Genomic DNA, 57,671 nt, shown 5'->3' on the forward strand with positions numbered 1-57,671 from the left:
ACTGGCCACAGACGGAGGGATCCGTGTCGACCGACACCGAGACGCTGCTGGCCGCCTGGTTGACCATCACGTCCACGCTCTGACCGGCGCCCAGGAAACAGGTGTCTCCGCCGTAGGTGACCGTGACCGTGCCGGTCTGGAGGGTGGTGGTGGTGACGCAGGCGGTGCCGTCGACGGCCAGTGGGACCGTCTCGTTCACTCCGCCGGGGCCGGTGAAGGTGACGGTTCCGGTGGGGGTGCCGGTGCCGGGTGCGACGGCGGTGACGGTGGCGCATACGGTGACCGTCTCGCCGCAGACGGACGGGTTCGGATCGACCGACACCGTCACCGCGCTCGTGGCCGGGTCGACCGTGACGTCCGTCGCGCCGGTGGACGGCAGGAAGCAGCTGTCGCCCGTGTACGAGACGTTGACCGTGCCGGTTTCCAGTGTGGTCGTCGTGACGCAGGCGGTGCCGTCGGTGGCCAGGGGTACGGTTTCGTCGAGTCCGCCGGGGGCGGTGAAGGTGACCGAGCCGGTGGGGGTGCCGCTGCCCGGGGCGACCGCTGTCACCGTCGCGCACACGGTGACCGTCTCGCCGCACACGGACGGGTTCGGGTCGACCACCACCGTCACCGCGCTCGTGGCCGGGTCGACCGTCACGTCCGTCGTACCGGTCCCGCCCGCGTAACACGCGTCGCCACCGTAGGACACGGTGACAGTGCCGGTCTGGAGGACGCTGGTGGTGACGCAGGCGGTGCCGTCGACACCCAGGGGTACGGTTTCGCCGAGCCCGCCGGGACCGCTGAAGGTGACCGAGCCCGAGGGGGCGCCGACGCCTGACGAGACCGGCGACACAGTGACACAGAGCGTTACCGGCTGACCGCATACCGAAGGGTTCGTGTCGGCCGAGACGGCGACCGAGACCGGTGCGAGCTCCACCACGTGCAGCGTCAGGGGGGAGTTCGACGCGTCGAAGTTCTCGTCACCGGTGTAGAAGGCGGCCGACTGGTGGAAGCCGACGTCCAGGTCGCTGAAGGTGACCTGCGCCTGCCCGTTCGCGTCCACCGGAGCGGTCAGCACCGGGCCGTCGTCGCTGACGATGAAGGACACCAGGCCGGTGGGGGCCCCCGCCGCCGGAGGGACGGGGGTGACCTGCGCGGTGAAGGTCACCGGCTCGCCGCAGTGGGAGGGTTCGGGATCGAAGGTCAGCGTGGTGGTGGTCCGCGCGAAGGCCACCTCCTGGGTGTCCGCACCTGTGGACGGGTCGTACTCGGCGTCACCCGAGTAGGTGGCCTCCACCGCGTGGAGCCCGACACCGAGAGCGTCAGTCGTGTACTGGGCCTGGCCGCTCAGGTCGAGCGGAACCGTCGCGAGGGGCACGGCGTCGACGGAGAATTCGACGCTTCCGGTCGGGACGGGACCGCCGGCCAATTCCGGCTGGACGGTGGCGGTGAAGGTGACCGGCTGACCGAAGACTGATGGATCGGGCGCCGATGTCACTGAGGTGGTCGAAGTGGCCATGCTCTGGCTCCTTTCAGATGACGCACGAGAGCAGGTGATCGCCATTTCGCGGCGTGCGGTGTCGGCCGGATCACGGGCACGAAATGTGGACGCACCGATCCGGCGTTCCGGTAATAGCCGTTGGTTCCAGCGGAGTTGGAGGCATCACCCGCCGATAGGAGAAGTAGGCGCTTCCGGGGATGTGTTGGGCTAGAGGAGCGACGCTTGTGTCACACTTCCGGCGCAGCGCACCGGGGGGTACAGGAGGTGTGAAACTCCTGCCGCACGGCGCATGTGTACCGCCCCGTGCCACTGCCCGCGCGGGAGGTGCTTCGCCCGGCAGCACTTTCCGATCACACGGAAATCGCGATGGGTAGAGGAAAGAGCGCTGAACTCGGGCGGTGCACGGTATTTCGTGGTCACTCGAAGACCCGGCGTGCCGCCCCATGCGGCAGCCCGCCGGTACACCAGGCGACTGGTGTACCGGCGGGCTGAGGTGTGGGGTGCGCGGCGATCAGGCGTTTGCGGCGCCCCGTCGGGCTCTACCGGGGGACCGCGGTGATGGAACCGCGGCCACCTGCCCTCTTGTTGGCGGCGTCGGCCTCTCGTCGGGTGGGGAACTCGCGCGTGATGCCGTCGGGGAGGACCAGCCGGTAGACGATCACGGAACGGCCGGTGCGTCCGCAGTTGCAGGGTGCCATGGTCATCCTCCTTCCGTCGCCCGGGTGGGCGGCCGATCAAGGGGTCGGGTCGAATTGGGGGTAAGTGCAAGGGAGTTCGGCCCGCACCCTCTATTCCCGCAAGCTGCCGCAGCGACACTCGCCCCCATTTCTTCGTATGAAATGAAAGACAGGGAATGGTCGGTACGGTCAGCGCCTCGGTCGGCTCAGTCGAGCCAGCTGCTCGCCAGGCCGGTCAGATAGGAAAGGGTCAGAACGGTGGTACCTGCCTGGAACCAGGTCTCCTGGCCCGCCCAGTAGGCGAGTGCGGTGACGGCGCCCGCGACCCAGACGCTGACGCACCATCCGCAACTGACCAGGTATGCCGGCTGGGAGTCGTCGCCGAAACGACCGGCGACCCGGGTGCGGAATCCCGCGGCGAGGGCGTCTTTCGTGATGAATCGCGTGACGCGACATACGGTGCCGAGCGAAAGAAGGAAGACCAGCACACTCATGGCCATCATCGTAAGGTTTCCCCTTGCTGCCTCTCCCGCTTTTCCCGCAATTCGACTGCCCGGATCTCGGCCACCGCGCGGAGCGGGTCGACTCGCCTGGAAGGGAAGGGAGTTGCGGCTGACCTCTGTGGTGCGGCCCGATCACGGCCGGTCGATGTGGGTCCTCGCGGTCAGCGGGCTTCCCTCTCCGTACTCAACCACGATGCACCCCGGAGGCTCCGCGCCGGCGAAGGACCCTCCCGCGCCGGCTCCGCCGGGCGGGTCGGACGCCGTGCTGCGGTGGGGGCCGGCGCCGTGGGTCCGAGTGACGGTTGCCGGCCCCGGCGAGGTCCGCGCGGGTGACCACGCCGACGACGTGATCATGATCCAGGACCAGGAGGGGCCCCGCGGGAGAGAGGGCGGCGCGTTCCAGGACGTCGGTCATCTCCTCGTCGGGGCGGGCCAGTACACACCGCTCCAGCGGTGCGGCGACATCCCTGACACGGGTGGCCGGCCTGCGAGCGTCGGGGACGGCGCGCAGTGCGGCCACCGTGACATAGCCGGTGGGGCGGCCGTCGAGGTCGGTGACGGGGATCACCGGGCGGTCACCGGCCTGCCGCGCGGTCCCTGTGAGGAAGCGGTCGACGCTCTGCCACTCCTGACCTGTGATCGCGGGCCGCATGACCTCGGCCACCCGCAGCCCGCGCAGAGATGCGAACAGCTGGGCGCGCCGGACCTCCGCGGAGGCGACCACCATCACGAACAGTCCGACCATGCTCAGCCACAGACCCGCCCCGGCTCCGTGCAGGAACTCCAACAGGCCGCCCGCCGCCATGGCCGTTCCCGCTACCTGTCCGCAGCGGCCGGATGCCTGTGCCGCCTGCTCGCGATCGCCCCGTACGCGCCAGATCAACGCCTGGAGCACCCGGCCACCGTCCAGGGGTGCCGCCGGCAGCAGGTTGAACGCCGCGAGCACGATGTTCGTCCATCCGCCCCAGGCCAGGACCCCACCCGGAAGCGGCCAGTGCAGGACATCGCGAGCCAGGACCGAGCCGCCCAGGCACAGACCGCCGAGCACCAGGCTGATCACCGGACCCGCGGCCGCCACCAGGCCCTGGCTTCTCGCGGTGGTGGGGGATGCCATCCGGGTCACGCCCCCGAGGGCGAAGACGGTCACGTCCTTCACCGCGATCTTCGATCGTCGTGCGACGAGGGCATGACCGCCCTCGTGAGCGATCAGGCTCGCCGTCAGCAGCAGCGCTCCCACGACCGCCCAGAGCCGGTAGGCGAACGGGGAATGGCCCGGGGCCCAGGCCGGCAGGGCGCTGCCGGCCAGTCCGACACCCAGTACGAGAACCAGCAGCGGCGCGCTCCAGTGCAGCCGCAACGGCACACCCGCAATGTGCCCCAACTCGAGCGAACCGTTCATCACACCCTCCACCCCACCCGGTGGGCCGACCGTTCCGCTCTTCCCATGGTGCGTCCGCCGGCCACCCCTGGCCAGCTCCGGTCGGCCCCCGACGAAGGCTGTTCGTCCGCCGTCCCGGTCCGCGGCCTCAGACGACCCGGCGGTAGAACCACACGCCCAGCGGCGCGAAGACCGCCACGATCCCGGCGTCCCAGACGAGGGCCTGCCACACGTCGCCGGTGGCCGGGCCGCCCAGTACCAGGGTCCGCACGGCCTCGGCGGTCTGCGAGACCGGTTGGTGGTTCGCGAACGCCTGGAGCCAGCCGGGCATGGTCGCCACGGGGACGAACGCCGAGGAGGCGAAGACCAGCGGTGCGAGTACCGGGAAGGCGGCGGCCTGCGCGGTCTCCGGGTCCCCGACCCCCATGCCGACCACCGCGAAGATCCACGACATCGCGAAGCCGAACGCCAGGACGAGCAGCACACCGCCCAGGAACGCCGGCACGCCGGCGTGGATACGGAAGCCGAGGGCGAAGCCGACGGCGGTCATGAGCGTCACCACGAAGACGTTGCGTGCCAGGTCGGCGGTGGTCCGGCCGACCAGCACGGCCGAGCGGGCCATGGGCAGCGAGCGGAAGCGCTCCATCAGCCCGGTCTGCATGTCGGTGGCCAACCCGATCGCCGTGTTCATCGATCCGAAGACGGCGGTCTGCACGAAGATCCCAGGAATCAGGAAGTCCACGTAGGAGACACCGGGCGGCAGCGACGGGCTCACCACTCCGCCGAAGACGTAGCGGAACATCAGTACGAAGACGAGCGGCTGGACGGTGGAGAACACCAGCAGCCGCGGCACCCTGCGCAATGCTATGAGATTGCGCCAGGCGACCGCCGAGCCGTCGCGGACCGTGGCGGCGATCCGGCTGCTCGGCCGCTCTGCAGACAGGGGGCGTCCGGTGGTGGTCGTGGTCATTCCGTCCCCCCTCGGGTGGCGGGGCCTGCGCCGGGACCGGCACGTGTGCGGTGGCCGGTCAGGGCGAGGAAGACGTCGTCGAGACTGGATTCGCGCACGGTGACGTTCCGTGGGACGTGCCCGTCGGCTTCCAGCAGGTTCAGGATGCCGCGCAGCACTGCGAAGGCGTTCCGGCAGGGCAGCCTCAGCCGCGAGCCGTCCATCTCCGTCGTTTCTCCGAGTCGTCCTTCGATGGTGGCGGCTGCCCTCACCGCCCGGCCCCGTTCGCCCATGTCCAGTTCGATCACGGTGTTGCCCAGACGGGCCTTGAGCGCGGCGGGCGTGTCGTCGGCGATGAGGCGTCCCTGGTCCACGACGACGACCCGCTCCGCCAACCGGTCCGCCTCCTCCAGGTACTGGGTGGTCAGGAGGACTGTGGTCCCGTCGCTCACCAGTTCGCGGATCAGCTCCCACAGGGCGTTGCGACTCTGCGGGTCGAGGCCGGACGTCGGCTCGTCGAGGAAGAGGAGTGGTGGCTCTGCGACCAGGGCGGCGGCGACGTCGAGACGGCGCCGCATGCCGCCGGAGTACGTCCGCACCGGTCGGTCGGCGGCCGCAGTGAGGTCGAAGCGGTGCAGCAGGGCGCTCGCCCGGGGCCGGATTCGGGAGCGGGCCAGCCGGCTCAGCCGGCCGATCAACCGCAGGTTCTCCCGCCCGGTCAGGTTGGGGTCCACGGCGGCGTACTGACCGGCCAGTCCGATCAGACGCCGCACCTCGCCGGCCTCCCGCACCACGTCGTGTCCGAGGACCTCGGCGCGCCCGGCGCTCGGATGCAGGATCGTCGTCAGGATCCGCATCACGGTGGTCTTGCCCGCACCGTTGGGGCCCAGCAGCCCGAATACCTCCCCGGGCCGGACCTCGAAGGTCAGCCGGTCGAGGGCCACGAGCGATCCGAAGTGCTTGCTGAGGTCGTCGACGCTGACGGCGGCTCGCTCCATGGGCTGCCTCTCACTCGAGGTGGCCGTCGGCTCCGGCCGGGTCTCGCTGTGGTCCCTTCGTTCCGGCCACGCCTTCCACGTCACCCGGTGGGCCCGGTCAGCCACACGGGACAACACCGGGTGACGCCGGGAGGAGACGCCGGACCGTGAGCCGAAGCGGGTGCGCGGCCACCACGTCAGGGCTTGAGCAGGACCTTGGTCCAGCCGTCCTCCCGGCGGTCGAAACGCTGGTAGGCGTCGGGGGCCTCGGCCAGCGGGAGCCGTTGGGAGACCAGGAAGCTGGGGGTGGCCCGGCCGGCGATGATCATGTCCCGCAGTTGCCGGTTGTAGGCCTTGACGTTGGCCTGACCGGTGCCCATGCGCAGGCCCTTCTCGAAGAACCTGCCGACCTTGAAGAGCAGTTCACCCTTCTGTGCGGACTCGGTGGGACCCCCCGGGTCCGCCGGTACGTACAGTCCGACGACTCCGAGCATCCCGGTCGGCCGGACCGACTCGACCAGGCTGTTGAGCACCAGCGCCGGTTGTTCCTCCCCCTCGGCCGCGGTCGCCTGATAGCCGACGGCGTCGATGCCCTTGTCCGTACCTTCGCCGCCGGTCAGGTCCTTGATCTGTTCGGCCGCGTCACCCTGGCCGAAGTCGATGGGTGTCGCGCCGATGTGTTCGGCCAGCCGCAGCCGATCCGGTTGTCTGTCGACGACGAAGACCTTGGAGGCTCCACGGAGGAGCGAGGAGTAGGCCGCCATGAGCCCGACCGGTCCGGCGCCGAAGACGCAGACCGACTCGCCCGGCGAGACCTGCGCCAGTTCGGTGGCGTGGAAGCCGGTGGGGAAGATGTCGGCCAGCAGCGCGAAGTCGTCCTCGTGCTCCTCGCCCTGCGGCAGTTGGAGGCAGTTGAAGTCGGCGAACGGCACCCGCAGGTACTCCGCCTGGCCGCCGCGGTAGGGGCCCATGGACACATAGCCGTACGCGCCGCCGGCGAAGGGGGCGTTGACGGTCAGACAGAAGCCGGTGTATCCGGCCAGGCAGTTCCTGCAGAAACCGCAGGCGACGTTGAACGGCAGGACGACCCGGTCGCCCTTGCGTACCCGGGCCACTCCGGAGCCTGTCTCCTGGACGATCCCCATGTTCTCGTGGCCGAACACGATACCGGGCTCCGCACCGGTACGCCCCTCGTACATATGCAGGTCGGAACCGCAGATGGCTGCCGTGGTGACTTTGATGACCACATCGGTGGGCGCTTCGATCCGGGGGTCCTCGACGTCCTCCACGGTCACGCTGAAGGGTTCCTTGTACACGACCGCTTTCACTGTGCCTCCTCGGGTGGCGTACGGGTCCCCGCAGCACGAAGACCCTCACGGAAGCGGCAATATGCACCATATTACAGGCAATTGGTGGTATATGTACTCCTGGGTGTCATCCGCCCGCAGCGGTCGAGTCGGGGGGCGGCCGACCCTTGACTCGACCGCTGCGGGCGGCGGGGGGAATCCGGTGCGCGTCGGCGTGGGATGCGTGAGAGACCCGGCAGTGAGGGGCCCGTCGGGGCGGTCACGGGCAGGCGGGGGTCGGGGAGGTGCGTCAGGTCTCCGGCCGGAGGAGGCCGCGTTCGTACGCCTTCCTCAGGTGCTGAGGCACCAGGGAGGTGGTCCCGTCGACGGTGACGGGGGCGAGCGCCGGGAGGCTCGCCTTCCACCGGGCGCGGCGGTGGCGGGTGTTGCTCCGGGACATCTTGCGCTTGGGGACGGCCATGAGGTCCTTCTCGGTCGGAGGGGGGAATCCGGTGACGGGCGTGGAGGTCAGCGGCTGGAGTAGGGGAGCAGGCCCATCTCGCGGGCGTTCTTCACGGCCGTCGCGATCCGGCGCTGCTGCTGCCGGCTGACGCGGGTGACGCGGCGACTGCGTATCTTGCCGCGGTCGGAGAGGAACTTCCGCAGCAGGTCGGTGTCCTTGTAGTCGATGTGCGTGATGCCGGCCGCGTCGAGCGGGTTCGGCCGGTTCGCGCGCGCGGGCGCGGCATGGGTGGGCCGGGGCATGTCGGCTCCTGGTCGGTGTGAGGGGGGTGGATCAGATGACGGGGTCGAGGAGCTGGTCGAAACCGGTGGGCCGGGAGGCGGCGGGTCCGGAGGCGAGTTCGTCATCGGTGAGCAGGCAGGAGTCGAGCAGTGCGAGCAGCCCCGCCCGGTCGAGGTCCGGGGAGACGAAGACGAGGTGCTGGCAGCGGTCGCCGTGCTCGGGGTGCCAGTCCACGGCTGCGGCGGTGCGGCGCTCGGCGGGCATCAGCTCCCATGCGGCGTCAGGGAGCGCGGCCATCCACGGCCCGGCGCTCTCCACGCACAGGGCGCCTCCGGCGGCGTTCCATGCCAGCAGGCTGTCCGGCCGGTCCGCCAGCCAGAACCTGCCCCGGCTGCGGGCTGCCGCGCAGCACAGATCCTCCAGTGCCTCGTAGAGGCGACCGGCGTGCAACGGGCGGCGGCGGCGCCAGACGAGCGTGCTGATTCCCTCCTCGTCACAGTCGTGAGGGAGACGGGCACACGCCGGATGCTGTGCGGCCGCCGCAGCGTCCACGTCGAAGCCGGCGACCGCTGTGACCCCCAGCCGGCCGGATGCGACGCCGACCTGCTGGGCGCTGGGGTGCAACTGTCGCAGAAGCGCCAGGTCGTCCGGTCCGGTGGCGACGCTGTCGGCGACGGCGAGGACCGGAGCGTACTCCAGCTGCCGCGCGAAGGTGTCACCGACGGTGCGCTGGTCCGTGGCGGCCGCGGCCAGTCCGGCCTCCGCGAGGTCGTCGCCGTCGGACAGGCACGCCAGGACGAGGGCGGGATCCACGGCGGTCACCACGTTGGTCAACCGGAAGGCGTCCCCGCCGTGGGCGGCGACGACCTCGGCCATGCTGCGGGGTTCCACGGAATCCCACAACTCCACGACGGCCAGGCGGGTGAGGCGGCCGCGGGCCAGCCGCTCCAGTTCGGGCACGAGGTCCTCGCGCAGCGCACAGCAGGCGCAGTCGTTGACCAGAGGCGTCTCGCCGTAACCGGTCTCGCCCGTGGAGTCGCGGAGGCTCCGCCGCACGGTGCCCGCCGGAGCGGTGGACAGATCGTGATGCACCGCGACGCTGCCGGAGACCTCGCGCAACAACCGTTCGACCGTGGCACGGCGGGCTTCGGAGTGGAGTCCGGCGACGATCACCACGGGCATCGGCTCGTCGAAAGTCATCGGCGGCCCTCGCCCCGTCCGTAGCGACGCTCGAAGCGCTCGACGCGGCCGGCGGTGTCCATCACGCGGGCGGTACCGGTGTAGAAGGGGTGGCTGGCCGACGAGATCTCGACGTCGACCACCGGGTAGGTGTGTCCGTCCTCCCAGTCGACGGTCTTGTCGCTGGTCATCGTGGACCGGGTGAGGATGGCGAAATCACCGGCCTTGTCGCGGAAGACGACCGGGCGGTAGGTGGGGTGGATTCCAGGCTTCATGGGTGGGTCTCTCGATCGGGTGCAGGTGTTCGGGCGGGGCCGATGCGGTCAGCGTTCCTCGCGGAACTCGACGTGGCGTCGGGCGACGGGGTCGAACTTGCGCAGGACCAGGCGGTCGGGGTGGGTGCGGCGGTTCTTGCGGGTCACATACGTGTAGCCGGTTCCGGCGGTGGAGCGGAGCTTGATGATCGGGCGTACCTCGTTGCGGGCCATGGCGGGTAGCATACGACAATGATTTCCATTTTCGATAACTCGGTGGAGAGAAAGGCAGGATCCTCATGTCCGCGCACTGCCAGCTGACCGGCGCACGGCCGGCCTTCGGCAAGAAGATCTCCCACTCGCACCGGCGTACGTCACGCCGGTTCGACCCCAACATCCAGAACAAGCGCTACTGGCTGCCCGGTGAGGGGCGGCACGTCCGCCTGCGGCTGAGCGCCCGGGCCGTGAGGACCGTGGACGCCATCGGCATCGAGGCCGCCGTCGCCCGGATCCGGGCCCGCGGGGAGCGTGTCTGATGGCGAAGAAGAGCAAGATCGCGAAGAACGACCGGAGGAAGCGGATCGTGGCGCGTCACGCCCGACGGCGCGCCGAACTCAAGGCCGTCCTGGCGTCTCCGCGCACGACGGCCGAGGCGAAGGCCGCCGCCCGTGCGGAACTCCGGCGCCAGCCCCGGGACGCGAGCGCGACCCGGGTGCGGAACCGTGACAGCGTCGACGGCCGCCCCCGGGGCCACCTGCGCAGGTTCGGCCTCTCCCGGCTGAACGTACGGGCCCAGGCCCATGCCGGTCACCTGCCGGGGGTGACGAAGTCCTCATGGTGAATGACCCGGGGTGTGGGGGCGGCACCTTTGTGGTGCCCCCACACCGTGGTGTGCCGCCACCGCACAGGTCGGGGCGGGGTTCCGGTCGCCGTGGGCCTACTCCGCCGGGGTCCCCGTGCGGGCGGCGAGGAAGTCCGCGCTCGCCGACAGCGTGGTGAGCTCCGGTGAGTCCTCGTCGTCGATGCGGATACCGGCGCGGTCGCCGAGCGTCTCGACGAAGCTCAGGAAGTCCAGTGAGTCCATGTCGAGTGCCTCGCGGAACAGGTCGTCGGGCCCGAGCCCGGTGAGGTCGGCGTCGGGGACGGTGGAGGCGAGTGATTCCTCGACGACCTCGAGTGCTTCGGCGCGGTTCATGACTCCTCCGGTTTCTGCAAGAGGCGCTCGACCGCCGTCAGGTAGCGGGCTCCGACCGCACCGTCCGTCGCTCGGTGGTCCGCCGACAGGGTGGCCGTGACGACGGGCCGGACCCCGAGCAGGCCGTCGACGGCCCACGGCCGGTCGCTGATCCGCCCGAAGCCGACCAGGGCCACCTGCGGAGGGTGGATCAGGCCGAAGACGGTTTCCACACCCTGATCGCCGAGGTTGGTGACCGTGAGGGTGGATCCGGAGACCTCGGACCCGCGCAGCCTGCCCGTGCGGGCACGGGAGACGACGTCCTTCAGGGCGGTCATCAGCTGAGGCAGTGCGAGAGTGTCGGCGTCGTGGAGAACGGGAGCGACGAGCCCGCCGCCGCGCAGGGACACCGCGACCCCGAGGTGGACGCCGTCGCCGGCCGTGAAGTGGTCGTCGGTCCAGAAGCCGTTGAGCTCGGGGACCTCCCGGGCGGCGCGGGCCGCAGCCTTGAGCAGCAGGGCCGCGGGGAGCAGCCGCTCGGCCACGGCACTGCGCCGGTTGTGCTCGTGCAGCCAGCTCATCGCGGCGGCCATGTCGATGGTGGTGGACAGATAGTAGTGCGGGATGTCCCGGTTGGCGCGGGTCATCAGTCCGGCGATCGCCTGGCGCATCGAGGCCCCCCGCTCCTCGGCCGGACGCACCGGTGGGGCGCTGCGGCGCGGGCGCGGCGCCGCGGTTGCCGTTCCCCGGGCCGCCTTGCGCACATCGGCGGCGCGGACCGCGCCGTCCCTGCCCGTTCCCGTCACCGTGGCCGGATCGACGTCCAGTTCGGCGGCGAGCCGTCGGGCGAGCGGGGTGCTCCGTACGCGCGACGGCTGCGCGACGGCTCCGGCGGCTGCGGTCGCCTCTTCGACATCGCTTCGGGTGACGCGGCCTCCGGGCCCGGATCCTCGGAGGTTCTCCAGGTCCACGCCGCTGCGTTCCGCGAGGTGCCGGAGCAGGGGGCCCGTCCCGGTGGGCCCATGCACGGGGGCGTCTGGGGGCACGGGCACCGGAACCCGCTGGGGTTCGGGTGGGGCGGACGTCGGGGGCGGCGGCCGGAGCGGTCGTCCGGTTTCGTCCCCCTCGGTCCCACGAGGCTTCTCCGGTTCCTCCGGTCGTTCCCCGGTCGGCTCGATCAGCGCCAGCGGCGTGCCGACCGGCACCGTCGTACCCGGTTCGACGAGCAGTTCGCCCATCGTCCCGGTCTCGAAGCACTCCACCTCGATGGTGGACTTCGCGGTCTCGACGACCGCGACCGGATCGCCTTTGCGGACCGGCTCACCGGGCCGGACCAGCCATTCCTGGAGTGTGCCCTCGTCCATGTCGGCGCCCAGGGACGGCATGGTGAACTCGGCCATAGGTCATCCCACCGTCCGGTGTGCGGCCGCCACGATGTCGGCGGTCTGGGGCAGGGCCGCCTCCTCGAGCCTCCGGGCGTACGGAATGGGGACCTCCGCGCTGCACACCCGCTCGACGGGGGCGTCCAGTTCGTAGAACGCCTCCTCGGCGATGCGGGCGGAGATCTCGGCGGCGAGGCTGCCGGTGCGCCATGCCTCGTCGATGACCACCGCGCGGTGGGTACGGGCCACCGAGGCGGTGACGGCCGCGTCGTCGAGGGGGCGGAGCGTTCGCAGGTCGATCACTTCGGCGTCGATGCCCTCGGTGGCCAGTTCGTCCGCCGCGGCGAGGGCCTTGGGAAGTGAACCGCCGTAGGTGATCAGGGAGATGTCGGTGCCGGGCCTGCGGGTCACGGCGTGGTCCAGGTCCACGGGAGCGGTGGACGGGGCGATCTCGCCGGAGGCGTTGTAGAGGGTCACGTGCTCGAAGATCAGTACCGGGTCCGGGTCGGCCAGCGCCGGGGCCAGCATGTGGCGGGCGTCCTCGACGGTGGCCGGAGCCAGCACACGGAGGCCGGGGATGTGCGCGTACCAGCCTTCCAGACTGTGCGAGTGCTGGGCCCCGAGCTGCCGTCCCGCGCCCGTCGTCATGCGGATCACCAGTGGTACGGGCAGCTGACCGCCCGACATGTGCAGCAGCGTGGCGGCGTTGTTGAGGATCTGGTCGAGCGCGAGCAGGCTGAAGTTCACCGTCATGACCTCGACGACGGGCCGCATCCCGGCGAGAGCCGCACCGATACCGGCGCCCACGAACCCGGACTCCGACAGCGGGGTGTCCCGGACCCGTGCCGGCCCGAACTCCTCCAGCAGGCCGAGGCTGACGCCGAAGCATCCGCCGTACCTGCCCACGTCCTCCCCCATGAGGAAGACGCGGTCGTCGGAGCGCAGAGCTTCCCGCAGAGCCTCCCGCATCGCCTGCCGGTAGGTCGTCCCCCGCTCCTCCGGCCGGCCGTCGCCCGCCATGTCACCTCACCTCCGCCGAGGAGATCGAGGCACTGGTGACGTGACGGAGCAGGTTCTCGACCGGCTCCTCCGGCGCCTCTGCCGCCGCGTCGACGGCGCGGTCGATCTCGTCGGTGACCTGGCGCTCGATCCGGGCCAGCTCCGCATCCTCCAGCTCGCCGTTCTCGCGCATGCGCTCCGTGAGCCGGCCGATCGGGTCCCGGCCCTTCCACTGCTCGACCTCCGTCCTGTCCCGGTAGCGGTCCGGGTCGTACATGGAGTGGGCGCGGAAGCGGTAGGTGCGCAGCTCCAGGAAGTGCGGTCCCGCACCCGCCCGTACGGCTTCGGTGGCCCGACGGGCCGCGTCCTCGACGGCTTCGACGTCCATGCCGTCCACGGCCCAGGCCACCATCCCGTAGGACGCGGCGCGCATGGCCAGGTCGGTCTGCGCCTCGTGCCGTTCGATGCCCGTACCCATGGCGTAGAGGTTGTTCTCGCACACGAGCAGGAGGGGCAGATTCCACAGGGCCGCGAGGTTCGCGGTCTCGTGGAACTCGCCCTCGGCGAAGGCTCCGTCGCCGAAGAAGCAGCAGGTGACGTGCTCCTGCCCGCGCATGCGGTCGGCGAGGGCGAGCCCCGCGGCCAGCGGGAGACCGCCGGCGACGATCGCGTTGCCCCCGTAGAAGCGGCGGCTCGCGTCGAACAGGTGCATCGACCCGCCACGGCCCCCGCTGCAGCCGGTCGTCCTGCCGTGCATCTCGGCCATGACAGCCTCGGCCGGGATGCCGCGGGCCAGCGCGTGGCCGTGCTCCCGGTAGGTGGAGACGACGGCGTCTTCCGGTCCCAGCGCCTCGTTGACGCCCACGGCGACGGCCTCCTCACCGATGTACAGGTGGACGAAGCCGCGGATCTTCGCGGCGCTGTACAGCTCCACGCACCGTTCCTCGAAGCGCCGGATGCGCAGCATCGCCGTCAGCAGGCCCGTCCTGCGCGCTCCGCGCCCGGTGTCCGGCCGGTCGGCGGGACGCCGGGTCTTCGCGCCGCGCTTCCTCGTCGCGGCCTTCTTCGCGGATGTCCCGGTGGTGGCCGCACTACGGGTACCGGGAGCGCGGGCTGTGCTCATGCGGATCCCTCCAAGGTGGACACGTCGCCCTCGGGCAGCCCGAGTTCGCGGGCGCGCAGCAGCCGGCGCATGACCTTGCCACTACGGGTCTTGGGCAGGTTCTGGTCGAACGCGATCTCCCGGGGCGCGACGGCCGGGCCCAGTCTGCGGCGGGAGAAGGCCAGCAGCTCCCGTTCCAGCTCCGGGGTCGGCCCGACGCCGGGGCGCAGCGACACGAAGGCCTTGACGATGTTCCCGGCGACGGGGTCCGGCCGGCCGATCACTCCGGCCTCCGCCACCGCCGAGTGCTCCATCAGCGCGCTCTCCACCTCGAACGGGCCGATCAGGTGCCCGGCGGACTTGATGACGTCGTCGGCGCGGCCCACGAACCAGTACCAGCCGTCCGCGTCCCGCCGCACCAGGTCGCCGGTCAGATACCAGCCGTCGGCGAAGGCGGCCTCGTACCGTTCCCTGTCGTGCAGGTAGCCGCGGAACATCGACGGCCAGCCCGGCCGCAGAGCCAACTCGCCTTCCTCGTCCGGGCTCTCCACCTCCGTGACGTGGCCGTCGGTGACCCGTGCCCGGCCGTCCTCGCCTCGCCGCAGCACCACCGCCTCGACACCGGGCAGCGGGCGGCCCATCGAACCGGGCCGGATGGCGCAGGCCGGGAAGTTCGCGATCATGATGCTTCCGGTCTCCGTCTGCCACCAGTTGTCGTGCACCGGCAGACCCAGCACGTCCTCGCCCCACAGGACCGCCTCGGGGTTGAGGGGCTCGCCCACGGAGGCGATGAAGCGCAGGGCGGACAGGTCGTACGCACGCGGCAGGTCGTACGGGCCCTCGCGGGGGGTGGCGCGCATCAGCATCCGCAGGGCCGTGGGCGCGGTGTACCAGACACCGACCCGTTGCTCGCCGAGGATCCGGTACCAGCGCCGGGCGTCGTAGTCGCCTTCGTCGACGACCACGGTCACGCCGTGGGCGAGCGGGGCGATGACGCCGTACGACATGCCGGTGACCCAGCCGGGATCGGCGGTGCACCAGTACGTGTCCTCGGGATGCAGGTCGAGCGCGTACGCAGCCGTGGCGTGGTGGGCGACCACCGCCTCGTGGACGTGGACCGCGCCTTTGGGGGTGCCGGTGGTGCCGCTGGTGAAGTGCAGCAGTGCCATGTCCTCGGGCGAGGTCGGCGGGACGGCGAAGGTGTCCGCGGCGGCGGACATCAGCGCGTCGAAGGAGACCGTGCCGGGCAGCTCCCCGGCACCCGGGCCGACGATGACCACGTGTTCCAGCCCGGGCAGCGACGGCCTGCGGGCGGCCACCTTCCGCCGGTACAGGGCCGCGGTGGTGACCAGGACGCGGGCGTCGCCCAGGCGCAGCCGCTGCTCGACCGGGTCGGGCCCGAACGCGGAGAACAGCGGGCACAGCACGCCGGTGTTCTTCAGCGTGCCCAGCACCGCGGTGTAGAGCTCGGGGCAGCGCCCGAGCAGGGTGAAGACCCGGTCGCCACGGCCGACGCCGAGCGCGCCCAGGACGTTGGCGAAGCGGGCCGTCCGGCGTGCCAGCTCGGCGTAGGTGACCGTCGAGACGGTGTTGTCGCGGGCGACGCACCGGAGCGCGACCCTGTCGCCGTGGTCCGAGAACGCGTGCCGGTCGACGGCCTCGTACGCCATGTTCAGCCCGCCACCCGGCAGACCGGCCAGCGCGGAGCGCGCCTGCGACCAGGTGAAGTCGGCACGCGCCCGGTCGTAGTCCACGAGGTTCGGCGCGACCTGGTGTGCGGCCTCTTCACGCATGGTCTCCCGGGCCATGGGCGCTCCTCCCGACACCTTCCGCTGGGAGCCGCCGGGTTACGGCTCCTCAGGCGCCGCGGCCGGCTCGGTCCCGCCCGGCTCGGCCGCACCGTCGCCTCACCTCCATGGCACTCCTCGCCTCCGGCGGGGTCAAGGGCCGAACGGTGCCGGGGCCGGGGTGCCGACCGGTCCCGGCGTCAGGGCACGCTGACGCGTACCGCGGTGACCTTGTACTCGGGGCAGGACGTGACCGTGTCCGCATGGCCGGAGGTGAGCCGGTTCACTCCGCTCGCGGGGAAGTGGAAGGAGCAGAAGACCTGACCGGGGGCCGTCCGTTCGCTGACCCGGGCCACGAGCCGGGCCCGTCCGTGACGGCTCTCCACGGTGACCTCGGCGCCCTCCGGCAGTCCGTAGCGCACGGCGTCGTGGGGGTGGAGGTCGAGGAAGTCGACCGGGTCGAGCTGGAGATTGCCGTCCCGGCGGGTCATGCTGCCGGAGTTGTAGTGGGCCCAGCGCCGCCCGGTGACCAGCACCAGCGGATAGTCGGCGTCGGGTTGTTCGCCGGGTGGGAGGTAAGGGGGCGCGGCAAGGTGGGCCCGCCCGTCCGGCGTGGCGAACCTCTCCGTGTACAGCCTGGCTTCGCCCGGGCGGCCGGGGTCCGGGCAGGGCCACGGGACGGCGCCCTCGCGGTCCAGCCGGTCGTGGGAGAGACCGGCGAAGGCGGGCGCGATCCGTGCGCACTCGGCGAGAGCGTCGGCCGGAGTCGGGCAGCCGAGGTCGACGCCCAGGTGGGAGGCGACGGCCTTGACGACCTCGAAGTCGCTACGGGCCTCTCCCGGCGGGGGGACGGCGGGGCGGACCCGCTGGAACCGTCGGTCGAAGTTGACGAAGGTGCCGTCCTTCTCCAGCCAGGACGCGACCGGAAGTACCACGTCCGCGTGGCGGGCGGTCCCGGAGAGGAACAGTTCGTTGCACACGACGAGCGGGCAGGCGTCCAGCGCCTGCGCCACGCGGTTCGCGTCGGGGTCGGTGGCGCGGACGTCCTCGCCGATCACCCACAGGGCCCGCAGATCCCCGGCCCTGGCCGCGGCGAACATGTCCGGGATCCGCAGACCCGGCCGGTCCGGGACCGGTACGCCCCACACCGCCTCGGCCCGGGACCGTGCGGCCGGGTCGGTGACCCTGCCGTAGCCGGGCAGGAGGTCGGGCAGCGCGCCCATGTCGGAGGCGCCCTGGACGTTGTTCTGGCCACGCAGCGGATTGACCCCGTATCCGCGGTCGGTGCCCACGGCGCCCCGGAGGATCGCCAGGTTGGCCAGCGACCTCACCCCGTCCGTGCCGTGCAGGTGTTCGGTGACGCCCAGACCGTAGACGATCGCCGGACGTGCGGAGCGGCCGTAGAGCCGGGCGGCGGCGACCAGATCCGCGGCGGGCACCCCCGTGATGTCCGCGACCCGGCCGGGCGGGTAGTCGTCCAGCAGTTCGGTGAGCTCCGGCAGACCGGCGGCACGCTCGCGCAGGAACGCCTCGTCGGCCAGTCCTTCGGACAGCAGGATGTGGGCGAGCCCGTGGAAGAGCGCGACGTTGGTGCCGGGGCGGGGCCGCAGATGCACGTCGGCGTGCCGGGCGAGGCCGACGCTACGGGGATCGGCGACGATCAGCTTCGCCCCGTGCAGTACGCGTCCGAGCAGTCGCGCCCCGACCACCGGATGTGCTTCGGCGGGGTTGGCCCCGACCACCAGCAGGCAGTCGGCCCGCTCCACGTCGTCGAAGCTGTCGGTCCCGCCGGAGAGGCCGAAGGAGGCGGTCAGACCGGCCGCGGACGGGGAGTGGCAGAGGCGCGAGCAGTTGTCCACGTTGTTCGTGCCGATGACCACCCGCATGAACTTCTGGACGAGGTAGTTCTCCTCGTCGGTGGCACGGGCCGAGGAGATCGCCGCCACGGCGTCCGGCCCGCCGGCGTCGACGGCCGCGCGCAGCCCCCGGGCGATGTGGCCGAGGGCCTCGTCCCAGCCGACCGGCTCCAGGGCGCCGCCGCGTCGCACGAGGGGCCGGGTGAGCCGTTCGGGGGAGGTGAGGAATCCGTGGGCGAAGCGCCCCTTGACGCATGCGTGCCCCTGGTTGACGGGGCCGTCCCGGGCGGGCAGGACCGCCGTCACCTCGCCGTCGCGGGTGACCACGTCCAGCGCGCACCCCACCCCGCAGTAACCGCACGTGGTGCGCGTCCGGGCCTCCGCCGGGGGCATCCCGGAGGTGAGCCCGCGCGCCGGACCCGGCTCGGTGATCGCCCCGGTGGGACACGTGTCGACGCAGCCGCCGCATGCCACACAGTCCGACTCGGCCCAGGGGCCGCCGGTACCCGGGGCCACGACGGTGTCGGCGCCCCGCCCCACCAGCGTGAGGGCGAAGGTGCCCTGCACCTCGGCGCACATACGGACACACCGGCCGCAGGCGATGCACAGGTCCCGGTCGAGGTGGACGTACGGGTGGGAGTCGTCCCCGCCCCGGCCCCCGGTGCCGCGGGCCGCGTCGGGGCCGATCCCCATCGACCGGCAGACATGCGCCAGCTCGCTCGGCGTGCCGTCGGCGAGGGCGCGGGACGGCAGCGCGGAGACGAGCACCTCCACCGCCTCCCGGCGCAGCTGCCGGAGGTCGTCGGTGGCGGTATCGACACGGGCGCCGGGCGCGGCCGGGGTCACACACGCCGCCGCGATCCTCCCGTCGGCCCGCACCAGGCACGTACGGCACGATCCGGCCGGGCTGAGCCGGTCGTCGGAGCAGAGCGCGGGCAACTCCGCTCCGGCCGCCCGCACCGCCGCCAGCAGCGAGATCCCCTCGGGCACGGTCACGCCCGAGCCGTCCACCTCGATCTCGATCCCGCTCACGAGGCCCACCCCGTCGGCCGGTCCCCGTAGGCGCGGGCAAGACTGCGGACGGCAGGGGGGATGCGCCGTCCGAAGGCGCACAGGCTCGCCTCGGCCAGGACGCGCGACAGCCGCTGCCACTCCGCCCCCGGTGGCGTGCCGGCGGCGGCCAGTTCCAGGCCCCGCCGGGAACCCACGCGGCAGGGCGAACACGCGCCGCAACTCTCCGCGGCGGCGAACTGCCAGACGTGCCGCATGACGTCCTCCGGAGCCACGCGTCCGTCGAAGGCGACCAGGCCGGCGTGGCCGAGGGCGGCCCCCCGGGCGGCGAGGTCGGCCGTGGTGAGCGGGACATCCAGCGCGTCGCGGGCGAGGAAGCCGCCCAGCGGCCCGCCGACCTGGACCACGACCGGCTCCGTGCCGTCCTTCAGGCCGCCACCGAGCTCCGTGACGATCCGGTCGACAGGGGTACCGAGCTCGACCTCGTACGCGCCGGGCCGGGCGAACCGCTCCGACAGGCAGACCAGTTTCGTCCCGGTCTCGTCGGGTGTCCCGCGCTGGGCGTACGCCGCACCTCCCCGGGAGACGATCCAGGGGACAGCCGCCAGTGTCTCGACGTTGTTCACCACCGTCGGCGCGTTCCACAGACCCTGCGCGGTCGGGTAGGGCGGGCGCGGCCGGGCGCAGCCCCGGTCCCCCTCCAAGCCGGCGATCAGGGCCGTCTCCTCACCGGCCACGTACGACCCGGCGCCCTCCACCACCCGTACGTCCAGGGCCGTGGCCGTACCGTGCACGGCCGCGCCGAAATGCCCGTCCGCGTAGGCACGCGCGACCGCCTCCCGCAAGCGCGCCAGCGCCCGCGGATACTCCGAGCGCACGAGCACCACGGCCTGCCGGGCCCCGCACGCGAAGCAGGCCAGAGCCAGGCCCTCCAGCACCCGCTCCGGATCCGCCTCCATGAGCAGCCGGTCGGCGTAGGAGCCCGGGTCCCCCTCGTCCCCGTTGACCACCACCACGGTGCCCGTTGCCCGGCCGGCCGCCTCCCACTTCGCGGCCACCCGGAAGCCGGCGCCGCCCCGGCCCCGCAGCCCGGACGCGGCCACCTCCGTCCACACCGCGTCGGGAGAGCCCGCCGTCACCGTCCGCGGCCAGACCTGCCAGGCGGGCTCACCTGCCGACACGCCGGCCAGCAGTACGGGGTCACCGGTGTCGTCGGCCACCGGGATCTCCGCCGCCCGCGGAGGTTCGCGGCCCGTGAGCTGGTCGGCCAGTGCCGGGCCGGTGCAGGGTGTGCCGCCGTCGAGCGCCGCAGGACCCGCGTAGCAGTACCCGAGACAGCGCACGGTCTGCAGCGACGTCTCCCCGTCCGGCGATACCGTGTCCGCCGCGACGCCCAGCGCGTGCTCCACATCGGTCAGGTGGCGGCCGCCCTGAGCGGCGAAGCACGCCGTCGCCGAGCAGACCCGGACGTGACGGCGGCCGTGCGGGGCTTCGAGATCCGCGTAGTAGCGGGCCGGTCCGAGGGCGGCGGCAGCGGGCAGGCCCACCGAGGCGGCGACCGCCGGAGCCCATCTCTCCGGACTGCCCGCCGTCCGGCCCCTGGCTTCGGCCAGCAGCTCGAGCAGCCGGTCTCCCGGCCGCCCTCTCCGGTCGGCGAGGGCCCGAAACGCATCGAATCGGTCCGCAGGACCCAGGGGAATCATGACCTCATCGTGGCGACAGACGTACGGGGCCGCATCCCGGCACCGCCGGGTGCGCGACTCCCGGAACCAGGACCGCTCGGGCCTGGGGGATCGCGCCCAGGGGGTGCTGCGGACGCGCCGCGCCGGCCGTTCGCCGGTGCCGTCGGTGGACTCGGCCGATCAGGCCTCAGGGGCCGGAGCGGGGCCCCGGCCCGCCCGTCGGCGGGCCGTCAGGCTGCGGGGGCCGGTCGCGTACGGCACGGCCGATCTCCTCGGCCCAGGCGTCGACCGAGGGCCAGTCACGGTAGTCGCCGTAGCGCAGGCCCATCGCCCGGAACCTCATGCGCCCGGTGGTCGGCAGGTGCTCGGGTGCGATCACGCCGGAGAACAGACGGTGATCGCGTGGACTCAGCCGCTCGATCAGATCGCCGACCACATGGTCCGACTCCTGGGGGGCCAGCGCTTTCCACGGACCACGCAGGGCAGCGGGCATCCCCACACTGAAGAGCCACACGTCCCGCCGCGCGAGGAGTCCGGCGTTCCGGAGTACGAACGTCCGTGCCTCGGGAAGCCAGGCCATGCCGTGCACGGCACTGCCCACGACGAACACGTCGTACGCGCCCGGATCGCTGACGGCCTCCACGGGGAGCACGTCGGTCCGCACGCGGCCCCGCTCCTCCAGGCGCCCGGCGATGTGCTCGGCGATGCTCCGGGTCGAGCCGTGGACACCGGCGAACGCCACGAGCACGCGGACGGCGTCGCCGCGTCGCGACGGCTCGGGTGCGGTGGTCATGTCCGCCAGTGTTGTCCACGGCCCTCCCGTCCGCGACCTGTCGCACGTACCCGGACGGATCCGGGTTGACCGGGTGGTTCCGGGTGTGTGTCCGTGGAGCCCTGCCCGACCGTCCCGTACGGGTCGTCATGCATGCCCCGCATGCCCCGGACGACGACCCACCCGGCTCCCGCCGGCGCCGTAGCTCTCCTTCGCGCGGTGCACGTGCCGGTGCACGGGCCCCCTCGTGAGTTCAGGGGACCGGGTGCCGTGGCCCGGCCGCCTGCCGGGGACGGACGTCTCCAGGCCGGCCGGCCCCAGGTGAGGCCCGGTGGTACGGGGGAGGGGCCGAACGGGGCCGTCGAGGACCCGGTCGGGCCCCCACGGTCTCTGTCCCGGCTCGTACAGTGGAACGGGACGATATATCCCGTTCGACCACGTATTTGGTCCTTCGCAGGCGCTGAGGTGTCGTGGAAAGGGGAGAACGCGGTGGCAGCTCCGATGACGCCTGTGGCCCGGCCCGAGCGGCTGCACGGCCGGGAGGCGGAGTGGGACAGGCTTGTGGCGTTCGTGGACGATCCGCGGCCCGGACCCGCGATCGGTATCGTCACCGGCCCCCACGGCCATGGCAAATCGTTCCTGCTGCGCGCGCTGGCCCGAGCGACGGGCGGCTTCTACTTCGGTGGGCAGCCGGCGGCCGAGGCGGAGACGTTGCGGTCCGTCGCCCGCGAGTACGCGAGCCACGCGCACCTGGCACGGCCGCCCCACTGGACGGGGTGGAGAGAAGCGCTTCTCGCGATGGCGGCGACGGGCAGCGGTCCGGCGACGGTCCTCGTCCTGGACGGGCTGCCCGAACTGGTACGGCAGAGCCCCGGCCTCCCCGCCGCCATCAGTGACGTGTGCCGGTCGCTGCGACGCGGTCCGGCGGACTCGGCCCCGCTCCGGCTCGTACTCTGCGGCAGTACGACGCCGGTGATGAAGAGGCTGCTCAGCGCCTCCACCACGTGGGTCGACGACGTGCTGGAGGTCGCGCCCCTGGACTTCCGGCGGGCGAGGGAACTGTGGGGGATCGGGAACCGTCCGCTCGCACTGCGCGTGCACGCCGTCGTCGGCAGCAGTCCGGCCTTCCGCTTCGACCCCGCCGGGGACCGGCCCCCCCAGACTGCCGACGACTTCGATCCCTGGATCTGCCGGAACGTGCTCACCCCGCGGCTGCCCCTGTTCTGGAAGGCGACCCACCTGCTGGACGGGGTGACGGACACCTGGGACCTCGCCGCCTGCCACTCCACCGTGGCCGCCGTCGCGTCCGGCCGCACCATGCCCGGTGAGATAGCCGACTGGCTCGACCGGCCGGCCACCGACGTACCGCACATCCTTGCCCACCTCACCGAACGCGGCCTGATCAGCGGGGAGCCCGACGCCTTCCACCCCGGCCTGGTCCACTACCGCGTCAGCGAACCGCTGCTCGCCTTCGACCATGCCGTCATCCGTCCGAACCGCTTCCGGCTCGCGGACGCGGACGACACGGAGATCGAAAGGATCTGGCAGGACGCGCGCCCCACCTTCGAACGCGGCGTGGCAGGACCGCACTTCGCGCAGATCTGCCGGGAATGGGCGGCACGCTTCGCCCCTGCCGGGACTTTCGGCGCCGCACCGGCGTCCGTGCTGTCGGGTTCGCTGCCCCACACTCCCGGCCATCCCACAGGCGTCGACGTCGTCGTGCGCGGTCGCGGCGACGGCCGCCCGGGACCGCTGCTGTCCCTCGGGGTGGCCAGGTGGACCGATCCCGTGTCCACCACCGACCTCGAACGGCTGCGCGTCTCTCTGGTGGACCTTGCCGAGCTCGGTGAGGACATCGGCCGGACGCGCCTCGCCTGTTACGGAGCGGCCGGGTTCAGCCCGGGACTGAGGAACGCCGAGGCGGACGGTGAGGTGCTCCTCGTGTCACCCGAGGAGCTCTACGACTCACCCGAGGAGCTCTACGACGACGGGACGTGACCACGCACCGTGGAGGAAGGAGCACATCCGTGACCAAGAAGAAGGGGACCCGCGCGCGGAAGACCGGGGCAGAGGTCCGGCCCGGCCCACGGGAGAGTCCGGGCGACGTGCTGCCCGCGCGGAGTGCGAAGGCGTACACGCCGGACAAGATGATCAGAACGCATCCCCGGCGACCGGTGTCCACGGTCCCGGTGAGCGCACTGTTTCTCTGACGTCCGGTACCGCGCCGGAGAAGGCGGACGCCGGCCGACCGGGGTGTGAGCGCCGAACGAACGAAGCAGTTTCGCCCGCGGTCACACCCCGCGCCCGTGCGTGCCGCCGGAAGGCGGACCGGGTGGCTCCTCCAGGACGCTCCAGGCGACCGGGCCGAGCAGGTCGGCCAGCCGCCGGAACACGTCCATGAGCATGTCGTCCACCGTCAGGACGCCCACGACCCGCGGTCCGTCCACCACCGGCAGACGGCGGATGCCCGACGTGCGGAAGATCCGGTAGGCCCGGTGGATGTCGTCGGTGACGTTCACCGTGATCACCGGCGAGGTCATCACCGTGTCGACCGCCTCGTCCACGTCGAGTCCTCCGGCAAGAGCACCCACGGCGAGGTCCCGGTCGGTGACGATGCCGCGGAGGGTCCCGCCCTCCGTGACCACCACGGAACCGACCCCGTACGTGGCCATCTCCTGGGCCACCTGTTTCAGCGGTGTCCTGGTGGGCACGGACACCGCCGGACTGCTCATCGCCTCGGCGATCTTCATCGGCCGGTCCCGGTCGCCCCGGCACGGCAGTGGTCCGGCCGGCGGACGGGTGCCGCGGACCGCCGGTTCCCTTCTCCCGGGGCGTACGGCGGAACGCCCTTCGGCCCTTGGGCCGGTACGCGGACGGCCGGGGCCGGGATCTCCACGCGGGGATCCGGGACGCGCGTTCTTCGACGCTCGTGCGGGACGACGTAGGCGGTCATGACGGGTCGCCTTTCCGGTGGTGGTAGCGGGTGTTGTCCCCCGTGGAGGCGGGAGCTGTGTCTTCCGGGGACGGCGCGCCGCTTCCGTGTACGGGCGGCCGCTGTTCGCACCGGTCCGGTTCAGTCATGGGGGACGACGGCCACGGGACAGCGGACGTGGTGCAGGGAGGCCTGGGCCACGGGGCCGAGGCGCGATGCGAGTGGGGGACGGTGGTGCCTGCGACGGCCGACGACCAGGAGGCCGGACCCCTCGGCGGCGCGCACGACGGCCTCGGCGGGGCTTTCCAGCCTCACGGTCTCGGACAGCTCCACGCCGGGGAACCGCTCGCGCCATGGTCCGAGTACCTGCCTCAGCCGCTGCGCCGCCTCGTCCGTGATCTCCTGTGCCACCTCGTCGTCCACACCCGAGGGGGTGCGCGCCCGGATCGGCAGGCTCCGGCCGTGGACGGCCAGGAGACGCCCGCCGCGCGCCGCTGCGGCGTGGCAGGCGAAGGCGAGCACCTCGTCGCACGGACCGTGCAGTTTCAGGGCGACCACCACGTTGCCCCGCGTGGGTGACGGCTCCCTCCCGGGTGCTTCGGGGCGGACCAGGACCACGGGCCGCGAGGCCCGTGCCACGACGGCCATGCTGACGGAGCCGAGGAAGTAACTCTCGGCGGGGGTCAGCCCACGGGAGCCGAGCACGGTGAGCTCGGACTCCGATGCCGACCTCAGCAGGGCGCTCTCCGCGTCGTCGGCGACCAGGCTGTCGACGACGACGAGGCCCGGGTGGCCGGTCCGCAGTTCCGCCCGCGCCTGGTGCACGAGCCGCGTCGCCCAGTAGTTCTGGTCGATCTCCGAGGGGACGCGGGTGGGCTCGGGCGCCAGTGCGGGCCAGGCGTGGAGCAGCCGGAGACCGGCATGGCGGCGTTCGGCCTCGTCGGCGGCCCAGTGGGCGGCGGCGAGGCTTTCGGCCGAGCCGTCGAGGCCGACCGTGACGACTGGCTCCATGGAGAGGCCTCCGTCTCGTACGACGCCGGGATGGACGGACACGCGGACGCGGGCACCCAGGGCTGGAGCGCAGCGCTTCCGTCCTCCGAGGAGTACCCCAGATCCTCCCGCCGTGCATGCGGGCCCCGAGGACGTGCAGGCCGGGCACGCGCGGACGGCGTGGCCCGTCGACGCGTACTCGCCACGACGCGGCGCCGCTCGGCGTGGTACCGGCCCAGGTACATGCGAACGTCATCGGTTACGTGCCCGGACCGGCCGCGGTCTCCGTAGCATGTCCATGGTCGTGGTGTGATCTCGGAGGGGTGTCACGGTGGCAGGTGACGTCTGGGGACCGGTCCTGTCGCTCGCGGGCGTCGTGCTCGGGGGCGGGCTGACGGCGTTTGCCCAGCGTGCCACTCAGCGGTCCGCCGAGCGGACCGAGCAGCGCAGGCAGGCTGTGGCCGCAGCGGAGAGCCGTCGGGCGGAACAGCTGCAGGTGCTCAAGGAGTTCGTCGCGAAGGCGCAGGAGGCCGAGCGGGTCGCTTACAGCCGCCCTGAGCCGTGGGGCGATGACGAGAACGGCTGGATGACGGGCGCCGGGCCCGTCATGACCGCGCTGTGGACGGCATCGGGCAATGTGATGCTGTTGTGCGACGAAGCGCTGCACGAGCCCGTCCGCCTCTACGGGTACGCGCTCAACCAGGCGGTGTGGCGAGACATCGGCGACACAGAGGTGAACGAGCACCTCGAGTCGCACAAGTCCGCGTTCATGGCCGCAGCGCGCAGATGTCTGGCCTCCGGCTGACGGGGCGCGCAGCGAAGCGGGAGCACCACGTCGTGACCGACGAGGCGGGGCCGTAGCGGTTGACAGAGCAGTGTTGCCGGGTCGACCGAACAAGAAGACACGCCACAACGGGACGCACGTGAGCAAGCACTGACTGAAGGGACATCGTGATGGCGGTTCTTCCGGAGACAGAGGCCCTGTTGGGCGAACCCAGGTTCAACTGGGCGGATCCGGCTCCCTGGACCGCGCTCCAGCGGGAACTCGGCCGGGAGTTCCCCTCGGACTTCCGTGAGATCGTCGACGCCTACGGCTCGGTCTCGATCAACGGGCAGTTGTATCTGAAGCATCCCGCCGGCCATCTTCTGCACAGCCTGGGAGCGATGATCAGGAGGGACCTCGAGCTCTGGCGCGAGGAGGACATGCGGGAGTTCCTTCCCGGTCCGGTGGGGTCCGGCCCCGGGGAGCTGATGCCGGTGGCCACGGCGACGACGGGCGAGGCGGTCTTCCTCCGGGTGCCCGACGACGCCGCGTCGCCGTGGCGGGTCCTTGTCCAGGAGTTCGACAGTCCGGCGTGGACCCTCTACGAGATGACGTTCGGCGCATGGTTTCTCGCCTATCTCCGGGGGGAGGACGTGACGCTGTGTTCCCGCAACCTCGCGCCTGACGGCCCGTTCTACGAGTCCCTGTCCTGAGGAGGAACGCGGTGGCGCGGAGACGGCCGCGGGTTTGTCGTCCGGTGCCCACCCGCGGCGGCGCGCCGGCACGCCGGGCGATCAGTCCCGGAGGGAGTCCAGCCAGGCGGTCAGGAGGCGGTTGACCGTCTCCGGGCGTTCCTGCTGGATCCAGTGGCCGCAGCCGTCGATGATGTGCGAGGAGACCAGGCCGGGGAGCGTGTCCGGGTACGCGTCGATGGCGTCGGCCATCCAGGTCGTGGAGGCGTCCGAACCGCCGCCGATGAACAGGGAGGGCTGCTCGATCGGGGCGCCGGTGTAGCCGGCGAGGTCCTCCCAGTCGCGGTCCATGGCACGGTAGCGGTTGAGGGCCCCGGTCATCCCGGTGCGCTCGAACTCCGCGGCGTACACGTCGAGATCGTCCTCGGTCAGCCAGGCCGGAAGCGGGCCGGCCGGAAAACGGTCGCGCAGCCGTCCCGTCCCCCGGTCCACGAAGTGCGGGTCGGGCTCGCCGGGGCCCGGCATGGTGTCGGCGGACAACGCGGAGAAGAAGCCCGCGAGCCACCCCCGGACGTCGGGTTCCATCTCGGCCTCGGCGCGGCCGGGCTCCTGGAAGTAGGACACGTAGAACTCCTGCTCGGGGCCTCCGATGCGGGAGAAGAGGTCGCTGGGGCGGGGGCCGCCGGGCGGCGCGTAGGGGACGCTCAGCAGGCCGGCCGCGCGGAAGACGCCGGGGTGGAGCAGGGCCGAGGTGGCCGCGATGTTCGATCCCCAGTCGTGCCCGATGATCACGGCCCGGTCCTCGCCGAGGGCGCGTACCAGGGCGACGTTGTCCGCCACCAGGTCGAGCATGCGGTACTCGTGCGTCGCGGCGGGCCTGGAGGAGCGGCCGTAGCCGCGCACGTCCGGCGCGACTGCCCGGTACCCCGCCGCGGCGAGGGCCGGGAGCTGATGGCGCCAGGAGTACCAGGACTCGGGGAAGCCGTGCACGAGCAGGATCAGTGGCCCGGTGCCCTGCTCGACCAGGTGCAGCCGCCCGGCCGGCGCTTCGACGGTGCGGTGACGCAGGTCGGCGGAGGGCGTGGGCTGGGGCATGGTTCTCTCCTCGGGTTCCGGTGTGGCCGTGCTGGCACACCGATACTGCGCTGCGGCGGCCGGCCGGCGCGACAAGCCTTGCCGGCCTGGCAAACTGGCAGGACAGGAGCGTGGCGGCGGCGGTCGCGGGAAGGGAGGCGGGGTGACCTGTGAGGAACGACGGCGTGGCGGACGCGCTGGCCATGATGGCGCCGCGGCTGAGGGCCGCGCGCGAGCGCCGCGGTGACTCGCTGACCGCCGTGAGCCGTGCGACCGGCATCTCCCTCAGCACGCTGTCCCGGATCGAGACCGGCCGCCGTACGCCGACTCTGGAGGTGCTGCTGCGGCTGACGCGGGCGTACGGACTCTCCCTGGACGAGCTGGTCGGCGACGCCCCCACCGGGGGGACGGCAGCCCCGTCCGCAGAAGGGAACAGGCCGGCCCCGCCCGCCCGGCGGGGGCGCGGCGACGGCAAGGCGGTCCTCCCGCTGACCCGCTACGTCGGGGGCCTGCACGCCCACAAACACGTCCTCCCGCCCGTGGACGGACCGCCGACGCGGCCACGCCAGGTCGTCCACGACGGGTACGAGTGGCTGTGCGTGCTGTACGGGCGGCTCCGGCTGGCGCTCGGCGAGCAGGACGTCGTCCTCTCCGCGGGCGAGGTGGCCGAGTTCGACACGCGCACCCCCCACGGGGTGGCGAACGCCGGTTCCGGGGAGCCGGTCGAGTACCTCATCATGTTCGGACCGCAGGGCGAACGCCTGCGCCCGCGCATCCCCCCGGCCGGATGAGGCGGCGAACCCGCCGGGGGAGGCCGCCGCACCCCGTACGGCCGGACGTCCGTGCCGGGCGCGGCCGCTCGGCACGGGGCGTGTCGCAGGCGGTGCGCCGGGCGGCGGGCGGCGCCGTGCGCGGCACCACCGGCACGGTGACCGTGCCGGCCACGGACGCGACGTGACGGAGTCGCCGCGTGTCCTGCGTGCCCTCCTTCTGCCAGGTCCCGGGGGCGGTCATCCCCTCCTGGCGGAGGCCTGCGCCGGGGAGCGGGCCACCCGGCACGGCGGCTCGCACGGGTGTTCATTGACATGAACAGAAATCACATACGCATCCATTGACGTGTGCACCTCATGCGCCTACCGTCCTGAAAGGGCGTTAGAAAGCGCTTGCCCCGTATCGCGGTGAGGTATTCCACCATCCACCTGTTCAAGGACCGGAACAGGTGGGCGGTCGCATCCGGGGCTGCGGAAGGAAGGGAGGACCGGCCCCCGTGTGCCGGCCTGAGAGTGCCACCCGGGCACTCACCGAGCGAACCCGTGCCGGACGCAACCCCGTCCACGGGTGCGCTTCCCGCCCTCGCTTCCCGGATTCGCCTCTCCCCCCCACCGGTCGGACGGATCAACCCGCCTGACCGGACGGATCAACCGACCTGGAGACGAACGATGCAGAAGACCAAGCCCGTCCTCGCGTGCGCCGGCCTGCTGGCCGGCTCGCTCCTCACCCTGTCCGTCACCATGGCCCAGGCCGTGCCGTCCCCGCAGGGAGCCGAAGCGCAGGCGACCGCCGCCGCCCTGTACGTGGCCCCCGGCGGCACCGACGGCGCGGCGGGTACCGATTCCGACCCGACCACGCTGTCCTCCGCCATCAGCCGTGTCGCGCCCGGCGGGACGATTTACCTCCGCGGCGGGACCTACTCCTCGTCCGGCACCGTCACCATCCCTCCGGGCAACGACGGAACGCCGAGCGCCCGTACGACGCTCTCCGCCTACCCGGGCGAGAGGCCGGTCCTGGACTTCTCGGCCATGGCGGAGGCCCCGGCCAACCGCGGGCTGGCCGTGAACGGAACGTACTGGCACGTCAAGGGCATCGTCGTGCAGCACGCGGGCGACAACGGGATCTTCGTGGGAGGCAGCCACAACGTCATCGAACGGGTCGTGACGCGCTTCAACCACGACTCCGGCCTGCAGATCTCGCGGATCGCCTCCGACACGCCCCACGACCGGTGGCCGGCCGACAACCTCATCCTGAGCTCGGAGTCCCACGACAACGCCGACTCCGACGGGGAGGACGCCGACGGCTTCGCCGCCAAGCTCACCTCGGGACCCGGGAACGTCTTCCGCCATACCGTGTCCCACCACAACATCGACGACGGCTGGGACCTCTACACCAAGTCGGAGACCGGTCCCATCGGCCCGGTGACCATCGAGGACTCCCTCTCCTACGACAACGGCACCCTCTCGGACGGCACCGTGAACCCGGACGGCGACCGCAACGGCTACAAGCTCGGCGGCGACGGCATCAAGGTGGACCACGTCGTCCGGCGCAACATCGCCTACAACAACGGCCACCACGGATTCACCTACAACAGCAATCCCGGCTCGATGAAGGTCTCGGACAACGTCGGCATCGACAACGCCGAGCGCAACTTCTCCTTCGACAAGGGCACGTCGGTCTTCCGCGACAACGTCTCGTGCCGCGCCGGCGACGGGTCCAACGACAAGACCGTGGGCGACGCCGACGGTTCCAACCAGTTCTGGACCGGCTCGAACGGTCCGGCCTGCTCCGCCTACGCGGGCGCGCTGGACTGGGCCTTCGCCGCGGACGGCTCCCTCGTCGTGAGCTTCGGTGGTACCAGGGTGACGCCGTAGCGAACCGCCGCACCCCCCGGCGCAGGCGTCGGGGGGTGCGTCCAGCTGCCGGAGAGGCGCCCCCGGACAGCGGTGCCGCGGCCCGTACGGGCGCCCTGCGAAGCCGGTGCCTGGCGGCTTCACGGCAGGGGAGGCTCCTGCGGCACCACGCGCATGCCCAGCCCCCGCACCCGGTAGATACAGGTGTCGTCGCCCCACAGCGACGCGTCCGCCACGGCATAGGGCCCCCGCGTGTCCCTACCGCTCTCCACGATGTCCATGTCCACCCGGATCAGCCGGTTGGCCGGGGTGATCTGGCCGCGGTACGTCCAGACCGTCTCGCGGCCCGGCAGCACGGGCTCGAACCGGGGACGGGGGACGCCGTCGGCCGCGCCGGTCTCCAGCAGGTGGTACTGGAGCAGCTGGCACATGGCCTCGATCCCCAACGAGCCGGGTTGCACCGGGTCCTGGAAGAAGTGCGCCCGGAAGAACCAGGCGTCCGGCCGGACGTCCTTCTCCGACCGCAGCCTACCGAGACCCGCGCCGCCCCCGTCCGGCCAGTGACCCGTGATCCGGTCCAGCATCAGCAGCATCGGACCGGGCAGGCGCGGCTCCCCGGTGCAGTAGCGGGCGGGACGGGTGGTCAGATCGACGGTGTGGCCGCAGGGTTCGCCGAGCCTGGCCCGGCCGTCCGCCGGCACCGTGAGCCCCTGCTGGTCCTCGAAGGCCGACCGGGGGAAGTAGCCGAAGACCGTGGAGAGCGAGAACACGGGTGCGCCGTCGGCGGTGCACCTCACCCGGAACGACTCGATGATCACGTCCTCACTGCTCGACACGCTCGTCAGCTCGGCCGTGGTGCGGACCGTGCGCGTGGCAGGGGTGATCTCGCCGGTGACCGTCCCCGACCCGTCGAGATTGCGGAACAGCAGGTCGGCCTCGCTCGTCAGCGCGCTGCCCACGTACGACGCCAGCCATCCGCAGGGCTGCAGCGCGACCTCCATGAGAACGGCGAACGGCATGGTGCGGCCACCGCTCTGCTCGAAGTACCACGCCCCGGCGGGCACGTCGTACTCGGCGACGACGATGCTGCCCTCCCGCATCCCGCCCTGCGGCCCGTCCACCGACACGATCCGGCTCATGAAGTGGTACGGAGGGCCGGGGAGCCGGGCCACCCTGCGGATACCGTCGAACGGCTCGTACATGGCACCGAACGCCTCGCTCGGCCTTCCCCAGGCGCATGCCAGCAGTGAGGCGTGGTCGAAGCGGAACCCGTCGGCCGCCACGGCCACCGGCTTCTCCTCCCGGTGCTCCGCCGGCCCGCCGAGCGGCGGGAGCGGCACCGGCACTCCGCCGGCCTGGACGGCGGGCGGGCCCGTGTGCCGCCAGTGCGCGAGGGGCCAGTCGGGAACCAGCCGGAGTGCCATGTCGCGGCCCAGGAACGCCTTCGCCCCGTCCACCGAGCCGAGGACGTCGGCGTGGAGCGTCGGCACCGGGCCGGCCGAGACACCGCGTACGAACACCTCGTAGACGACCCGCCGGTTCTCCGGCGTCGCCTGACCCCGGCAGATCGCCCGGGAGGGGTGCCCACCGACCGGTTCGAAGCGCCAGCCGTCCCGGTCGACGGTGAAGCCCATGGCCGTCAGGTAGAACGCCATCGCCTGGGCGCCGCCCTGGAGCATCAGGGTGCCCGGCATGCACGGGTCGTTCTTGAAGTGGCCGGTGAAGAACCAGTCGTCCGGGGACAACGCCGTCTCGGCGCGGAGATATCCCCGGCCCCACGGCCCCCCGGCCGGGTCGAACGCGGTGACCTCGTCCAGCAGCCTCAGGCGTTCCTCGTCGAGACGCGGCGAGCGGACATGGGCCGCCGTCGCCTCGAAGCCGGGGCCGAAACAGTCCGCGGGCCGCCCCTGCGCCAGGGCCCGCATCCGGTCCGCGCCGAAACGGGTCCGTTCGCAGCGCACGGCCGGCGGGTCGAGCGGCAGGCCGTCGCCGGGTGCGTGCTCGGCGGGATCCCAGCGGACACCGCCGCTGCGGGCGAGTTCCGCGGGGGTGAAGAACCCGGCCTGACCGTCGCGGACACTGAGCCGCAGCTCGCCGTCCACACGGCAGTCGTAGTGGAAGAAGGCCAGCCGGACACCGTCGGCCTCCGCGTGGCCGTCGACGTGGATCTCGAAGCACAGGGTCTCGCCGGGCTGCGGCGGGGCGCCGTGGAACGTCACCTCGCAACCGAGCAGCCGGTAGGCGCGCTCGCCCCGGTTGAGGAGGTCGACGCCGAGCCAGCTGAGCAGCAGCAGGTCGGCCTGGCCCGCCTCGATCAGCAGGCCGGCCGGCATGCGGCCCGCGGAGTCCAGGTACCAGCTGCCGGGCAGGACGTCGGTCTCCGTCCAGATCCTCCCGTCCGTGCGGACCGGACCCGGCAGGGTGAGGGCCGCGGGCACGGCGTCGATGCCGGTGACCCGGTCGGCGAAGAGCATGGGCGGCTCGGGCATGCGCGTCTGCACCGGGTATCCGTCCTGCTCGGCGAAGCGGGGACCGAACAGGGCGGAGATCTCGTGGGAGGCGAGGTACTCCAGTTGGGCACGGTCGAAGGACGGCCCGGGCTTCGTGTCCGACGCCGGCGCGGCTCCGGCCTGCGTCGGTCGCGCGTACGCCGATTCCGCGTGTGCCGCCGCCGCCCGGGGGGCGGGCGGCGGGAGGACCGGGCGCGGGGGCCCGGCGGCCGGAGGGGGTGCGGCCGGGCCGGGCGGCCGTACGGTGCCGGGCCCGGTACGGCCGACGGCCGTCAGCGCCGTGACCGCCAGCGCGGACATCCGCAGGAACCGCTCATGGGCCTCTACGTGCGCGGCCATGACCTCCTGGTGCAGCGCGGCGACGCGCAGACTCTGCCGGGCGACCGCGCCCCTGACCCCTGTCGCCGCGGGCCTCGGGGCGACTTCGGCCAACGGCAGGGACGGCTGTCCCCCAGCACCCGGGGAGGGTGCGGCGGCGCGGCCGGGCTCGTGGCCCGCGGGGGCGGGGAGCCGGTCCGCTGCGGTGGTGGAACGGGCGGGCGGGACGGCACCCCGGGCCGGTACCGGGGCCAGTTCAGGCGCCCGGGGCAGGACGGTCACAGCGGGCTCCAAGGGCGGCAGGCGCGGAGAAGGGGGTACGGGAACGGTGACGGCGGGACCGGGACGCGGCAGCTCCGTCGCCGCCCCGGCGAGCCGGGCGAGCAACTCCTCGACCTGCACCGGCACTCCGGCGACGACGAGTTCCGCGACCGCGAGGCACAGCTGCCGCAGCCCGGTGTCCCCCGGGGCGTCCAGCGCGACGGCCACATGCTCCCGGTCGCCGAGCACCCGCTTGATCCAGCCGGTGCACAGCCTGCGCGGGCCGTGCTCCACGAAGACCCGGACACCGTCCGCCCACGCCCGCTCGACGGTGGCCGCGAAATCGATCGTGCCGAGCCCCTGAGCGGTGAGCGCCTCGGCGGCCCGCTCGGCGGTCGGCCGGTACGCCTGTCCGGTGGCCCCGCTGTAGAACCGGACCCCGGGCACGTCGGCGGTGGGACGGTGGTGGGTCTCGCGCCACACCTCCCGGACCTCCGCCAACTCCGGGGCGTGGGCCGCCATGTCGTAGTCCAGCAGGATCGCCCGGTCGGAGCCGATCCGGGCCACGACGGCCGCGCACGCACGGGCCTCCCCACCGACCACGCAGACATCCGGCGCGTTCACCGCCATCAGATGCACCGCGGACTCGGCGGCGAGCTCGGCCCGGACGGCGTCCAGGGGCGCGTTCACCAGATAGCTCGACCACCGGGACCCCTGGATGCCCCGCCGCTTCCAGTAGCGCCGCACCGCCCGCAGTTCACCCGTGAGTTCGGTCGTGAACAGACCGCTGTCCCGGGTTGCCCGGTACAGTCCCGTGACGTCCGGCCAGGCCCCCAGCGCGACCAGCGCGGTCGACTCGCCCGAGGAGTACCCGAGCGCGGCGTCCGGCCGCAGCCCGAGCACCTCGCGGCTGAACACGGTGTGGAAGACGGCCAGTTCGGCGGCGGCCCAGATCTGGCCGAGCACCCCCGGCTCCGTCCGGGACCGCAACCGGGTGCCGATCGCCCGGTGCCCCTCCCGGACGGCCTCGCCCAGGGACGGCAGGGCCAGCAGCAACTCGTGGCCCATTCCCGGGTACACGGCCGAGCCGTTCGTGTACACGAAGGCGGTCTGCCCGGCGACCGGCCGGTCCCGGTACCGCACACCGGCGGGGCGGGCCCCACCCTCCGCCAGCCAGCGACGGGCCGCTTCCCGCCGGCCGGCGACCGAGGCGCCGCCGTCGACGACGAGGGCCAGCCGGGCCGGACCGGCCGAGGACTCCGTACCGGCGGCCAGCGCGGCCAGCACCTCCCGGCGGTCGGCCCCGGAGAAGACGTGCAGACGCGGAGCGGGGCCCCGCAGCCACGGCAGCGCGTCGCCCGCGCGCAGCCGTACGTCCACGGGGGGCCCGCCGAGCGGTGCGGCCACGGCCCGAGCGGTGCGGGCGACGGCCGCGGGGTCCGCGGGCCCGCCCGTACGGGGGACCGAGCGGTGCTGGAGCGACAGCGCCGCGGCCGCGACGGAGACCAGCCCGGAGGCGGCGTGGGCACGACCGAAGGACGACGCCGGGTCGAACACCGCGTCGGGACCGTCACCGATGACCATGTCGGGCTCCCCGGTGCCCTCCTCGTCCAGCAGGGCGATGACCGTGTCGCCGTCCCGGCGAGCGGTGTCCAGGGACTTGAGGACGAGGACGACCGCCGCGTCCCCGGGCTCGTCCTCGCGTCCGAGCTCCCGCATTGCGGCCCGGTGGACCGCCTCGCACGACAGGTCGGTGGCCCCGACCACAGCGGCGTCGGCCTCCCCCGACCGGACGGCCCTCGCCCCGAGTTCCAGCGCGAGCGGCCCGGACGCCTCCTCCGCGGAGACCGTGAACCCGGGGCCCGCCAGATCCAGCTGGGTGCTGATCCGGTTCGCCGCCAGGTTCGGCATGCTGCCCACCACCCCCTCCGCCGTCATGGGCGGGGTGAACGCCTCCCGCGCGCGTTCCGCCGGCGGTACGGTGACGGCCGCCGCCCGGGCCTGCTCCAGCCAGTACGGAACCCGCCAGCGGGCACCCGCGCGGGCCACCTCCGGATCCACCCCCGTACCGATGACCACCACGGTCCGCTCGCGGGGCAGACTCACCGTCCGTACGGCCTCCCGGGCGGCCTCCAGCACCAGGAGCTGATGACGCACGGTCCGCTCCAGGGACAGCGGCGGGAAGCACAGGTCCGCGAGTTCCACGTCGATCTTCGTGACGGGACCGCGCCGTTCACCGCCCAGTACCGCCCGGCGGAAGTCCTCGGCGGACGCGCCCTCGCCGACCCGCGCACCGACCGCGACGATCGCCACCGGTACGGGCGAGCCCGGCCCGCCGGGAGCCGGACCCCGGGCAGGGGCGGCCGGCCCGCCCCTGCACACGGCCGGCCCCGGGCCGTGCCCCGGCCGGCGCACGGCGGACGGGAGACCGGCGTCCGCGGGCTCGACGATCACGTGGGCGTTGGTCCCGCCGAACCCGAAGGCGCTCACGGCCGCCCTGCGCGGCCCCGTCCACTCCTCCGCGGCCGTGAGCACCCGCAACGGCGTGCCCGACAGCGCGTCCAGTGGCCGTTGCGCGCCCAGCGTCGCCGGACGGATCCCCGCCCGCAGCGCACCGAGCACCTTCAGCAGCCCGGCCACGCCTGCCGCGGCCAGCAGGTGGCCGACGTTCGACTTCGCCGAGCCGATGGGCACGTCGTCGCCGGCCCCGAAGACCTGGGCCATGCCACGCACCTCGACCGCGTCACCGACCGGAGTTCCCGTCGCATGGCACTCGACGAGCGACACCGACTCGGGAGCGACGCCCGCCATGGCGTACGCCAGGCGCATGGCCCGGACCTGACCCTCCTGCGAGGGGCTGATCAGTCCGGAGCCGCGCCCGTCGTTGGAGAGGCCCACCCCGCGGATGACGCCGAGCACGAGCAGCCCGGCGGCGCGCGCCTCGGCCAGCCTCATCAGGGCGACGAACCCGGCGCCCTCCCCGTGCACCAGCCCGTCCGCGTCCCGGTGGAAGGGGCGACTGCGTCCGGTGCGGCTCGTCGCGGACAGCCCGCAGAAGCCCACGTGGAGGTAGAGGGGATCGGGGCGGCTCACCGCACCGGCCACCATCAGGTCGGCCGTGCCGTCGTGCAGCCGGTCGCACGCCAGCTTGACCGCGTACAGCGAGGAGGCGCAGGCGGCGTCCAGGGACCAGGCCCCCGCGCCGAGCCCGAGCGCCCGGGCCGCGAGCCGGGCGGGCAGCCCGGAGGAGAAGCGGTTGCGGGCGTCGGGGCGCGTACGGCGCCCACCCGTCAGCAGGGCGGTGTCGAGCGGGGGCCGCTGCGCGGACAGCCAGACGTGTTCGGCGAAGAGCGCCCCGGCCGCCGTGGGGTACGACAGGTTCCCCAGCACCAGCCCTCCGCGCGGCAGGGGGCCGGTGCGGCCCGCTTCGGCGAGCGCTTGACGCGCCCCGTACAGGGCCCAGTGGAAGAGCGGGTCCAGGGAGGAGATCCGCTCCGGGGCGATGTGGAAGCCGCTCGGATCGAAGACGGACTCGAACCCCTCGACGTAACCGCCGACATCGGTCCAGGTGCGGTCGAGGTGGTCGTCCACCGAGCCCATGGCCCAGCGGTGCGGCAGCCGCCACCGGTCCGCGGGGGCGGCCGACAGACTGGTGCGGCCGGCGGCGATGTTCTCCCAGAACGTGTCCGGGTCCAGCGCACCGGGCAGCACACAGCCCCGGCCGACGACGGCGATCGGTTCGAAGGTCATGCGGAGCTCACTTCGCTGCAGGCGGGGGCCGGGTCAGGAGGGGCGGCGGACGAGTTCGACACCGATCAGCTCCAGCCGGAGGGAGCCGTCGGCGTCGATCAGCGCCGCGTCGCAGCGCGCCCCCGTCTCGTGTGCCTTCCGCCCCCGCACCACGCACCGCACGGTGCCGTCCACCGGGCCGCGCCGGTGCACCCTGCACTCGGCGACGGCCATCGGCAGCGTGGCCGCCCCGAGTACGGACTCGCCCCACAGCAGCGAGAGTTGGAGTGCTCCGTCCACGGCCGCCGGGTCGACCGTCCAGTGCTCCCCGCCCCAGTCCAGGGCGCGCAGACCCGCGACGGCCGCTTCGGCCCCGTGCTCCGAGACACCGCGTACCGTGCGCAGGGCGTGGAACCGGGGACCGTGGAAGAGGACCTCCCCGTCGTACCACGCGGTCCGGTCGAGCGGCTCCAGGCCGTCCGGGGTGTCCCACGCGGACACGTCGGGCTCCCCGGCCCAGGTGTCCAGGACCGCCCGGAAGTACGCCGGCCCGTCCTCGTCCCGCAGCTCCGCCTCCAGGCCCGACGGCGAACCCGGCACGTCCCGCCCGGCGAGCACGGTGAGCCGGTGGCCCGCTCCGGCCAGTTCCGGCAGGGCGTACTTCTGGTAGACCCGCAGATCCCGCAGGACGAGCGGCCCGGCAGCAGGCAGCCACGCCGTGGCCGCACCCGCGAACCAGTCCAGGACCAGCGCCACGGGCAGCACGGGTACCTCGGCGGGCGCGTGGTCGGCCAGCTGCGGCATGACGTCCGAGCGGACCAGCACCTGCGCCCGGCGCCGCCCGCCCGCCAGGGCCGGGGCCGGCGGTTCGTCGCCGGCCGTCAGGACGACGAGGGGCTCGCCGGCGGTGCCGTCCAGCTCGGCCGTGAAGGCCGCGGCGCCCTGCTCCAGAGGGATCAGCGGGACCCCGGACCGGCCGAAGTGCGCGGCCAGGGAGGGCGTGACCATGCCCCCCTGCCAGGGGCCCCAGGCCACGCACCGCACCAGGCAGCCGGGGCGGCGGGCCTGCTCGGCCGAGGCGACCTGGCGGAGGACCTCGTTGGCCATGGCGTAGTCGCTCTGCCCCGGGTTCCCGAACACGGCGGCCACCGAGGAGAACAGGCAGAGGGTGTCCACCGGGTCGTCCGCCGTCGCCGCCAGCAGCGCCCGCAGACCGTCCACCTTGGTGGACATCACCAGCTCGGCCTGCTCGTCGGTCTTGTCGGCGATCAGCCGGTCGGCCAGCACACCCGCGCCGTGCACGATGCCGGTGACCGGCCCCCACGTCTCGCGTACGTCACGCAGGGCAGCGGCCAGGGCGTCACCGTCGCGGACGTCCAGCCGGAGGTACCGGACGGGTGACCCGGCCGCCTCCAGCGCGGCCAGCGTCGCCCGTACCTCGCGCACGGCCAGGATCTCCCGGGCCCGCGCCGCGAGCCGGGCGGGCGTGGTGTCCGCCGCCTCCTCGCCGGAGCGCTCCGCGAGCAGGCGGGTGAGCGCCGGTTCGTCGGACGCCGACGTCAGCCCGGCGGGTTCGGGGGCCAGGTCCGTCCTGCCCAGCAGCACGATCCGCGGGCGGTGGGTCCTGGCCAGGCCGAGCAGAGCCGCGGCGGTCACCCCGCGAGCCCCTCCGGTGGCGACGATCACCGATGCGGACGTGATCCGCCGCGTGTCGCCGGGCTTCACCGGCTCGGACACCATCCGCGGAAGAGTGCGGGTGCCGTCGGCGCGGAGGCCCACCTCCGGGTCGGCTCCGCCTTCGAGGAGTTCCCGCACGATCGCCCCGGCGACCTCCTCGTCGCCCCGGCCGCCCCGCTCGCAGTCGACGACCTTGACCGAGGCGTCCGGCCACTCCTTCGCCGCGGTCCTGGCCAGGCCGGCGATCCCGCCCAGCCAGGCGCGGCCGGGCGCACGGCCCGCGAGCCCGAGGTCACCTCCGGTGTCCTGGACGGCCACGAACAGCCGGTGCTCTTCCGCCGGTCGTGCCGCCACCGCGCGCGCCGCGCGCAACGCCGAGCGGTGGGCCTCCCGCGCCCCCTCCGGTGTGCCGTCCGCGGTCAGCCCCCCGAGATGGACGACCCCGCGCGCCTCTGCGGGCACCCCGGTCACGGCTGTGGCGGCCACGCCGCGTCCCGTCAGTTCCCGGGCGACCAGGCCGGCGAGCGGACAGGCGTCCGGGCCTCCGCCGGTCACCACGACCGGCCCGTCCAGCAGTCCCGCCGTCATCAGTCCGGACGCCGGCGCCTCCACCGCGCGCGGGACCAGCCGCGTCAGCGGCGTCTCCCCGCCGGACCCGTTGCGTGGGGCGGGCAGTCCGGCAGCTTCGGGAAGCGCGGGGGCCCGGGGAACTCCGGAGGGACCGGTAGGCCCGCGGTCCGGCACGGCGGAAGCGCCCGCACGGTCGCCCGGTGCCGGTGTCCCGGGAGGCGGGGCACCGGCGGTGAGCGCCTCGACGATCTCGCGCAGCGTACGGAGCCTGCCCAGCTGCCTGACGTCTCCCGTCGCCACGTCCCCCACCTGCCGGCGCACGGCCGACAGGATCTCGACGCGCTTGATGGAGTCGACGCCCAGGTCCGCCTCCAGCTCCATGTCCAGGTCGAGCATGGTGGTGGGGTAGCCGGTGAGCCGGGCCACCACCGACAGGAGCAACTCCTCCAGTTCCGCCGGGGACAGGGCCTCCGCACCGCCGACGGGACCGGGGCCGGGATCGGGGGCGGGGGCGGAAGCAGGGGGCACGGGTGCGACGGGGAGGGAGACGGGCGCTGCTGCCGGAAGCTCCGTCGCAGCCGGGGCGGGTTCCGCCGGAGCCGGAGCCGGAGCCGGAGCCGGAGCCATGGCCGTGGCCGGTGCGGGCGCCGGAGCCGGTGTGGGCCGCGGCGACGAGGAGCGGGGGAGCGGCAACGGGGCCGGGGGAGCCGGTGCGTCCGGGGTCCCACCCGCGGGCGGAACCCCGAGCATCGCGGCCAGGGTCGTCTCCGTCATCCGCAGGAAAGCCATGTGGCTGTCCGTCAGCATGCGCTGGCAGGCCGTGTGAGCCTCCGCCGTCTGCCGCTGGACACCTTCGACGGCCGTGAACCAGTCGCCACCGGCGACGTTCGGGACCCCGGCGCCGTACCGCGTATCGGCCTCGTGCACCGGTTCGGGCTCCGGGGACGGCACGACCTCGCTGGTGGGCGCCGTCTCCGGCCGCCAGGGCGAGGCAGCCGTCCCGTAGGCCGGGGGCCGCGCGGTGGGGGCCGGGGAAGCGGCCTGCTCCGTCAGGGGATCCGCCGCGGACCCGGACGCGTACGGATGTACCGGGGCGGGCCGGGTCCCGTGTTCCGGCTCGGGGCCCGCCACGGGCGGGGTTCCGGCGACCGCGGCGCGCGGCGGTTCGAGGTGACTGTGGTTGGCTCCGCTGATCTTCACGGTCATTCGGGGCTCGCGCTCCTTCGCTGAGGTTCCGGGAGGGGCGTACGGCGCCCACAGACGGTCGAGATCAAGAGGGACACCGCGTACGGCCAGTGCGCCGAGCGCGGTGTGCAGGGTGTCGGCTCCGGACCGGCCCGGCCGGTCCAGGGCGACGGCCGCGTGCTCGCGGTCACCGAGGATCTGCCCGACCAGGCCGGTCAGCGTGGCGCCCGCACCGACCTCGACGAACGTCCGTACGCCCTGGGCGTACATCGCCTCGACCTGGTCCTGGAAGAGCACCGGTGAGGTGACCTGCCCGGCGATCCGGCGGCGCACCTCACCGGGCGACGACGGGTACGGCGCCGCGTCCGCGCTGCCGTAGACCTCGATCCCGGGCTCCGCGAGGGGCACCGTGCGCAGGTACGCGGCCAGCGGTTCCACGGCCGGGGCGACCAGCGGACTGTGGAAGGCCGTCGAGGTGGCCAGCCGGCGCGTGCCGATCCCCTCGGCGGAGAACGCCTTCTCGACGCGCGCGACGGCCTCCGCCGAGCCCGACAGCACGATCTGCCGCGGGGAGTTGTGGTTGGCCGGCCAGATGTCGCCTGACCCGTCACGGGCCAGCACGTCCTGCACCTGGGCGCGGTCCGCCGCCACCGCCAGCATCGCGCCCGCGGTGACCGCCGCGTCCCGCACCAGCTCACCGCGGCGGCGCGCCAGACCCACCAGCGCGTCGGCGTCCAGCACACCGGCGCAGTGCAGCGCCACCAGCTCACCGAAGCTGTGGCCCGCCACGCAGTACGGCCGTACCCCCAGCTCCCACACCACCTCCAGCAGCGCGAGGGCATGCACCGCCAGCGCGGGCTGCGCCCACTCCGTGGCGTCCAGCAGGGTCCGCCGAGCGGCACGCTCCTCTTCGGTGAAGGCGGGCGGCGGGAACACGACCCGGTGCAGGGGCCGCCCGTCGAAGCGGGCACCGCCCAGCCGGTCCCACACGGCCTGGGCGGCCGGCGCCAGCATCGCGAGGCCCGCTCCCATCCCGACGTACTGGGAGCCCTGCCCGGGAAACAGGAAGCCGACGCGGCCGGGGGCGGCCTCACCGTGGGCGTACCGGATGCCGGAGGGGGTGCAGAACGCCTCGCCGGGGTGCTTCCGGATCAGTGCGACCGCCTGGGCGTACTTCTCCCGCAGGTCCTCGGTGTCGGTGGCGACGACGGCCAGCCGCACCGGTGCGGCGGATGAGAAGGCGGCGTGACTCTCCCGGGCGAGCGCGGCCAGGGGGCGGCCGTCGTCCGCCGGCGGTGGCACCAGGTCGGACGGGGAGGCGCCGCTGAACAGGACGAGTTCGCCGGGAACGGAGCGGTGGCGCAGGGCCGTACGGCCCCCGGCGCCCGACGGCACGTACTCCTCCAGCGTGACGTGGAAGTTGCTGCCGCCGAAACCGAAACTCGACACCGCGGCCCGGCGCGGGTGCCCTGCGGGCCGCACCCACGGCCGGGTCTCCGTGTTGACGTAGAAGGGACCGTCCGGGGCGGCGGCCGCCGGGTTCGGCCGGTCGACCTTGACGGTCGGCGGGAGCACCTTGTGGTGCAGGGCCATGACGGCCTTGAGCAGCCCCGCCGCCCCCGCCGCGCACTTGGTGTGCCCGATCTGCGACTTGACCGAACCGATCGCGCACCAGGGTCCGTCCGTGCGCCCTGACCGACCGAACACCTCGCCCAGAGCCGCCAGTTCCGCGGTGTCCCCGGCCTTGGTCCCGGTCCCGTGCGCCTCCACCAGCTCCACGGTCTCCGGGCCGTACCCCGCCTCCTCGTAGGCGCGGCGCAGCGCACGCGCCTGGCCGTCGGGCAGGGGGGCGTAGATCGCCGTGCTCCTGCCGTCGGAGGAGGTGCCGATGCCCCGGATCACGGCGTGGATCCGGTCGCCGTCCCGCTCCGCGTCGGACAGCCGCTTCAGGGCGTACATGACGACCGCTTCGCCGAGCATGGTGCCGTCGGCGTCCGCGGAGAACGGCCGGCAGTCACCGGTGGGGGACAGGGCGGGTGTCTTGGAGAAGCACAGGAACATGCCGATGTCGTTCCCGGTGTCCACGCCTCCGCTGATCACCAGGTCGGCCCGGCCGAGCGACAGTTCGCCGACCGCCGTGGACAGGGCCGCCAGGGAGCTGGCGCAGGCGGCGTCGGTGGTGTGGTTGATGCCGTGCAGATCGAACCGGTTGGCGATCCGGCCCGCGACGACGTTGCCGAGCAACCCGGGGAAGGTCGACTCCCGCCATGGCGCGAAACGGGCCGAGATGCGGTCGCAGACGGCCTGCGCCTCGGCCTCCCCGACCCCGCACTCGCGCAGCCCCGCGAGCCAGACCGGACGATGGGCGCGCCCGTACATGTGCGGCAGGAGCTCCAGGGCGGCGGCACCCAGGACCACGCCGGTCCGGTCCCGGTCCACCCCTGCCGGGGCCCCGGCGTCCTTCAGCACCTGGTCGGCGACCATCAGGGCGAGCAACTGGGAGGTGTCCGTCGCCGGCAGGTTGGCCGGGGGCACCCCGTAGGCCAGCGGGTCGAAGTCGACCTCGGGGAGGAAGGCGCCCCGGCGGGCGTACGTCTTGTCGGGGGCCGCCGGGTCCGGGTCGTAGTGGTCCTCCACGCGCCAGCGGGAGGCCGGCACCTCGGTGATCAGGTCGTGGCCGCCGGTCACGATCCGCCAGTAGCCGGCCGCGTCCGTCGCGCCGGGGACCAGGGCTCCCACACCGACCACGGCGACGGGGATCTGGCGGGGGGTGGAGAGGGAGCCGGACACGGTCGCTCCTCCGGGTCGGGCCCCGGTTGCGGGCGCCTCGGCCGCGCCGGTGCCACTCATGCCAGCTCGCAGGGTGTGTAGGTGAACGCCTCGGGAGGCAACGGGACGCCGTAGGTGCGCAGTTGGTGGGCGCGGGTGAGCACGGCGGCCCCTTCGAGGAGGTTGAGCGCGATCTGGACCGTGGACCGGCGTGCCGGCTCGGCCAGGAACGTGCCGGCCACCCACCGGTTGAACGCGCCCATCGCGGGCCCGCACCAGATCTGGTAGTCGGCCTGCCGCGACCTGTCCCCGCTGATCGCCCAACGGCTGGAACCGCCCAGGTACCAGCGGAAGACCAGGGCCATACGGTGTTTCGGGTCCGCCTCCGCACGGGTGATCTCCGCGGGGTCGCGCTGCTCCCAGAAGGCGCGTGTGCGCTGCCAGATCTCCTCGAACGGGGCACGGAGCACGTCGCGTTCGATCGAGGTGCGCAGCGCGGCCGGGATCTCCTCCAGGGATCCGTGGTCCCGGTACGCCGCATGCAGCCGGCCGGCCCGCTGGGCGAACATCGTCCCCCGGGACAGCACCTGCAGTGTCACACCGAGCTCGAACATGTCGGCCGCCGGTGCCATGGCCACATCGGCGATGTCCGCCTCACCGAGCATCGCCTTCGCCGCGTCGGACAGACCGGCCTCGGTGGCCGTCTGGTTCACCGAACCCACGACCACGTAGGAGGCGCCGAGGGCGAAGGCGGCGGCCACCGCGTCCGGTGTGCCGAGGCCGCCGGCCGCACCGATCCGGACCGGCCGGCGGTAGCCGAACCGCAGGCACACTGCGTCGCGCAGCGCGGCGATCCTCGGCAGCAGTACCGACAACGGCCGGTTGTCGGTGTGCCCGCCGCTGTCCGCCTCCACGGTGATGTCCTCGGCCACCGGTACCAGGGCCGCCAGCTCCGCCTCCTGCGGGGTCAGCTTCCCCTGGGTGACGAGGGCACCCAGCAGGGCGGCCGGGGCGGGGGAGAGGAACCTCTCGGCGACCTCGGGCCGGGAGACCTTGGCGAGGACGTGCGTACGCCGGACGACGGCGCCGTCCGCCCCCCTGCGCAGCCCGCGGGCCGAGCACAGCACCACGGCCGGGGTCAGCTCCATGAAGGCCGACGCGGAGATCCGCGGGACCCCGCAGCGCAGCAGCAGTTCGGCGACGTGCGACTCCAGCGCCGGTTCGGCCGGTGAGTGGATGAGGTTGACCCCCCAGTTCGTCCGGTCCGCCAGCTCGTGGGCCAGTTCGCGTACGGCCCGCTCCACCTCGGGGTGGCCCAGACCGCCCGCGCCGAAGAACCCGAGCATCTCCGCGCGGGCCATCGCCGAGACCATCCGGGTGGTGGCGATGCCGTTGGCCATCTCGCCGGCGACGTAGGGGAAACGGACCCCGTGCGCCTCGCAGAAGACGCGTCCGCCGAGCCACTCCGGGTAGAGCGGCGGCAGCGTACCGAGCACCCGGCCGCCGCCGGGCGCCGGACCGGCCGCGAGGCCCACCTCGCGGCCGTCCGGCCCGCTGACGACGTGGACGGGTTCCCGGATCCGCCCGGCACGGGCGGCGATCCCCTCGGGTGAGAAGGCCGGCGGAGACACGGCGGGGAAGCCGGGAGCGGTGAGGACGGTCAAGGAAGGGCTCCAGCGGGAGAGGACGTGCGCGGGTCAGACGGGACGGGCGGAGAGCGAGGCGCGAGGCGGCGTGCGGGGCGACTCCTGGAGAGCCCCGGCGCGGGGGTTCAGGCCGGAGCGGAGATAGTCGAGGCCCACCGGGGCGGATACCCCCGACGGCCCCAGCAGGGCCCTGACCCGGGTGTCGTCGAACCGCCGCCGGTGGGCGAGGTAGGCCGTCAGACCGGGGTAGAAGTCCAGCACCGCTTCCACCGCCGACGGGGCGTCCGGCCGGGTGGCGACCAGGTCGATCGACAGCGAGGCCAGCTCTTCCAGCAGGGTGACGACCGTCGGTACGGGCACATCGCGGTCATGGACGACGTGGTAGGTGTCGACCCCGCCCGAGGGCGTCCGCCCGGCCAGCCGGACCATGACCTCGGCCGCGTGTTCCACCTGCAGCAGGTTGAGCCGGCCGTGCGGATGCCCCACCGCCCGGACGCGGGGCCGGTCGGCCGGACCGGGGCCGCGAGGCCCGTGTTCCCCGGCTTCCGGTCTGCCGCCCGACGCTGCCGTGTCCCTCCCCTGGCCCTGGCTCGTGGGGCCGGCGGCGTGCCGGGCCTCGCGCAGGATCCGCTCGATCACCATCAGCGGGTGGGAGGGCAGCTCCGGGTGCGGCGGCACGTCCGTGACCAGGATGCTCGGCCGCAGGACCACGGCCGGGCGGCCGTGCTGCCGGGACCACGCGTGGACCAGCAGCTCGGCCTCGTACTTGGACTGTTCGTAGGCGTTCTCGAAGCCGGAGGCGTCGTCCAGCTCGTCCTCGTACGCCACGCCCTCGCGCCGGGCCCCGGCCACGAACGCGGTGCTCACGTGATGGACCACGGGCTTTCGGCGGCCCGCCGCCGCCAGCTCCAGCACGTGCCGGGTCCCCTCGAGGTTGGTCCGGCGCAGTTCCGGCAGGTCCCCTTCCAGGTTGATGCTGCCCGCACTGTGCCAGATCGCGCCGAGGCCGTCGGCGACCTTCTGGAAGGTCCGCCGGGACAGCCCGAGCCGCGGCAGCGAGAGGTCGGTCTCCACGACCCGCAGCCGGGCCGGGAGTCCGGCGGTGAACGCCGTGGGCGCGCCGGTCAGTTCGAAGAAGCGGGTGATGCGGTCCAGGGCGCTCCCGGATCCCGCGCGGGCCAGGACCGTGACCGACCCGTGCGTGTCGAGCAGGCGGTGTAACAGGCGCAGTCCGAGGAATCCGGTGGCCCCGGTGAGGGCGACGTGCACGAGCGTGGCTCCAAGGGCGGTGAAAGGGGGGCGGGCCCGCGACCGTGCGAGGGGGCGGAGGCGGGGGGCGCTGCCGGTGGGGCGGCCGGGAGCGGGGGAACGCGACGCCACCGGCGTCCTGCGACGCGGAGTGTCACCGGCGGTCGTACCGCGAACGGGCCGGCCGATGCGGCCGGTCCGAGCTGGCGGTACTCGCCGGTCGCCCGGCGCCCCCGTCGCGCCGGCGTTCCCCGGCCTTCCTCGGCCCGGTGACCTCCGGCGCACGGCACACGATGTCAGACGGCCGGCCGCGCGCGAGCCCGGATTCCCCCTGCTCACCCGAACGGAGTACGCCGCTCCGTGACCGGGGCGTGCCGGGCCGGGCCGCTGGAACGCCGGTCGGGTCCGGGCCGCGGGAAGGTCCGAGGTGTCGGCCGTCCTGGGAGGTCCCGGCAGCCCTGTCCTCCTTTCGGGGGAACCTGCGGGCAGCGGCCCGGGGGTGCCTCCCCGGGGCCGCCGCGTCGTCGGCAGCGGGCGGTGGTGCTGCGTCAGCCCAGGTACGGGAGGGGGAGCGGGCACTGCGGGGGGTCCGGGGCGAACGGGGCGGGCCATGGCGGGGGAGACGGGAAGGGGGCCACGCGGGGCCGGGGGGCGGTGTTCCGTGCCGGAGGCCCGGTCCGCTCGGCGGTCATCCTGAGGGCCGGCCGGCAGGGGCGGGTCGGCGTCGTGGCCGGCCCGGGCCGGGGAAGGGACCCGGCCCGGTGCTCGTCCAGCGCCGGCCGCTCGTGCCCCTGCTGTTCCTCGGCCCGCCGGTCCGTTCGTACTCCCGCTGTCGGCCCGCCGGTCCGTCCGTACTCCGCTGTCCCTCCGCCCACCGGTCCCTTGCCGCCGCCCGCCATTGGAGCCCTGAAGCCGTATGCCCGCCCCGGATCAGTCAGCCCGGCCCACCCGCCTCGACCTCACCGCTCGGCCCGACGCCACAGTCCCGGCCGGCCGCTCCGCCGGGCACGACCGGTCCGCGGCCCTCCCCGGCCACCCCACCCACTCGGTCGACCGTGCGTTCCTGAGCCTGGAGCGCCGCCGGCCCGACGTCCGCTGGGACGCCGGTGGCGTCGCGTACCTCAGCGGTCCGCCCCCGGCCCTCGCCGACCTCCGCATGTACGTGGGCTTCCGGCTGCGTGGCATGCCTCTGCTCACGAGCCGGATCGAGGGCGGCCGCCGGCCCCGGTGGCGGCCGGACCCGGATTTCGCCGTCGACCGGCACGTCCACGAGGTGGTCGCCGACGGCCCCGCCGCATGGGACTCCGCCCTGGACACCGCGCTCAACGCCCCGTTCGCGCCCGGCGCCTACTGGGGGCTCTGGCTGGTCCACGGCCACGCACCCGACGCGTACGCCGTGTGCTACCGCTTCCACCACGCCTGCCAGGACGGCTCGGCCGCCGCCATGACCTTCCGCGCCGTGCTGGGCGACGGTGAGCCGTCGGCCCGGCCGGTTCCGGGCCGGGGCGGTCGGGCCGGAGCGCTGCACCGGGCGTTCGCGGCCGCCGGGCTGACCACGAGGTGCGTGGCCGCCACCTTCCCCGTCCGGGGCCTTCGGTCGGAGGCCGCCTTCACCCCCTCGGGGGAGCGGCGGCTGTGGCGGGGCCGCGTACCGGCGGCCACCCTCCGCCGGATCGGTGGCACGCGTGGCGGCTCGGGCCATGACGCCCATCTGGCCGCACTCGCCGGTGCGTTGTCGGTCTGGTCCGCCCGTGCCGGTGTAGCGCTGCCCCGGGTGACGGCGGTGCTGCCCGTGGACGCACGCCGCCCGGACGAGGACCAGACGTGGGGCAACCGGTGCTTCGCCCTGCCGCTGGGACTGCCCGTGTCTACCGCCGCGGAACACCCGGACGGGTCCCGGGACGGTGACGCGCCCCTGCGGCGGCTGGACGCCGTGACGAGGACGACCCGCAGGCTGCGGGGCGAGGCATGGCGCCAGGCCGTTCAGGACATGGTCCGCTTCATGCCGGCCCGCCCCACCGAGTGGTACATGCGAAGGGTGCTCTCTCCCCGCGTCACCGACGTCATGGCCACCTCCATGCCGCTGGCCGGCAAGGGGAGCCTGGGGGAGGCACAGGTGACGGGCACGGCGCTGCTGCCCCTGCTGCTTCCCGGGCACCTCTTCGGGGTGGGGCTGTCCTTCTTCGGTGAGTGGGCCGAGGTTGCCTTTCTCGCCGACCGCGCCCTGCCGCTGGGCGGTCTGCTGCCGGAGCTGTGGGAGCAGGCCGTGGCTGAACTGGAGGAGAGTGCGACGGCTGTGTGAGCCGGGGCGCTGGGGACGGTACCGGCCGCAGCGCCGGCCTCCGGCGGCTCGCTCGTTCCGTTCGGATCACCCGGTGTCGGCCGCCGGAGCGGGACCGGTCACGGTGGCGGGCAGCGGCGGGGCCGCACGGCGTGCTCGGCGTCCGCCCGCTCGGAGTTCGCGGCGGAGGGCGCGTCGGTAGGAGCGGACGTCGATCTCGATCCCGTGACGGTAGGTGGGGACGTAGGTCGTGTCGTGGCGTTTCCGCTCGCGGGCGATCGCCCGTGTCATGTCCGTCGGTGAGGGCAGGGCGACCGTTCCCTCGATCAGGCCGGCGATCCACTCCGCCTGCGGTTCGAGCAACGGAAAGGCCGCGCCCGCGGGCTGGGCCAGTCCCATGAAGTAGAGCCCGGGCAGCCGGGGCGGCACGGTGCGCAGATAGAGCTCCGTGCGGCCGCCCGGAGCGGCGAAGACGGAGGGGTCCAGGAAAGGGAAGGAGAGGGAGTAACCGGTGGCGTACACCACGGCGTCCACATGTTCGCTGCTGCCGTCCGTGAAGTCCGCCGTGTCGCGGCCGAACGACCTGACGCCGGGCTTGGGGGTGACCGCCCCCCGGGCCAGCTGGACGAGGAGTTCGTCCGACGTGGAGGGGTGGGCGGCGAACGGGCCGCGGCCCGGCTCGGGGAGTCCGTAGTGAGCGGGGGCGCCCCGGGCCAGCCGCAGCAGGAGCTTCATCGCCGGGCCCTTGACGCATCCGGGGAGGCCCGACAGCGGGCTCCACGCCAGATGGTCCGCAGGCCGGCCGAGCAGCATTTTGGGGAAGACGTGCGCCGGGTCGCGTGCGGAGAGGAAGGTCCGCGCCGCCGTACGGGAGATCTCCGCAGCGATCTCGCAGGCGGAGTTGCCCATGCCGAGCACCAGCACCCGCAGGCCGGCGTACGGCTCGGGCACCCGGTAGTCGTGCGAGTGGACGGCGGGGCCCTCGAACTCCTCGGCCCCGGGCACGGCGGGCTCCGGGAGACGTGGGTCCCAGTGGTGCCCGTTGGCCACCACCACCTCGCTGTAGCGCCGTGTCACCGCCTCCGCGCCCGCGTCCCCGCGGCGCCGGACGGCGACCTCCCAGCCGCCGTCGGCCAGGGGCCGCACCGAGGTGACCTCCGTGCCGAGCAGGATGTGGCGGTGCAGGCCGAACGACGCGGCGTAGTCCTCCAGGTAGGCGAGGACCTTGCTGTGGTGAGGGAAGACCGGGTATGTCTCCGGCATCCCCAGCGAGGAGAAGGACATGCTCTCCTTCGAGATGTTGGCGTGCAGCGAGGCGTACACCCCGGACATCCCGTTGTCGTTGCCGTACCGCCAGAGCCCGCCGATCCCCGAACCGGCCTCGAAGCAGTCGAAGGGAACGTTCCGCGAGGTGAGGACCTTGCTCGCGGCCAGCCCGGACGGCCCTGCTCCGATCACGCACGTTCTCCGCATGGCTGACCGACCTTCTCTCGGGTGCGCGTGACGTCGCCGGTACGCGCCTGAACGGGACAGCGGGGTGAGCGGGGCCGCGGTCTCCGGAGGCCTTCGGGCACCCGGTCCGGACATGTCCCCGAGATCGGAGGAACCACCGGCCCGTCAGGGGCTGTCCGGCACGGCCGGAAGAGGAGTGGTGGACCTGGTCGCGGAACTCCGGCCCCGTTCACGCTAGCCGTCCCCGCCGCCTCGTGGCCGGTCCACGGCAGTAGATCCGCCGCACGGGTGGGACATCGCTCACCGGGTTGACGCCAGGGATCGGATGCGCTTCCCGAGCCGTTTCCCCTGTGTGGCCCGCTCGTTGGGCACGGGCGGACCGGGCACGGCCCCCACCGCCACGCGTCCGCCGACCGGAGGACGCGGACCGGTTCCGCGGCCGACAGCCACCCCGGTACGACGGAGCAACGCGATGGACGTCAGAGATGTGCACCACTCCTACCGGCGGCACGCCGTCCTCCGCGGCGTGGACCTCCGGCTGCGGCCGGGCACCCTCGCCGGGATCGTCGGGGAGAACGGTGCGGGCAAGTCGACCCTCCTGAAGATCCTCTCGGGGGAACTCGCGCCGGACCGCGGCTCGGTGCGTCACTACGGCCGGTTCGGCTACTGTCCGCAGTCCGTCGTCCTGGACGACTCGTTCACCGTCCGTCAGCACGTCGACTTCTTCAGGACCGCGTTCGGACTCGCCGACCTGCGACGGGCCCGGGAAGTGATGGAGGTCCTGGCCTTCACCGAGTACCTCGACATGCGCGTGGGCCTGCTCAGCGGAGGCTCGCGGCAGAAGCTGAACCTGACCCTGGCGCTCATGCACGATCCGGACGTACTGCTGCTGGACGAGCCCTACCAGGGGTTCGACTGGGAGACGTACCTCCGCTTCTGGGAGCTGGCGACCGAGTTGCGCGACACCGGGCGCTCGGTGCTGGTCGTCTCGCACCTGGCCTACGACCTCGACCGGCTGGACCAGCTCTGGCGCCTGGAGGGCGGGCGTCTCCACCGCCAGGAACGGCGTACGGGAGCGGCGGCATGAGGCGGCACTGGTCCCTGTTCACGACGGCGTCCCGGTACGCGCTGGTCGGGCACACCCGCAACCGGTTCGCGATGCTGTTGGTGGTCGTGTACATCCCGCTCTGGATCGCCCTCGCCTGTATGACGATCCCCGGCGGGCCGGCTCCGTTCCGGCTGCGGGCCACCGGCGAGATCCTGTCCCCGCCCGGCAACCACCTCACGCAGATCACCGGTGCGCTCAACGCGGTCACCCTGATCGCCGGGTTCATGATGTTCGTCGCCACCTTCACGGGAGGCGCCTTCGACCGGCGCCTCACGATGGCCGGATATCCGAGGTATCACCTCGTCCTCGCCAAGCTCTCCGCCCTCACGCTGGTCTGTGCCGCCGTCGCCGTGTACGCCACGGCCGCCGTCGGGCTCGCCTGGCCGACGCGGCAGCCCCTCGTGCTCACCGCCGCGCTGTTCTTCGCCGCCATGACCTACGGTGCGCTCGGCGTGGTCCTCGGATCGGTGCTCCGCCGGGAGGTGGAGGGCATGTTCGCCATCCTGATGATCAGCATCCTCGACAGCGCCCTGCAGAACCCCCTCTCCAGCTCCGGATCGGACAGCGCGCTCGTGTGCTTCCTGCCGACGTACGGCGCTGTGCAGGCCAGCATGTCCGCGGCCTTCTCCGGCGCGTCGGCGGCCCAGGGCCTCGCGATCCAGTCGCTCTGGCTCGTCGGCACCGCGTCGGCCGGGTTCCTGGTTTTCCGCAGGCGCACCCGCAACGCGCTCCCACCGCAGCGCACACCACCGGTTCCGGCTCCCTCCGGGCCCGGGACGGCCGGGGGAGCGCATGGGACCGCGCCGCCGGTCGGGTACGGCCCGTCCGCGGAGTCCGTACAGCGCCGGTGACCGAGTGCCCCGGCCGTCCCGCGGGGGCTTGGCTCGTCGTACGGACGGCCGGCCACCCTGCGGGGCCACCGGCCGTCCACCCGGACAGGGGCCGCGAGCCGGCACGCTGCTGGGGGCATGACCCGGGGGCGTGAGGGGACCGTGACCTGGAGCGGCTCCACTCGTTCTGTAGCCGTCGGGCGCTGTCGTGGTGCCCGGGCCGACCCGCCTCCGTGCAAGGATGACCACCTCCATGAGTCTTTCGCGTACCGTCCAGCGCACCGTTCTCACCGCGGTACTCCTGTCCGCCTCCGCGCTGGCCGTCCCCTCCACCGCCCAGGCCGCCCCGCTCCCACCGGCGTGTCAGGAGGCGCTCCTCGAAACGCTCGACAAGTTCCCCGTCGTGGACTTCACGGTCCCCGACAAGGCCAAGAACACCCTGCTGGGCGAGGTGCTGGGGCTGAGCGAGGACGACCAGAAGGCCTTCACCGAGGAGGCGTGCGCGGCCTGGAACACCTGGGCGACCGACAACGGGCAGGCGGTCGCCGCCGACCTGGACAGCCGGTACCGCAACGCCGCAGGGCCCGTGTGCAACAAGTTCGCCAAGTCCTCCCTGGCGACGATCAAGAAGTACGCGCCGAACGTACCGGCTGGGACGCGGGAGCTGGAGACGCTGGCGAAGCGGATCTGGAAGAACGCCATGGAGAAGCTGGCCGCCAACGCCACCAACGCCGACTGCCGTACGGCGTACACCGGGGCGAAGGCGGGCTGGTAGGGAACACCGGGCGGACCGCGCCGCGAGGGCGCCCGGGGGCCTGGCCGGCGCCGCACCGGGCTGCGCGCAGGGCCCCGACACTCCTGTGGGTGGGCACGGCACGCGTACGGGGGACAGAAGCCTCTGACGTCGCGTCACGTGCGGTCGGCGGCAACTCTGCTGGGGGGCCGCGGTGTTCATGCACGGCGTGAGCCGCGGTGAACGAGGATTGCGCCACCCCGCCGCCGGACCCGCGTCCGAGCCGCAGTGGGCGGCGAAGCGCACGGCGGCCGTGCTCACGCCGCTCGGCACCGGGGTACGGAGGGGCTCCTGCATCGTGCCCTTCGTAGGAATCTACGACGAGGGCCGACCGGGTGGCCGTCTCCTTCATGGCTTCGGTGACTGCCCCCGACGGACCCGGGCCGGATGTACTTGCGCCAGGCCGCGTTACGGGAATCCCGTCTGCCCTCCGGGCAGACGACGCTGCTTTCGGAGCACGCCCTGGCGTCCCGACCGCGCGTGGACGACTCATGGAAGGGACGGTGGAGCCTCCTGTCGACCATCCGGACACCTCCCGTCCCCACCCCGCAGCACTTCCATGAGCCGGCGCCCGGCCCCACCGGGGCCGGCCCGCCGGGGGCCGGACGGAGCGCGCACGGCCGACGCGAGGGAAGAAGCGACCGGCGCTCGCCGTACGGCGGGCGCGGGACCGCCGGTCCGCCCGCCGTCTCCGCCGCCCCGGCGGCCGGGAACGCGGTCCGCCCTGCCTTCGGGCCGGCGCCACCACCTCGGACGGCACGCGCCCGCCCCCGCTGATCCCCGCAGAGCTTCACGTAGTGCCCGTGTGCTCCCTCGGTGCGGTGTCCCGCACCGAGGGAGCACACGGAGTCCCGACCGCCTGCAACGAAGGAGCGACCATGACCGCGCACGCCCAGGAGAAGAGCACCCAGGATCTCGAGCGCGCCTGGATGGACGAAGCCATCCGACTCGCCACGAAGAGCGTCGAGAACGGCGGCGGTCCCTTCGGCGCGCTGATCGCCAAGGGCGCCGAGGTCGTCGCGATCGGGAACAACCACGTCACCTCGGACCTGGACCCGACGGCCCACGGGGAGGTGAGCGCGATACGTGCCGCCTGCCGGAAGCTCGGCACTTTCTCGCTCGATGGGTGTCTCCTGGTCACCTCGTGCGAGCCGTGCCCGATGTGCCTGTCCTCCGCGCTGTGGGCGCGGGTCGACCGGATCATCTTCGCCGCCGACCGGCATGACGCCGCGGTGGCCGGGTTCGACGACCGTAAGTTCTACGACCTGTTCGAGAAGAAGTCCGCGGAGCTGTGGCCGATGGCGATCACGCAGGTGGAGATGGCGAACCGCATGGCACCGTTCGACGCCTGGCTCGCCAAGGCCGACCGCGTCGACTACTGACCGTACTCCGGCCGCTGACCCCGCATCGGCCCCAGCCCGGCCCTGCACCGCGCGGCTCATCGCGCCCTGGCATCGGGTGGCGTGGCCGGGCCACGGTGGACTCCCCGTGAGGTACCGCCGTGAAGCGGGCCCGGATCCCGCCGATCGCTTCGTGAACGCCCCAGGTCTACCCCGGTGACCTGGGGCTTTCGCCTCCCCGGTGCGCCGGAGCCCGCCGGGGCGCCGGCACCGCCGGGCCCGGAAGCGGTGCCTCGCGTCCGTGCGGTCGTACGAGCACGAGGCACCCTGCCTGTGCGGCGGAGCGTCAGTTCCCGTCGGCCTCGAAGGTGCGCAGCAGGTCCGCGGCGACGCTCACGGCGATCGTCGCCGGTTCCTTGCCCGTGATGTCCGCCAGGCCGATCGGGGTCTTGATCCGGTGGATCGTCGCGTCGTCGTGACCGCCCTCGGTCCGCAGGCGCTCGCGGAACCGCACCCACTTGGCCGCCGACCCGATCAGCCCGATGGAGCCGAGGTGGGGGGCGCGCAGGGCTGCGTCGCACAGCGCGGCGTCCTCGGCGTGGTCATGGGTCATGATCAGGACGTGGGTGCCGCGCGGCAACTCCTCCAGCACCTCCTCGGGCAGCAGCGGCGTGTGATGCACGTGCACCTGCGCCACCGCGTCCGCCAGCACGTCGAGCCGTGCCTCGCCGAGCATCCCGGAGCGGGTGTCGATCAGATGGAGATCGAGGTCCTGGCGCGCCAGGATGCGTGCCAGTTCCAGCCCGACGTGCCCCACGCCGAAGACCGCCACCGCGCCTACCACCGGCAGGGGTTCGAGCAGGACGGTGACCGTACCGCCGCAGCACTGCACGCCGTGCGGTCCGGTCACCTTGTCGTTCAGGGCGAAGTCGACGAGCTCCGTCCCCGGCTCGGACGCGGCGATCATCTCCCGGGCCCGGTCGATCGCGACGGCCTCGATGTTGCCGCCGCCGATCGAGCCCCAGGTCTCGCTCCGCCCCACCACCAGCTTCGCGCCGGCGTCGCGCGGGGCGTGGCCGCGCACGGTCGCGACGGTCACGAGCACGCCGGACTCCCGGCGCGCCCGCAACCGCGCGACGGCGGCGACCCAGCTCGTGTCAGGCACCGCTCGACGCCGCCGCGTCGGCGCCGACCTCGCTGCCGGAGACATCGCCGCTCCCGGCATCGCTCCCGGCGGTGAATCCGCCGCCTGCGTGGCCGGCCTGGGAGGTGGCGCCGCGGCGGGCCTCCTCGATCGCCCAGTACACCGCTTCCGGGGTCGCGGGCGAGGCCAGCTCGACGGCGACCCCGCCCGGCCCGAACGCGGCGGCGGCCTGCCGCAGCGCCTCCCGTACCGACAACGCCAGCATCAGCGGGGGCTCGCCCACCGCCTTGGACCCGTAGACCGAGCCCTCTTCGGTGGCGTTCTCCAGCAGCGTGACGTTGAACTCCTCGGGCATCTCCGAGAAGCTGGGGAGCTTGTAGGTGCTGGCGGCCTGGGTCAGCAGCCGGCCGCGGTGCGGCCCGTCGGTGGCGTCCCAGCGCATGTCCTCGAGCGTCAGCCAGCCCGCTCCCTGTACGAATCCCCCCTCGACCTGACCGATGTCGATCATCGGGGACAGGCTGTCGCCGACGTCGTGCACGATGTCCACGCGACGGATGCGGTACGCGCCGGTGAAGCCGTCTACCTCCACCTCGGCGGCGGCGGCCCCGTGGGCGAAGTACTTGAACGGCGAGCCCCGGAACGACGCCGCGTCCCAGTGCAGTCCCTCGGTCCGGTAGAAACCGGCGGCCGACAGCTGTACCCGCTGGAAGTACGCGATACGCACCAGGTCGTCCCAGGCCAGCTCCCTGTCGCTGCCGAGGCCGCGTGCGACGCCGTCGACGATGCGTACGTCCGAGGCGTTCGCGCCCAGCTCGGTGGCGGCCACCTGGAGCAGTCGCCCACGCAACTGCTCGCAGGCGTTCTTCACCGCAGCGCCGTTGAGGTCGGTCCCCGAACTCGCTGCGGTGGCCGAGGTGTTGGGGACCTTGTCGGTACGCGTGGGGGCCAGGCGCACCTTGTGCAGCGGGATGCCCAGGGAGGTCGCGGCGACCTGCAGCATCTTGGTGTGCAGTCCCTGGCCCATCTCGGTGCCGCCGTGGTTGATCAGGACGGAACCGTCCTTGTAGATCAGCACAAGCGCACCGCCCTGGTTGAAGGCGGTGAGGTTGAACGAGATGCCGAACTTGATGCCGGTGACCGCCAGGGCCCGCTTCGTGTGCGGATGAGCGGCGTTGAAGGCGTCGATCTCACGCCTGCGCTCCGCGACACCGCCGTTCTCCAGGGTCTTGTGCCAGACGGCGGAGATCCGGTCGGGCTGGAGAACCGGCTGCCCGTACGGCGTCGTCTGACCCTGCCGGTAGAAGTTCCGCTCCCGCAGCTCCATCGGGTCCAGACCGAGGAGCGGGGCGCACCGGCCCATGATGTCCTCGATGACGAGCATGCCCTGCGGTCCGCCGAAGCCCCGGAAAGCGGTGTTGGAAGCCTTGTTGGTCTTGGCGACGCGACCCGCGATCCGGGCGTGGGGAAGCCGGTAGACGTTGTCGATGTGGCACAGTGCGCGGGCCACCACCGGCTCGGAGAGGTCCAGGCTCCAGCCACCGTCCGCGGTGAGGGTCGCGTCCAGTGCCCGGATACGGCCGTCCGGGTCGAAGCCGATCGTCCACGTCGCGTGGAAGCCGTGCCGCTTACCGGACATGGTCAGGTCCTGCGTCCGGTTGAGCCGCAGCCGTACGGGCCGGCCGGTCAGCCTGGCGCCGAGCGCGGCGACGGCCGCGAACCCGTGCGGCTGCATCTCCTTGCCGCCGAAACCGCCGCCCATCCGCAGACACTGCACGGTCACGTCGTGGCTGTGCAGGCCCAGGACGTGCGCGACGATCTCCTGCGTCTCCGACGGATGCTGGGTGCTGCTCTGGACGAACACCTGCCCGGCCTCGTCGATATGGGCCAGGGCCGCGTGCGTCTCCAGGTAGAAGTGCTCCTGGTCGGAGAACTGCAACTCGCCGGTGAACACGTGCGCGGCGCCGGCCAGGCCCGCGTCGACGTCACCGGTCACCATGACGGGCCGGGCGCCGTGGAAACTGCCGGTCTCGATCGCGTCCCGCAGGGTGACCACGGAGGGCAGTTCGTCGAGCTCGACCTCGACGGCCGCCGCCCCCAGCCGGGCCGCCTCCAGGGTCTCGCCGAGTACCCAGGCGACCGCGTGGCCGTAGAACATGACGTGGTCGGGGAACAACGGCTCGTCGTGTTTCATCCCGGCGTCGTTGACACCGGGCACGTCGGCTCCGGTCAGTACGCGCACCACCCCCGGCACGGCGAGCGCGGGCTCGGTGCGCAGCGCGGTGATCCTGCCGTGTGCCTTCATGACCTGGACCGGGTGGGCGTGCAGCACGTCCTTGGTGCGATGGACGAGATCATCGGTGTAGAGCGCCGTACCGGTGACGTGCAGGGTGGCACTCTCGTGCGGCATCGAGACCCCGACGACGGGCTTCTCGGGGCGTTCTGACAAGTGACTCATGACGACACCGCCTCGGTGGTTCGCGCGTACAGCTTCAGCAGGCTCTGGCCGAGCATCGCGGAGCGGTAGAGGGAACTGGCGCGG

Annotated in this window: 43 protein-coding genes (1 of these 43 cut by a window edge); 12 read left to right on the forward strand and 31 right to left on the reverse strand. The window is 73.1% G+C overall.

Going from position 1 to position 57,671, the window contains the following annotated elements:
• The 12 genes from BA175_RS00815 to rpmG form a co-directional block, all read right to left on the reverse strand.
• Positions 1 to 1,501, reverse strand: a 1,501-nt coding sequence (locus tag BA175_RS00815) for an Ig-like domain-containing protein (RefSeq protein WP_217493205.1), incomplete at its 3' end; no start/stop codon positions are given.
• A 521-nt stretch (positions 1,502 to 2,022) separates the two neighbouring features.
• A complete protein-coding gene (locus tag BA175_RS30980) occupies positions 2,023 to 2,181 on the reverse strand; it encodes a DUF7196 family protein (protein WP_175420726.1) in 159 nt (52 codons plus the stop codon).
• A 185-nt stretch (positions 2,182 to 2,366) separates the two neighbouring features.
• On the reverse strand, positions 2,367 to 2,654 hold the full coding sequence (locus tag BA175_RS00820) for a hypothetical protein (protein ID WP_069170267.1): 288 nt from the start codon (positions 2,652 to 2,654) through the stop codon (positions 2,367 to 2,369).
• A 193-nt stretch (positions 2,655 to 2,847) separates the two neighbouring features.
• The gene (locus BA175_RS00825) at positions 2,848 to 4,062 is read right to left on the reverse strand and encodes a site-2 protease family protein (protein ID WP_069169225.1); all 1,215 of its coding nucleotides are present in this window, start codon (positions 4,060 to 4,062) and stop codon (positions 2,848 to 2,850) included.
• Between the two features lie 127 nt (positions 4,063 to 4,189).
• Positions 4,190 to 5,011, reverse strand: coding sequence for an ABC transporter permease (locus BA175_RS00830; RefSeq protein ID WP_069169226.1), 822 nt, complete (start codon positions 5,009 to 5,011; stop codon positions 4,190 to 4,192).
• Complete coding sequence (locus BA175_RS00835) at positions 5,008 to 5,988, reverse strand: ATP-binding cassette domain-containing protein (RefSeq protein WP_069169227.1); 981 nt, start codon at positions 5,986 to 5,988, stop codon at positions 5,008 to 5,010. The genes BA175_RS00830 and BA175_RS00835 overlap by 4 nt, the downstream gene beginning before the upstream one ends.
• Positions 5,989 to 6,164: 176 nt before the next feature.
• Positions 6,165 to 7,295 (reverse strand): glutathione-independent formaldehyde dehydrogenase, encoded by a 1,131-nt coding sequence (locus BA175_RS00840; protein ID WP_069169228.1) that lies wholly within the window; start codon positions 7,293 to 7,295, stop codon positions 6,165 to 6,167.
• Positions 7,296 to 7,563: 268 nt separating this feature from the next.
• Positions 7,564 to 7,734, reverse strand: coding sequence for a 50S ribosomal protein L32 (gene rpmF / locus BA175_RS00845; protein ID WP_069169229.1), 171 nt, complete (start codon positions 7,732 to 7,734; stop codon positions 7,564 to 7,566).
• A 47-nt stretch (positions 7,735 to 7,781) separates the two neighbouring features.
• The gene (gene rpsR / locus BA175_RS00850) at positions 7,782 to 8,018 is read right to left on the reverse strand and encodes a 30S ribosomal protein S18 (protein WP_069169230.1); all 237 of its coding nucleotides are present in this window, start codon (positions 8,016 to 8,018) and stop codon (positions 7,782 to 7,784) included.
• A 31-nt stretch (positions 8,019 to 8,049) separates the two neighbouring features.
• On the reverse strand, positions 8,050 to 9,198 hold the full coding sequence (locus BA175_RS00855; RefSeq protein ID WP_069169231.1) for a GTP-binding protein: 1,149 nt from the start codon (positions 9,196 to 9,198) through the stop codon (positions 8,050 to 8,052).
• Positions 9,195 to 9,452 (reverse strand): type B 50S ribosomal protein L31, encoded by a 258-nt coding sequence (locus BA175_RS00860; protein WP_069169232.1) that lies wholly within the window; start codon positions 9,450 to 9,452, stop codon positions 9,195 to 9,197. The genes BA175_RS00855 and BA175_RS00860 overlap by 4 nt, the downstream gene beginning before the upstream one ends.
• A gap of 48 nt (positions 9,453 to 9,500) precedes the next feature.
• On the reverse strand, positions 9,501 to 9,665 hold the full coding sequence (gene rpmG, locus BA175_RS00865; protein WP_069169233.1) for a 50S ribosomal protein L33: 165 nt from the start codon (positions 9,663 to 9,665) through the stop codon (positions 9,501 to 9,503).
• Positions 9,666 to 9,730: 65 nt separating this feature from the next.
• Here rpmG and rpmB point away from each other — a divergent pair, with 65 nt between their 5' ends.
• Both rpmB and rpsN read left to right on the forward strand, forming a co-directional pair.
• Positions 9,731 to 9,967: a 50S ribosomal protein L28 gene (gene rpmB, locus BA175_RS00870; RefSeq protein ID WP_069169234.1), complete on the forward strand. Its 237-nt coding sequence runs from the start codon at positions 9,731 to 9,733 to the stop codon at positions 9,965 to 9,967.
• Positions 9,967 to 10,272, forward strand: coding sequence for a 30S ribosomal protein S14 (rpsN, locus tag BA175_RS00875; protein ID WP_069169235.1), 306 nt, complete (start codon positions 9,967 to 9,969; stop codon positions 10,270 to 10,272). Before rpmB ends, rpsN begins: the two co-directional genes overlap by 1 nt.
• A 96-nt stretch (positions 10,273 to 10,368) precedes the next feature.
• Here the strand turns inward: rpsN and BA175_RS00880 are convergent, their stop codons facing one another.
• The 8 genes from BA175_RS00880 to BA175_RS00915 all read right to left on the reverse strand — a co-directional run bounded on the left by BA175_RS00880 (position 10,369) and on the right by BA175_RS00915 (position 21,217).
• Complete coding sequence (locus BA175_RS00880) at positions 10,369 to 10,626, reverse strand: acyl carrier protein (protein ID WP_069169236.1); 258 nt, start codon at positions 10,624 to 10,626, stop codon at positions 10,369 to 10,371.
• Positions 10,623 to 12,005: a 2-oxo acid dehydrogenase subunit E2 gene (locus BA175_RS00885; protein WP_069169237.1), complete on the reverse strand. Its 1,383-nt coding sequence runs from the start codon at positions 12,003 to 12,005 to the stop codon at positions 10,623 to 10,625. Before BA175_RS00885 ends, BA175_RS00880 begins: the two co-directional genes overlap by 4 nt.
• Before the next feature lie 3 nt (positions 12,006 to 12,008).
• Complete coding sequence (locus BA175_RS00890; RefSeq protein WP_069169238.1) at positions 12,009 to 13,007, reverse strand: alpha-ketoacid dehydrogenase subunit beta; 999 nt, start codon at positions 13,005 to 13,007, stop codon at positions 12,009 to 12,011.
• 1 nt (position 13,008) lies between these two features.
• Entirely contained in the window at positions 13,009 to 14,109 is a 1,101-nt protein-coding gene (pdhA, locus tag BA175_RS00895; protein ID WP_079159323.1) for a pyruvate dehydrogenase (acetyl-transferring) E1 component subunit alpha, read from the reverse strand.
• Entirely contained in the window at positions 14,106 to 15,896 is a 1,791-nt protein-coding gene (acsA, locus tag BA175_RS00900; protein WP_069169239.1) for an acetate--CoA ligase, read from the reverse strand. Before acsA ends, pdhA begins: the two co-directional genes overlap by 4 nt.
• A gap of 179 nt (positions 15,897 to 16,075) precedes the next feature.
• The gene (gene fdhF, locus BA175_RS00905) at positions 16,076 to 18,763 is read right to left on the reverse strand and encodes a formate dehydrogenase subunit alpha (protein WP_107407519.1); all 2,688 of its coding nucleotides are present in this window, start codon (positions 18,761 to 18,763) and stop codon (positions 16,076 to 16,078) included.
• Entirely contained in the window at positions 18,760 to 20,445 is a 1,686-nt protein-coding gene (locus tag BA175_RS00910) for an NAD(P)H-dependent oxidoreductase subunit E (protein ID WP_069169240.1), read from the reverse strand. Before BA175_RS00910 ends, fdhF begins: the two co-directional genes overlap by 4 nt.
• Positions 20,446 to 20,611: 166 nt before the next feature.
• Complete coding sequence (locus BA175_RS00915; protein ID WP_069169241.1) at positions 20,612 to 21,217, reverse strand: flavodoxin domain-containing protein; 606 nt, start codon at positions 21,215 to 21,217, stop codon at positions 20,612 to 20,614.
• Positions 21,218 to 21,685: 468 nt separating this feature from the next.
• Here BA175_RS00915 and BA175_RS00920 point away from each other — a divergent pair, with 468 nt between their 5' ends.
• On the forward strand, positions 21,686 to 23,194 hold the full coding sequence (locus BA175_RS00920; protein ID WP_254667785.1) for an AAA family ATPase: 1,509 nt from the start codon (positions 21,686 to 21,688) through the stop codon (positions 23,192 to 23,194).
• A 293-nt stretch (positions 23,195 to 23,487) separates the two neighbouring features.
• On the opposite strand, the gene BA175_RS00930 is transcribed toward BA175_RS00920, so the two are convergent.
• Both BA175_RS00930 and BA175_RS00935 read right to left on the reverse strand, forming a co-directional pair.
• Entirely contained in the window at positions 23,488 to 23,946 is a 459-nt protein-coding gene (locus tag BA175_RS00930; RefSeq protein WP_069169244.1) for a CBS domain-containing protein, read from the reverse strand.
• A 323-nt stretch (positions 23,947 to 24,269) separates the two neighbouring features.
• Complete coding sequence (locus tag BA175_RS00935) at positions 24,270 to 25,139, reverse strand: universal stress protein (RefSeq protein ID WP_069169245.1); 870 nt, start codon at positions 25,137 to 25,139, stop codon at positions 24,270 to 24,272.
• A gap of 310 nt (positions 25,140 to 25,449) precedes the next feature.
• Between BA175_RS00935 and BA175_RS00940 the strand changes: the two genes are divergently transcribed.
• Together BA175_RS00940 and BA175_RS00945 are read left to right on the forward strand one after the other, a co-directional pair.
• Positions 25,450 to 25,923 (forward strand): hypothetical protein, encoded by a 474-nt coding sequence (locus BA175_RS00940; RefSeq protein ID WP_069169246.1) that lies wholly within the window; start codon positions 25,450 to 25,452, stop codon positions 25,921 to 25,923.
• 179 nt (positions 25,924 to 26,102) lie between these two features.
• A complete protein-coding gene (locus BA175_RS00945; protein ID WP_254667786.1) occupies positions 26,103 to 26,594 on the forward strand; it encodes an SMI1/KNR4 family protein in 492 nt (163 codons plus the stop codon).
• Between the two features lie 81 nt (positions 26,595 to 26,675).
• On the opposite strand, the gene BA175_RS00950 is transcribed toward BA175_RS00945, so the two are convergent.
• Positions 26,676 to 27,668 carry an alpha/beta fold hydrolase gene (locus BA175_RS00950; RefSeq protein WP_069169248.1) on the reverse strand — a complete coding sequence of 331 codons (993 nt, stop codon included), beginning with the start codon at positions 27,666 to 27,668 and terminating at the stop codon, positions 26,676 to 26,678.
• A 149-nt stretch (positions 27,669 to 27,817) separates the two neighbouring features.
• Between BA175_RS00950 and BA175_RS00955 the strand changes: the two genes are divergently transcribed.
• Both BA175_RS00955 and BA175_RS00960 read left to right on the forward strand, forming a co-directional pair.
• Positions 27,818 to 28,438, forward strand: coding sequence for a helix-turn-helix domain-containing protein (locus BA175_RS00955; protein ID WP_438947301.1), 621 nt, complete (start codon positions 27,818 to 27,820; stop codon positions 28,436 to 28,438).
• A 648-nt stretch (positions 28,439 to 29,086) separates the two neighbouring features.
• Complete coding sequence (locus BA175_RS00960; RefSeq protein WP_069169249.1) at positions 29,087 to 30,292, forward strand: right-handed parallel beta-helix repeat-containing protein; 1,206 nt, start codon at positions 29,087 to 29,089, stop codon at positions 30,290 to 30,292.
• Positions 30,293 to 30,411: 119 nt separating this feature from the next.
• Here the strand turns inward: BA175_RS00960 and BA175_RS00965 are convergent, their stop codons facing one another.
• Genes BA175_RS00965 through BA175_RS00980 form a run of 4 tightly spaced genes read right to left on the reverse strand, consistent with a single transcriptional unit; the run spans position 30,412 to position 46,205 of the window.
• Positions 30,412 to 37,110, reverse strand: a complete 6,699-nt coding sequence (locus BA175_RS00965; protein ID WP_069169250.1) for a beta-ketoacyl synthase N-terminal-like domain-containing protein — start codon at positions 37,108 to 37,110, stop codon at positions 30,412 to 30,414.
• A 33-nt stretch (positions 37,111 to 37,143) separates the two neighbouring features.
• Positions 37,144 to 43,371: a type I polyketide synthase gene (locus BA175_RS00970; protein WP_079159324.1), complete on the reverse strand. Its 6,228-nt coding sequence runs from the start codon at positions 43,369 to 43,371 to the stop codon at positions 37,144 to 37,146.
• Entirely contained in the window at positions 43,368 to 44,954 is a 1,587-nt protein-coding gene (locus BA175_RS00975) for a PfaD family polyunsaturated fatty acid/polyketide biosynthesis protein (RefSeq protein ID WP_069169252.1), read from the reverse strand. Before BA175_RS00975 ends, BA175_RS00970 begins: the two co-directional genes overlap by 4 nt.
• 33 nt (positions 44,955 to 44,987) lie before the next feature.
• Positions 44,988 to 46,205, reverse strand: a complete 1,218-nt coding sequence (locus BA175_RS00980; protein WP_069169253.1) for an SDR family oxidoreductase — start codon at positions 46,203 to 46,205, stop codon at positions 44,988 to 44,990.
• An 895-nt stretch (positions 46,206 to 47,100) separates the two neighbouring features.
• Between BA175_RS00980 and BA175_RS00985 the strand changes: the two genes are divergently transcribed.
• Positions 47,101 to 48,486 (forward strand): wax ester/triacylglycerol synthase domain-containing protein, encoded by a 1,386-nt coding sequence (locus BA175_RS00985; protein WP_069169254.1) that lies wholly within the window; start codon positions 47,101 to 47,103, stop codon positions 48,484 to 48,486.
• Between the two features lie 66 nt (positions 48,487 to 48,552).
• On the opposite strand, the gene BA175_RS00990 is transcribed toward BA175_RS00985, so the two are convergent.
• The gene (locus tag BA175_RS00990) at positions 48,553 to 49,923 is read right to left on the reverse strand and encodes a flavin-containing monooxygenase (protein ID WP_254667787.1); all 1,371 of its coding nucleotides are present in this window, start codon (positions 49,921 to 49,923) and stop codon (positions 48,553 to 48,555) included.
• Positions 49,924 to 50,389: 466 nt separating this feature from the next.
• Between BA175_RS00990 and BA175_RS00995 the strand changes: the two genes are divergently transcribed.
• From BA175_RS00995 to BA175_RS01010, 4 genes are all read left to right on the forward strand, one after another.
• Positions 50,390 to 51,004: an ATP-binding cassette domain-containing protein gene (locus BA175_RS00995; RefSeq protein WP_069169256.1), complete on the forward strand. Its 615-nt coding sequence runs from the start codon at positions 50,390 to 50,392 to the stop codon at positions 51,002 to 51,004.
• A complete protein-coding gene (locus tag BA175_RS01000; protein WP_069169257.1) occupies positions 51,001 to 51,876 on the forward strand; it encodes a hypothetical protein in 876 nt (291 codons plus the stop codon). Before BA175_RS00995 ends, BA175_RS01000 begins: the two co-directional genes overlap by 4 nt.
• Positions 51,877 to 52,108: 232 nt before the next feature.
• Positions 52,109 to 52,630, forward strand: coding sequence for a hypothetical protein (locus BA175_RS01005; protein ID WP_069169258.1), 522 nt, complete (start codon positions 52,109 to 52,111; stop codon positions 52,628 to 52,630).
• 896 nt (positions 52,631 to 53,526) lie between these two features.
• On the forward strand, positions 53,527 to 54,030 hold the full coding sequence (locus BA175_RS01010; RefSeq protein WP_069169259.1) for a nucleoside deaminase: 504 nt from the start codon (positions 53,527 to 53,529) through the stop codon (positions 54,028 to 54,030).
• A 304-nt stretch (positions 54,031 to 54,334) separates the two neighbouring features.
• Here BA175_RS01010 and xdhC read toward each other — a convergent pair whose 3' ends face one another.
• The 3 genes in view from xdhC to BA175_RS01025 are tightly spaced (each overlapping or abutting the next) and all read right to left on the reverse strand, a layout consistent with a single transcriptional unit that may run on beyond the window.
• Positions 54,335 to 55,153: a xanthine dehydrogenase accessory protein XdhC gene (gene xdhC, locus BA175_RS01015; RefSeq protein WP_069169260.1), complete on the reverse strand. Its 819-nt coding sequence runs from the start codon at positions 55,151 to 55,153 to the stop codon at positions 54,335 to 54,337.
• Positions 55,146 to 57,587, reverse strand: a complete 2,442-nt coding sequence (gene xdhB, locus BA175_RS01020; protein WP_069169261.1) for a xanthine dehydrogenase molybdopterin binding subunit — start codon at positions 57,585 to 57,587, stop codon at positions 55,146 to 55,148. The genes xdhC and xdhB overlap by 8 nt, the downstream gene beginning before the upstream one ends.
• On the reverse strand, positions 57,584 to 57,671 hold the 3' portion of the coding sequence (locus BA175_RS01025; RefSeq protein WP_069169262.1) for a xanthine dehydrogenase small subunit. Its footprint extends 1,403 nt past the window's final position; 88 of the gene's 1,491 nt are visible here — the last part of the coding sequence; its start codon lies off the right edge, out of view; the stop codon is at positions 57,584 to 57,586. Before BA175_RS01025 ends, xdhB begins: the two co-directional genes overlap by 4 nt.

The sequence above is a fragment of the Streptomyces griseus genome (genome assembly GCF_001715295.1).
Lineage (GTDB): Bacteria > Actinomycetota > Actinomycetes > Streptomycetales > Streptomycetaceae > Streptomyces > Streptomyces griseus_G.

Coding starts and splice junctions, on each gene's coding strand:
- rpsN (WP_069169235.1), top strand. CDS start 9,967: ATGGCGAAGAAGAGCAAGATCGCGAAGAACGACCGGAGGAAGCGGATC.
- BA175_RS00860 (WP_069169232.1), bottom strand. CDS start 9,452: ATGAAGCCTGGAATCCACCCCACCTACCGCCCGGTCGTCTTCCGCGAC.
- rpmG (WP_069169233.1), bottom strand. CDS start 9,665: ATGGCCCGCAACGAGGTACGCCCGATCATCAAGCTCCGCTCCACCGCC.
- BA175_RS30980 (WP_175420726.1), bottom strand. CDS start 2,181: ATGGCACCCTGCAACTGCGGACGCACCGGCCGTTCCGTGATCGTCTAC.
- BA175_RS00885 (WP_069169237.1), bottom strand. CDS start 12,005: ATGGCCGAGTTCACCATGCCGTCCCTGGGCGCCGACATGGACGAGGGC.
- acsA (WP_069169239.1), bottom strand. CDS start 15,896: ATGGCCCGGGAGACCATGCGTGAAGAGGCCGCACACCAGGTCGCGCCG.
- rpmF (WP_069169229.1), bottom strand. CDS start 7,734: ATGGCCGTCCCCAAGCGCAAGATGTCCCGGAGCAACACCCGCCACCGC.
- BA175_RS00890 (WP_069169238.1), bottom strand. CDS start 13,007: ATGGCGGGCGACGGCCGGCCGGAGGAGCGGGGGACGACCTACCGGCAG.
- BA175_RS00960 (WP_069169249.1), top strand. CDS start 29,087: ATGCAGAAGACCAAGCCCGTCCTCGCGTGCGCCGGCCTGCTGGCCGGC.
- BA175_RS00835 (WP_069169227.1), bottom strand. CDS start 5,988: ATGGAGCGAGCCGCCGTCAGCGTCGACGACCTCAGCAAGCACTTCGGA.
- BA175_RS00995 (WP_069169256.1), top strand. CDS start 50,390: ATGGACGTCAGAGATGTGCACCACTCCTACCGGCGGCACGCCGTCCTC.
- xdhB (WP_069169261.1), bottom strand. CDS start 57,587: ATGAGTCACTTGTCAGAACGCCCCGAGAAGCCCGTCGTCGGGGTCTCG.
- BA175_RS01000 (WP_069169257.1), top strand. CDS start 51,001: ATGAGGCGGCACTGGTCCCTGTTCACGACGGCGTCCCGGTACGCGCTG.
- BA175_RS00965 (WP_069169250.1), bottom strand. CDS start 37,110: ATGACCTTCGAACCGATCGCCGTCGTCGGCCGGGGCTGTGTGCTGCCC.
- BA175_RS00910 (WP_069169240.1), bottom strand. CDS start 20,445: ATGATTCCCCTGGGTCCTGCGGACCGATTCGATGCGTTTCGGGCCCTC.
- BA175_RS00825 (WP_069169225.1), bottom strand. CDS start 4,062: ATGAACGGTTCGCTCGAGTTGGGGCACATTGCGGGTGTGCCGTTGCGG.
- BA175_RS01010 (WP_069169259.1), top strand. CDS start 53,527: ATGACCGCGCACGCCCAGGAGAAGAGCACCCAGGATCTCGAGCGCGCC.
- BA175_RS00855 (WP_069169231.1), bottom strand. CDS start 9,198: ATGACTTTCGACGAGCCGATGCCCGTGGTGATCGTCGCCGGACTCCAC.
- BA175_RS00915 (WP_069169241.1), bottom strand. CDS start 21,217: ATGACCACCGCACCCGAGCCGTCGCGACGCGGCGACGCCGTCCGCGTG.
- rpsR (WP_069169230.1), bottom strand. CDS start 8,018: ATGCCCCGGCCCACCCATGCCGCGCCCGCGCGCGCGAACCGGCCGAAC.
- rpmB (WP_069169234.1), top strand. CDS start 9,731: ATGTCCGCGCACTGCCAGCTGACCGGCGCACGGCCGGCCTTCGGCAAG.
- BA175_RS00950 (WP_069169248.1), bottom strand. CDS start 27,668: ATGCCCCAGCCCACGCCCTCCGCCGACCTGCGTCACCGCACCGTCGAA.
- pdhA (WP_079159323.1), bottom strand. CDS start 14,109: ATGAGCACAGCCCGCGCTCCCGGTACCCGTAGTGCGGCCACCACCGGG.
- BA175_RS01005 (WP_069169258.1), top strand. CDS start 52,109: ATGAGTCTTTCGCGTACCGTCCAGCGCACCGTTCTCACCGCGGTACTC.
- BA175_RS00930 (WP_069169244.1), bottom strand. CDS start 23,946: ATGAAGATCGCCGAGGCGATGAGCAGTCCGGCGGTGTCCGTGCCCACC.
- BA175_RS00935 (WP_069169245.1), bottom strand. CDS start 25,139: ATGGAGCCAGTCGTCACGGTCGGCCTCGACGGCTCGGCCGAAAGCCTC.
- BA175_RS00970 (WP_079159324.1), bottom strand. CDS start 43,371: ATGAGTGGCACCGGCGCGGCCGAGGCGCCCGCAACCGGGGCCCGACCC.
- BA175_RS00820 (WP_069170267.1), bottom strand. CDS start 2,654: ATGAGTGTGCTGGTCTTCCTTCTTTCGCTCGGCACCGTATGTCGCGTC.
- BA175_RS00985 (WP_069169254.1), top strand. CDS start 47,101: ATGCCCGCCCCGGATCAGTCAGCCCGGCCCACCCGCCTCGACCTCACC.
- BA175_RS00880 (WP_069169236.1), bottom strand. CDS start 10,626: ATGAACCGCGCCGAAGCACTCGAGGTCGTCGAGGAATCACTCGCCTCC.
- BA175_RS00830 (WP_069169226.1), bottom strand. CDS start 5,011: ATGACCACGACCACCACCGGACGCCCCCTGTCTGCAGAGCGGCCGAGC.